Below are 57,671 nucleotides of genomic sequence, written 5' to 3' on the forward strand. Positions count from 1 at the left end.
TTGCATTGCTCGTAAGTATTGTGGGAACATTGTATTTTCTTGCAAGCTGTAAATTTTTCCTGAAATGTCCCAGAGCATGTACCCGCCTTCCACCCCTCTGGTTGATTATAGCATCAAGGTTGAATGCGATTGCCACTTCATTATCGTGGGCTGATTTTGCAAGGACATGATTAAAACCATTGTCTCTGCCGGTGGGAAGATTAGTCAGGACATCTACATTGGGATTTTCTACTGCACTGCGATTTATGGATTCACTGCCCCCATGAACCACAAGAACATCTACTTTCTTACGAAACTTCCCAACAAAACCATGAAGTTTTGAAGAATTACGGACTTCTATTTCCACACCCTGAACCAGTTCTATACCTTCATGCGAACCATCAGATGGTGGTTCCTTATCAATATGATTCGTTATACCAATTCCTGAATATCCAAGATGGTTTGCAACTGAAAGCATCTGGTTTACAGAACTTGAACCATCCGGAAGCACATGGACATTCAAGTCATAATAATCAGATCTGCTCAAAAAAATCCTCCAGCATTTCAAGGGCCTTATTCCTGTCTTTAGGATAAGTGGCGATTTTTATTTTGACAGCAATCGCATCAGAAGATGATTCTGCAACAAGTTTTCCAGAATATGCTTTCTGCTTGCTAAATCGTAGATGCAACATCAGCTGATCATCAAGACGCTCATCAAGTTGGCGAACAAGTTCATCTCTTTGGGATTTAGATAATTCCGAAACCAAGCGGTCCATAAAAGCGGAAGTTTCAGCCTTGCGCTTAAGATCCAGACTATACAAAGCCATCGGGTTACCGTAATGTCCATCCACAACCAGATAATTTATCTGATTATCGATATCCGGGGAGTTACGGATAACATCCGGTAAAAGAAATTTCAGGGCAGAGATTACTCTGTCCCTGTCTTCGGTTGCATGCGCAGTTACGCGCAATGTTATATAGTGAATCACTTGCCCTGGTTATTGTTGGACCGGACACTCGGCCTGGTTTTCTCCGTACCGGTTCCTTTACTGCGCATACCTCGACTCTTTCTTCCTGCGCTTGTTTTTCCACGGAAGGTACGTCCGCGGCTGGAACTGTCACACACCCAGTTGAGGTCCTTGTCTTTAACAATGGCAGGATGGAATGGATCCACAAGAATTGCTTCGAACCATTTGTTCTTTCCGTCTTCTCCTACCCAGTAAGAGTTGAGTACTTCCATGTTAGGATGGCGGCGTGAAGCCCTTTCCTCGGCAATTCTCTGGAGACTCTTTTCTCCAGTGATCTTATTTTTACCCATGTGCTGGGTCCTTCTTCCACGCATATAACGTGAATTACGCCTGCTTCCACGATGTACCTTTACACGTACGACTGTGATTCCCTGTTTTGCCTTATACCCAAGGGAACGTGCACGGTCTACACGGGTAGGCCTTTTTACACGGGTTACTGAGCCTTCACGTCTCCATTCCTGGAGTCTTTCCCATCTGAGATCCTTTACATAAGAATCATCAGGCCTTTTCCATGCGTCTCTTACATAACTGTAAAATGATTTTGACATTATTTCACCTTGTTTCATTCATTGACGGTTCAGCCATAAAGGCCACACTCCAACGGGATTTTTCCCGTAGATGAAACACGCCGCTAATACGACGGCAATATGATTTAAAGGTTTGTGTTACAAAAGAAAAGAAAAACGTGGGGCTGGTGAGATTCGAACTCACGATCGACGGGTCTCTCCGAACAACTGCGCTTAGCAGCTTTGACTGTTCTTATGAACACATATCAGTGCTCCAACGGTTCCTCACTGGCAAACCCCGTCGGGCAAGCCTCAGTAGACCCGTTGTTCATCATTTATCCGCTGGAGCCCGTCGCCATTCCTGGCTAGGCCACAGCCCCGCAAAACACGTTGCATGAAACGTGTAAGCATCCACCCAATACACCTCATATATAATATATTTACCGGTGCAGAGGCGGATAACCTGGCAAATATGTAATGAATTTAATCATAATCTTCAAGCAGATCTGCCAGTTCAATGCAAATCTTCTCCACCTGTGCTGTCATTTCCTGACGAGAGTGGCCCAACAAACGTCCCATATAAAAGGCCCCTCCTGCACCGACTCCTTCTTTCACATAGCCCTTTTCATACTGCTGGAGGCCTACAAGTTTAGATTTGCCAAATCCAAGATCTTCAGCAAACATATCTACTCCTATTTGTTTTGCCAAATCACGGAAATTTGCAGTTTCATCATTTGCCACATAGCTAGTAGTAACAATGGAAAGATTACTCGTATCCATTCCCATATGTTTTATGATACTGAATACGGCAGCCATCTGTGTTCCACCTGCAAGAATTACACGTGTACCATTACCTATACCGGAAACAAGTCCGGCAACCGCAGGCATCATGGGATCCCCCACACAGCGTACAGCTTCAAGAGGATCCTGCCTGAGTTTTCCGTGAGTGATATCTGAAGACTCAAGAGCTTGCTTTACAACCTGTGCTTTCAGTCCTATAGGATTCACTGAAGCACTACTACTCACTTTTCCATCATATCCCAGAGCGTTAAGAACCGCCTGAGCTGTTGTCGTCCCACCGGGAATACTCTCCCCAATAACTATGAAATCAGACTTTCCTTTGAGGTTCTTACCTGTTTCTTCTGCACGTTTGAAAACGGTGTGCGGATCATCTACTGCGATTTTATTACGTATATCCGCCCCTGCAGGAACTTCAAGGTCTATCATAGGTACTTTCGGAGTGAGTTTCATACCCGCACGCACAAACACATGAGGAACTCCCGTAGTAACCAGAACGGCCCGGGTAGTAAGCCCTGGCGTAGGAGTGTTAAAAGGAGGAGTCATAGGCAGAACGGGAACACTTATGATATTCCCCGTTTCCAGCACTTCAGCATCTCCTGCAGGAGTATAATCTGTCAGTTTGGCACTCTTTCCTGCGGCTGAAAGACCCTCTATATATGCAGTTTCAGTGTTGGAAAGCACGCATACGAAAAGAGGCTTTTCAGGTACATCTTTATGTCCAGGTAGGAATGAATCCATAATTACCACTGTTTTATTTTATAAATTCAATAGGTTCTTGCAATATAAATGGAATTGACTGCCTCTTCACCACACAGAGGGCATTTTTTACCCTTACAACCAGGTTGTTCATTCGGTATTCCGAGTATTCCGGCTCCAATGACATCTTCCATCTCTTTACCGCAATCTTCTCTTCCACACCAATAAGTTTGAACAATTCCATGAACCAGTTTATCTTTGATCCCTTCCAGACCCTCACAAAGGAAAATATGCTCCCTTAATTGTGCCTCAGCCTGTGAATACAGGTTTTTATGTATATCTGCGAAGGTCTCCTTTATGGTTGCAGATATATCCTCAAGTGGAATCTGTTCTTTTTCACCGGTATCCCTTCTTGCCATCATTGCTGCCTTATTTTTCAGGTCACGGGGACCAATTTCCAGCCTGATAGGTACTCCCTGCATCTCCCATTTGTAATATTTGGCACCCGGGCGCTTATCGCTATCATCAGTCTTGACCTTAATACCGGCATCCTTGAGCTCTTCTGAGACCTTTTTACAGGCTGCAAGAACTTCTTCGGGGTTTTTGAATATGATAGGAATAATAACAACCTGCACCGGGGCCACCTCAGGTGGAAGTACAAGTCCCTTGTCATCACCATGAGTGGAAATTAGTGCTGCAAGACAGCGTTCGGAAACACCATAACAGGCCTGGTGAGCATATACCTGTTCCCCTTCAGAATCTTCATAGGTTATTTCAAAAGTCTTTGCAAAATTGTCGCCCAAATGATGGGCAGTACCCACCTGAAGCGTCCTCCCGTCAGGCATCAGTGAATCAACAGCAATAGTATAATCCGCACCCGGGAACTTGTCCCATTCAGGTCTTCTGGAAGATAGTATCGGTATCGCAAGCCTGCGGTAGAATTCAGTATAGATCCTGATTGCCTCATCTACCTGCCAGGCTGCTTCATCCCATGTAGCATGAACTGTATGCGCTTCCTTGAAAGAAGTTATCTCCCTGAGGCGTATAAGAGGACGCGTGTGTTTTGTCTCATAACGGAATGTGTTGACAATCTGATACAGGCGCAAGGGAAGATCTGCATGAGAGCGCACCCAGAGCTTATACATAGGATATATGGCTGTTTCACTTGTGGGCCGCAGTGCAAGATTTACTTCAAGGGGAGATGTGCCCCCATGGGTCACCCAGTAGACCTCATCCTCAAATCCCTTTATGTGCTGTGCCTCTTTCATAAACTCGGGTTCAGGGACAAGCAGAGGAAACATTGTTTCTTCATGGTCCCTATCAAGAAGTTGCCTCATAATAGAATATGTTTTTTTTCTGATAGTGAAACCAAAGGGATGCCAAACATAAATACCCTTTACAGGGTAACGTACATCCATTATCTTTGCAATTTGGAGTAATTCATTATACCATTCACTGAAATTATCTTTTGATGGCAATGATGCTTCTTTTTCCTGTTCGCCCATAAAGTCACCAGAAATTGTTTTTAAAAATCCTGCGAAGATAAACAGGTCCATTATTTATAGTCATTTCCAAGGGGTTGGATATTTTCAGAAGTGTCAACCTTAAGATCAGCAGAATCTGCATCCAGAATTACCATCCCTGTCTTAAGTGCTGATGCCTCCTCCGGAGTAAGATTGCTGCATGATGCCTTCTCAGATATAATAGTACTGTTACCCAGTGGATCTTCCATTATGACGGTAAGATCAACCTTGCTGGAAAGTGCATCATTTAACCTTTCCAGAATGTTTTTCCCTGCAGCCTCTTTTTCCGGATCATCTTCCGACCATTTTATTGCAGTTTCCACTACATCCCTGACTCTGTAGAGCAATCCTTCAATATTTGTCACATAGGAATCAGAAACATTACCTGGTTCGACAACAATACCAAGTTCAGGAATTCTTATAGTTCCAGATATTGACCGGATAACCCTGCAGTTAAGGTCTTCTTCCTTTTCTATTTTCAATTCACAACGTATCGGCTCTTTCTGAGCCAGGATCATAGTGTCTGTAAAACGAAAACCACACCCGCAACGACTCGTTACATACATAACTTCACCAAAAAAAGGTATATCGTCACTCTGCCAGTGTATGATCATTTCATTATGGCAAAGGGGACATGTGGTTTGGGTATCAAATCCCTCTTTCCTTTCGCTTTCTGGGTTCAATATCTCCCACCAATTACCTTGGACCTGTCTATTTTTACGCCGGTTGGTGTTACCAATACCTGATCTTCTTTAATCCCCGCGATATCACCGTGGACATCGATTATAACTTCCTTGAGATCTTTCAAAGCACGGTCCAACATCAATTTATCAGCCTTTATATTGGAAATATCAATCATAAGGATATTACCGTCATATATTTCCTTTTTAAGGGACGGTAATTCGTTAAGATTGGTAAGTTCAGCAACCCTTACGTAAGTTTCAGCAGGTTCTTCATCCATTACCTCTTCATATTTACCAAGATCAAGTTCCGTGTACTCCTCTGCAGAAGAAGTAGCTTTAGTTCCACTTCCGAACAATTTGTCCATGAATGCCATAGTCCGCACCTTTTATTTTGAATTAAAGAACTAATGTCCTTATAACGTTCATTATATTTTAAAGATATCTTTGTCTTAAAGTTCCAGATTCCAGAACTCATCACCCACATAATGCAGGGATTCTACTGCTTTGCCTGAATCCGCAACCATCTGTGGTCCAGGCACAAGGGCCTTTCCGATAGCCAGTGGTTTATTATGAGCTTCCTCTTTTATAACGACAATGTCCCCTTCTTTGATAACAGGATCTGCCGAAACAATACCTGGGCTCATTATATCCGCGCCATTAATAACAAATTTAACGGCACCCTGGTCCACAACTACCACGTATTCATTTATACCATATTCAAGCACGCCCCTAACTGTAGGGTGCCAATCTTCCTCATATTTGAAGAATAATATTTTACCCTCTACAATGAGGACTTCCATGTCATCTGCCCGGGCACTTTCTATTTTACTATCTTCAAGACGGCTAATCTTGCCAAACTTTTCTTCCATTCCTTCAAAAAGTTTCTTCCTATCGGATTTCCTCAATTGTACCCTTGATTTTACCTTCAACGTATCACCCGGACGGATAATCTGATTGTATTAGAATAAAAGCTGCCATAAGGATTTAAACCTTTATGCCTAAACCGGTTTGTTCACTTTGCCTAAATTATTTAAACCCATTGTCGTATTTAGTGAAAAATATATCTGACAATCTTGATTATCGATTACACATATGAACCTACAGAATAATCTGAATTTTCAGGTCTTTAAAAGGAGAATATTATGAATAAATATGATGCCATTGTAATTGGTGCAGGAGCAACAGGCCTGCTTGCCGCACTGACACTTTCAAAACACGGAAAGAAAGTACTGGTACTTGAAAAAAATTACCAGGTTGGGGGAAACTGTAACAGTTACGATGTTGATGGTTTCCAGGTCGATACAGGACCCCATGCTATAACTCATCTGGAAGCAGGTCCTTTGAAAAGATTGATGGAAAATTACTTTGATTATCTTCCTATTTTCGAAGATTACGGAAATTATTTTGTCAGAACTGAACGCAATTTTCTAAAAGTACCTTCTAACCTAAAGGAATTTGCTGTATTCGATGCACTGCCCCGCAAAGACAGATTACTTATCGCACAGACCCTCACCAAAGAATTGACACTTTCTACCTTCGGTGTCGACCTTTCAAAAAAATCTGTATATGATGCACTGCCAAAGACACTATCCACCGATTCATATAATTTTGTTGATGCAATCTCTCATTTTCTCTCCGGTAAGTCAATGAAGGAAACCTCGGTACACAGAATATTAACAGGGAGCAGTTTTGTCAGGGACAGTATTACACAGGCACAATTTGCCAGTATTGTATCAAAGCCTGACAGACCGCCTGTGGAATCTATTCTCCAATCCATCATCCCTGCAAATTACCATAATCAATTACAACTTCGGTTTAACAGTGTATCAAGCCAGTTTTCATCTCTTGGAAGACTTGCAACAAACAAGGCAAACTATTCGCAGGGATATCCAAGAAAAGGTCTCAAAGCACTGCTCAATGCAATACTGTATTCTTTACCCGATTCTGTTGATATAAAGACGGAAAGTAAGGCCAAAAAGATACTTGTTGAAAACGGTCAGGTAACAGGAGTGGAAAGCGATGAAATATATCTTGCAGACATAGTCATACACACCGGTTTTGTAAAAAACTTACCCGAATTAGTGCAAGATTTACCCCACAATTATATCGAGGAGTTGGACGGAATTGTTAATAGTAAGAGCCTGACTGTATGGCTGGGTCTTGATGAGACAAGGAAAGAATTCAACTACAGGGGTTCTGAAATCTGGTTTAAGGATAATGCCTATTGGGCAATGCCAATAAGTAACTATGATCCAACCCTTGCTCCGCCGGGGAAACAACTTGTAGGTTTTGCTTTTGCAATAGATGACTCTTCTCCTGAAAAGAAAGAAACAAAAAAAGCCCATGAGACCATATACACAGCTGTTCCAGACATTCAGGACCATATTGAAATGCAACATGACCAGATAACCATTCCTGAAAAAGCTGCAGTTACCATAAATGGCCATTTTGCAGGGATAAGAACACCCGTAAGGAATCTTTATGTGGCGGGTACAGATACCGATAGCCGCAGTATGGGAGTCACTCGTGCAGCCTATTCCATAATTGAAATGCTAAGAATATTAAACGAAGATTCAAACCTGCATTGAAACATGTATATTATGTTTCTTAAAAATTGGATTGCAACAACCATTTTGGCATTCAGTATAAAAGATTCGTGAAATATTTAAAGCTAAATTATTTAAACCCATTGTAGTATTAGGATAATCAGAATATCAGCTTTTCATGGAGATTACTTATTATGATCAAGGAAGTTACCGATCAATATAATGCACAAAAAATCGAGGAAAAAGTCCACAATTTCTGGGAGGATAACCAGGCCTACATGAAAGTAAGAGAACATCGCCGTGGAGAAAAGCGATTTTTCTTTGTGGACGGCCCGCCATATACTACCGGACATATACATCTGGGTACCGCCTGGAACAAAATTATCAAAGACTCCATACTTCGTTACAAATCCATGAATGGGCATGATATTGTAGACCGGGCCGGTTGGGACATGCACGGCCTTCCCATAGAAGTAAAAGTTGAAGGCGTTCTGGGTTTTGAATCAAAAAAAGATATTGAAAGCTATGGTGTCGAAAAATTCGTTGATAAATGCAAGGAATTTGCCCTGAAACAAAAGGACGCCATGACAGACCAGTTCCGCACCCTTGGCACATGGCTGGACTGGGAAGACCCTTACATGACCCTCAAGGATGAATATATAGAAGCTGCCTGGTGGACCCTCAAACAGGCTTACGAAAAAGATCTGCTTGAAGTGGGTAAAAGGGTAGTGAACTGGTGCCCCCGCTGTGAAACAGCAATTGCAGATTCTGAAGTTGAGTATGAGGATCGTACTGACCCTTCCATTTTCATCAAATTTGCATTAAAAGATGAAAATGACACTTATATTGTCATATGGACGACCACACCCTGGACCATCCCTGCAAATATGGCTGTGGCTGTAAATCCTGATTTTGAATATGCAAAAGTCAGGGCCTTGAAAGAGGATAGGGAAGAAATACTCATAATGGCCTCCGATCTTGTGGAAAGTGTACTTAAAAAGGGACGATACACAGATTATGAAATCATTGAAACAATGCCAGGTGAAGATGTTGCAGGAATGGAATACAAGCATCCACTTGCAGAAAACATACCAGAACAGGCCAAATTTGATCATCGGGTTTATCTTGCCGATTTTGTAACTGCTGAAAATACAGGTTGTGTCCACATTGCACCCGGTCATGGTGTGGACGACTTTGATGTAGGAAAAGCAAATGATATTCCTGCTTTTTGCCCTGTTGGCTCAAACGGCCACTACACCAATGAAGCCGGCAAATATGAAGGTATGAACATCCGGGATGCAAACAATGTTGTGATGGAAGACCTTGATGCAAAAAGCCTCCTGCTTTCAGATGATACCATCTCACACCGTTATGGCCATTGCTGGAGATGCAAGACACCAATCATCTATCTTGCCACCAAACAGTGGTTTATCAAGATCGGTGACCTGAAGGAAGATATGCTTGCAGAAATTAAAAAGGTTGACTGGCATCCTGATTGGGCCGGTTCTGCAAGATTCAGGGACTGGATCGAAGGGGCCAGGGACTGGTGCATATCCAGACAGCGCTACTGGGGAATCCCCCTGCCTGTATGGAGATGTGAAGAATGTGAATCCCTCAAGGTCGTGGGAACCCGCAAAGAATTGCAGGAAATTGCCGATGTAGATCCAAACACCGAGCTCCACAGGCCCTATGTGGACGATATCAAATTAACATGTGACTGCGGCGGCCGTATGTCGAGGATTGAGGATGTTTTTGATGTATGGTTTGACTCCGCAGTGGCATCCTGGGCCACACTGAACTATCCCCACCGGGAAGACCAGTTCAAAGAATGGTGGCCTGCAGATTTCATAACAGAAGGACATGACCAGACCAGAGGGTGGTTCTATTCCCAGCTCGGCGCCAGCATGGTGGCCTTTGGACAGGCTCCTTACAAGAGTGTGCTGATGCACGGGTTTACACTGGATAGCACAGGAAAGAAAATGTCAAAGAGCCTGGGTAATGTGGTACAGCCACATGAAGTTATTGAGAAATATGGTGCGGATTCCCTGCGTTGCTATGTGCTTTCTTCAAGTGCCCCGTGGGACGACCTGAAATTTAACCAGGATGAACTTGCAACGATCCACCGCACAATAAATATTCTCTGGAATGTCTATCGTTTCCCTCTTCCCTACATGGCCCTGGATAAATTTGATCCACAGGAGGTCTCTTTTGAAGCAGTTGAACCATACCTGCGCAAAGAAGACCGCTGGATATTATCCAGAATGCAATCCGTGATAGAAGAAGTGGACAGGTCAATGGAACAGTACCTCCTGCATCGTGCTATCAGGACCATCAATGAGTTTGTATTGGAAGATCTTTCCCGGTGGTACATCCAGCTCATTCGACCACGTACCTGGAATGAGGCGGATGATCCTGACAAACTGGCAGTATACAGGGTTCTTTATGATGTATTTGTAAACCTCTGCAAAGTAATTGCCCCTTTCATGCCCCATCTGGCAGAAGAAATGTATGAAAATGTTGTGAAAAACGTTGATCAAGATGCTGCTTTGACTGTTCACATGTGTAACTGGCCAAAAGTGGATGAATCCCTCAAGGATACCGATCTTGAAGAAAAAATGACAGCTGTGCGTGCCATGGTTGAAGCCGCATCCAATGCGCGCCAGAAAGTAAAAAGAAAACTACGCTGGCCGGTCAGCCGCATAGTCATTGAGCCTGAGAACAGACAGGTCTATGATGCTGTAATGGATCTGCGTTTTGTCCTAATGGACCAGACAAATGCCAGGGATATAGATCTTGTGGAAGTTGAGCACAGCTGGGATGAACTTGGAGTAGAGGCATCTCCAAATCACAGTGCCATAGGACCGGTCTTCAAACAGGATGCAGGCAAAGTCATCCAATATATCCAGAAAGCAGATGCAAATGAATTGAAAAAAGGACTGGCAAATGGAGAGATGGAGATTTCCCTTGACGGTGAATCTGCAACCTTAACCCCGGAGATGGTCAAATTTGAGGATAGAGTACCTTCAATGGTTGCTGTAGCAGATTTCAGCGGAGGGAGAATCTATGTAGATGCAAACCTCACCAGAGACATTGAATCCGAAGGTTTTGCCCGTGAAGTGATCCGCAGGATACAGGACATGCGAAAGGAACTCGACCTGGAAGTGGATGAGAACATCCTTGCACATATCCGTATAGATGACGAAAGAATTGTCGACCTAGTGCTGGACAGGGAAAACTACATCGCAAAAGAGGTCAGATCACAGGTTCAGGTAATTGGCTTTGATGTGGATGCTACAGGCACTCTGGTAAAAGACTGGAATGTGGAAGGCATAGATGTGCATATTGGAATATCCCCTGCTAAATGAGGAATTTGAATGGAATATGACAAATGGGAACCAATATACAAAAAAATAGTAGAAGATTTCGGTTTTTCCGAAGATGCTGATGCTGATGCTGCACAGCTTCTTTCAAATCTTCTCATCGGACCTGTAAAGGCGGACCTAAACGATCTTACTGATGTTATCAAGGGCAAAGATACATTAATTTGCGGTAATGCGCCCACACTGAAAAAAGATCTTGAACAGGTGAACCCTTCAGACCATGTGATCATTGCTGCCGACGGAGCAACATCAGTCTTGCTTGAGCAAGGCCTTATTCCGGACGTGATCGTAACTGATCTTGACGGCGATGTTGAAAAAGAGATCGAAGCAAACAAGAAAGGAGCCCTAATGGTAGTGCATGCCCATGGAGACAATACAGGCAAAATTCTTTCTTTTGTACCTCTTTTGACCAATATTATCGGTACATCCCAGACAAAACCTCCACATGGGCTGTACAATTTTGGGGGCTTTACAGACGGTGATAGGTGTGTTTTCATGGCTCATCAACTGGGGGCAACTTCCATGACCCTGGTAGGTTTTGATTTTGATGATGACAATGTCGATGAAATCAAAAAGAAAAAACTTAACTGGGCACGTCGGCTTATTGAAGGATTTGCATGAAAGTGCCGCCCAGATAACCTATATATAACTTCGTATTAATTTATATCTAGAACTTCAATGCAAACTCTGGTAATCTGTATAGACCGGGACAACGACCTTGGGGACAAAGCAGGGGTCCAAACACCAATTGTAGGCAGAGAGGCTCACGTAGATGCTGCTGTCAGGCTTGCGTCTGCAGATCCGGAAGATTCAGATGTCAATACACTGTTTGGCGGAATCCGTGTTTATGACGAGCTGAAAGAAAAAGGAACCGATGTTGAACTGGTCTCTTTTGCAGGAGACCGGAATGTAGGTGTGATTTCCGATCAGCGCATATCACGCCAGCTTGATGATGTACTTTCCCGCTATGCCCCACAAGAGGCTATTTTTGTTTCTGATGGAGCTGAAGATGAAACCCTTTTACCCATTGTTCAATCAAGAATAAAAATCGATTCGGTAAAAAGGATAGTTGTCAAACAAAGTGCAAATCTTGAAAGTACATATTACATTCTAAAACATGCATTCAATGACCCCAAGATTTCCCAGACATTTTTTGTCCCCCTGGGACTTGCAGCTCTTATCTATGCCATATTCCTCCTGGCCCGATATCCCGAAGGAGCAATTATTGGAATCTCCGCTGCTATTGGCATTTATATGTTATACAGGGGATTCAATCTGGACGAATCATTTGTTATTGCCAGGGAGAAGATGAAACAAGCCTTCTATGCGGGCCAGATGACCTTTGTCACCTATATGGCCGCAGGGTTACTGACAATAATCGCAACCATAATAGGAGCTCTGGAATTGTGGGGCTACTATACAACAGGAGGTGGCTGGTATTATGGCCTGATTACTCTTGTGACCGTTTTCATAAATAAATCCGTATGGTGGTATGTTTCAGCCTTCCTTTTTGCGATTGCAGGAAAGATAATTGACCTAAAAATGGAAAAACATTTTTGCTGGAGAAAACTATCTCCTGCTCTCTTTGTGATTGCAACAGGTTTTCTCTTATGGGGCTCTAGCGAATACATTTTATCAATAAGTTCCCTGCCGTCCGAAGCTACCGCAGGTAGTTTCAGCTTACAATATTTCATTTACTCGGTAGTGTTTTCCATAATTTCAGCCCTTGCAGGTGTAAAACTATCCATTTCAGGTAATAAAGAGAAATAAAAATGGACAGGGAAATTTCTTTTGCCATAATTGGAGGCGTAGGTTTCCTCAAAAATAATGGTTATGAAAAAATGACCATTTCAAGTACATACGGGGATGTGGAGTGTTTTATTGGTAAAACCAGGGGTATCAACTTTGCCTTCATACCCAGACATTCGATATCAGGGCCGCATATCCCTCCTCACAGGATCAACTATCATGCCATAATATGTGCAGTAAAAAAACTTGGCATCAAACAGGTAATAGCCACAAATTCTGTAGGTTCCATGAAAGGCCACCCTACAGGCTCGTTTTTTATCCCTGATGATTTCATTGATTTTACTAAAGGGCGCGAATCCACATATTATCATAACCAGACCGTACATGTGGACATGAACCAACCATACTGCCCAAGGCTCAGAGAATCTCTCATGAATGCTTTGCAAGAAAACAGGGAAGACCTCTTTGAAGGAACATACGTATGTACTGAAGGGCCACGTTTTGAAACAAAAGCAGAGATACAAATGATGGCTTCATTTGGGGATGTTGTAGGTATGACCGGCCTGCCGGAAGTTATACTTGCCCGTGAAATGAAAATATGTTATGCCTCAATATGTACAGTTACCAACCCTGCATGTGGCATGGAAAATGAAAGATTGACCGCAGATGAAGTGGTTGGTGTACTTAAAAAACGGGAAAAAGTACTATTTGATCTTATTATCAACACATTCCTTTGTATGGATGAGAAAAGGACATGTATATGCAGCCTGGCAAAAGATCAGGCATGTCTTTAAGATCAGACAACATCCTTAGATGTATCAATATGGACTCCGTCTGCCACATTGAACTTGATAACATCAGAAGTAGGTACCATACCCCTGATCTTCGGGATTGAGAGTTTGTTTATTATTTGATCCGATGATCTTTCAATGAGTACGTCAAATATCACATCTGCAGAATTGAAGAGATCACTTTCAAGTGCTTCAGGACTACTTCTTTTAAGGCTGTAAAGGTAGGTTTGGGAAGCCATCTGTTTTGTTGTTTCATAGAGCATGTTTAATAGACGTTTTACCAGGCCTCTATGGACATTAAGATTGGTATAAAAGGAAAAAGTATCAAATATTACATTCACCTCATCATCCTCCGCATCCAGAGCAATATTCTGTAGATTGTATTCGGTGAATTCTATTATCTTCGAATCAACAAACTCATTGCCCACACTGCTGACCATTTCTCCAGTTTGCGTAAAGTAGTATTCTCCATAAACATCAACAAAAATAATATTGGATGGATCAAAGCCTAAGTTTACTATGTCCTGATGGATATATTTAGGTCGCCGACCCGTAGCAAAATAATAGGTTTTCCTTGTCTGAGAAAACTGGTACAGGAAAACCTCGGACATCGAGAGAGGATCTGCAGAAAAATAGACCAATGAACTTGACGGAAGACCACCACTGAGACTGTCATCAAGTAAGGATATGCCCGTGGGCATAACAATAGATTTTGATTCATCAGCAGATGCACTTCCTGAATATCTATTTGAATTGCCCAGGACATTCTTGTTCCTGGGAGGTTGTGTCATTTGCTGAACTTCAAGATGTCCATTATTGTTATTCTGCATATCCTACCCTTCACTACTAACTATTAGTATATGGAGCATATTTATAAAACTTTACGCTAAAATATATTGAATAATATTTGATTAAATATATATTACTATACGAAGAAGACGCTTACTTTATAAAAGGGAAATACGTCTATCAGAGAATATGACCCTCTGGACTCTTCTCTATCCTTTAAAAGGAAAGGTCACAGTAATGCTGATTAAAGACCGAAAAAAAACTCCTGCAATAGTAGGTGAACTAACCCTGCGAAGTACCAGCGCAGGACCACGACCCTTACGATTTCTGGTATCGAAAGATAAGAAGCAGGATTACCGTTCACCCGAGGAATTTATTGAGCTACTCAGACGTTCGGAGAGAATATTGATTACCAGGCAGGGAAATGCCAAAACCCACCAAAAAATTATCGAAATGCTCGGAGGTTTCCACCTTACGGGTGAAATGGTAGATGTGTGTCGTTTTTGTCTGCTCAATAAGGAATTCAATTTTGTGAACAAGAAATCTATTTCTCATCAGGGAGAACGCATCTGTGAAACGTGTGCACAGGAAGAACTGAAACGAGCGCTGCGTAATTCCCAATGCCATTATTCTGATGAGGCCATACAGCGTATATTTGATGTTTTAAACAAGACAAAAGACCTTGACCGCACCATAGGCATGCTAAATCCTGAAGAAATTGATTCGGAAGTTACAAGATACGACACAATAGCTTCAAAAGAAGATCAGAACCCATATCCAATAAATAAACTTCCAATATCCGATCAATTCAAGAAATCATTATTAAAAAAATCTAAAACCCTATTACCGGTACAGAGTATTGCTGTACGCAAGGGTTTACTAAAAGGAAATAACCTGCTTGTGACCTCTGCAACAGCTACCGGTAAAACATTGATCGGGGAGATGGCCGGTATTGAGAATATTCTTAAAAAAAGAGGCAAGATGCTTTATCTTGTGCCGCTGGTTGCTCTGGCAAACCAGAAATATAGCCAGTTCACTGGAAAGTATAAAGATTTTGGACTCCAGACCTCAATACGCATAGGAAGTTCTCGTATAAAAACGCGCAAAACGGAAAAAATGTCACGTTCTCTTGATACGGACATTATTGTCGGAACCTATGAAGGGATCGACCACATTATGCGTTCTTCCAAAGCAGATATGCTGGGTCAAATTGGTACAGTGGTTATAGATGAAGTCCATATGCTGGAAGATGAAGAACGCGGGCACCGTCTTGATGGTGTTATCGGACGTCTCAAATATGCATCACCAGGGGCACAGTTCATTTATCTTTCTGCAACAGTAGGAAGTCCCCACGCCCTTGCAAAACATCTGGATGCTGAGCTTGTGGAGTATGAACATCGTCCGGTCCCGATTGAGAGACACCTTATATTTTGCCCCCAGCAAAGCAAATTGAGAATAATGACCCGTCTTATACGTGAGGAATATAATCAGGTATCTTCAAAGGGTCATAAGGGCCAGACCATCGTCTTTACAAATTCCCGTAGAAACTGCCACCGTCTTGCAAATGCCCTGCCAATCCCGGCATCTGCTTATCATGCGGGACTGGCCAATCCGGAACGTAAAAAAGTTGAGGACAGATTTGCCTCCGGAAAACTTCCTGTGGTAGTGACAACAGCAGCCCTGGCAGCAGGTGTTGATTTCCCTGCCTCACAGGTGATATTTGAATCCCTTGCAATGGGAATTGACTGGATAAACCTGCAAGAATTCTTACAAATGCTTGGAAGAGCAGGAAGACCGGACTATCATGACAGAGGCGTGGTAGTTTTACTTGCAAGTCCTGATAAGACATACGGGGGCGGACAGGCCGTGACAGAAGACGAGATGGCGGTAAAACTGCTCAAAGGCCAGATGGAAGAAATGAATTTGAAATATGGCCAGGAAGAGCAGGAAGAGGAAGTACTGGCTTCGGTCGCGGTCACAAATTCAAAAGCCGACCTGAACTATATATGCAGCAAGATGGTGGAGGATATTGACCTTAATTCCATTGTAAATAAATTGAAAAGATACCGATTCCTGACACAGAAAGGCGATGCTATCAAATTGACCCGAATGGGCGGTATTGCAGCCCGACATTTCCTCTCTGCTTCACGTGCGTTCCTTATCCGGGATGCAGTACGTGCAGGTCAGGACCCGATCGAGATTGCAGCTAATCTAGAATTCTTCGATGCGGTTTACTTTAAGTTTGCACCCCAGATATCAGCAGCGCTGAACGTGAATATGCCATCCCGGGTATTTCAGGGAGCTGCTCTGGATATTGTATTTGAAGGAGATAATCTATCCCAGCTGGAAGAGAAGATCCGGGATCAACTCTTCGAATTTGCTACTGATTTTTTGACATGCGGATGTAAAGAAAGCCCTTATTGTGGATGTGCTGAAAAGAATTTTTCCGAAATGATAATCAGGATGCGCGCTAGTGGTCGCGATCCAGAGAAGATTGCAGCCAGGCTGAACGAAAAGTATGGTATAAGTGCCTATGTGGGTGATCTTTATGGTTACCTTGATGGAGTTATCCGCAACCTTGATGCCATTGAAATGATGGCAAGTGCCCATTCAAAACCGGATATAGCAAAACAGGCAAAGGATCTGAAAAAGAGTGTGGAAGCCGGCAGATGAAATGCAAAACATATTAAGGCATAAGGTTTATGAAATCTGGAAACGAGGACAAGGTTATGGCTGAGGAAAAAAAAGAAGGGCAATCCCAAAAAAAGAATATGAAAATTAAGTTGCATAAACCAGAGCATTTCAATCAGGTATACGCCATCGGGGCAATGGGGGGACACAGTCCCTATGATTTCAGGATATGTTTTTATAATGATACCCCTCGCGGAGTATCAAATGACAATGAACAGGTTATAGAGCGTAACTTAGAATCAGAAGTAATCCTGTCACCTCTGGCCGCACTGGAACTCTCCAGATGGCTCGACCAACACATCAAGGAATATGAAACTGCTTTTGGCCCGATTTCCAGAAAAAGTGCGCAAAGTACTTCTACCAAAAAGCCGGTAGATGATGACAGTTCACATCTTCAGGGGTATATCTGAACAGGTAGCAAATATATTTAAACCTGCAGGATTATAATCGTTAGGCATAAATAGGGGAGACTACAGTTTACATTCGCGTATTTTAACTTAATCTATATTTAAAAATAATATTTGTGTGAGGATTTTATTTTGTTCCCGAATAAGAAGGTACAGAAACTTGTTGGATCCAGAATTCAGGTTGAAATGAAAGGTGACCACAGTTTACTTGATGGTATTCTGAAAAGCGCCGATGATTATATGAATCTCCATCTGGAAGACACGTTTGAGATGGTTGAAGAGGAGCGTCAGCGTTCATTGGGCTCTGTAGTATTGAGAGGAAACAACATTATCTTGATCGTACCGGCTGAAACACAATAATTCACGGGTTATTCATGGAAATTGAAGAAGAGGCATTGAGTCTAATTCGCAAGCATCATGACGGCGTATATCAGAATGAGCTATGGAAGGACCTAAACATTGATAGTCGTAAGTGCTCCCGCCTGATTTCCCGCATGATGAAAGAAGGAAAGATTATCAGGGAACCAGCTGTAGCTAACGGGTCACGCACCTATCTTATTAAAGCGACAACACCGGATGAGAAATCCTATGAACTTATGCTTGCAGCAGGAATGTTCTCTCCGTGTACAGGTTGCAGGCTTGCGTGCCACCCCGAACATTGCGAATCTCTTACAGAATGGATATTAAGGCTTGTCAAGGAAAAACAAAATCAGGCCTGACAAAAACTATATATACTAGTAACGTATAGTAGGGTCGCTTTTAGATAGCGGCCAACTGTGCTCCGATAGTGTAGTCCGGCCAATCATTCCGGCCTTTCGAGCCGAAGACTCGGGTTCGAATCCCGATCGGAGCACCATACATCTCTTTCGTAGTTCTGTGACATACTGTTTCTTTTCATAATTATGAATAAGAAGTAAGGATTCTTTTTCCCACTTCCCAAAATCAATCCATTTAGTATTTAAACAAGGATGCTGGAGCGCTGTAGAAATGCCATTAACAATCAGACCTATTATCTAAAGAGCAGCCACATCCTGCATTTTATAAAATTACATTTACCAAAAAAATCTCTGCATATTTTATACAGAAATTGAAAATGGCTTAAATGCAATTGATTTCACTTCTAATTTTAATGGAAGAAAATTATTTATCTATAACTTCCATATATTTTATGACCTTTGTTCCCTTCAAATCCCCTTTAAGTAATTCCACTCCCTGCATTTTCAGTATTTTTGGCACGTTTCCTGAAAGGGACTTCATGTAAGAAGGCGGAATCTGGGCTGCTTTGAGATTTGGACAATGTTTGAGTATTTCCAGAATATCTATGTCGCTTGGTCTGAACGAAAAGTGGATGAAATTTTCATCTTCGCCCAGTCTGTTAATTTCATTTCTTGAATTCAACATTCTTATTTTCAAATAATATACCCCCATATACAATTTTACAGCATAGATTATAAACTTTATTATTGCAATTTTTAGAAACAAAGTTACTTTCTATGAATAATTGTATTGAGGAATTAGTAAAAATAGTTAGCATTACCGCCGATACGACGGCAATGATCAATAAATATAATAATTGTAAAATTCAGTACCTAAAGTTATTTCAACAGGTTGGTGCTTCTAACACCTCTCTGACATCACTCATTTTCTGGAGATAACCTGCCCCCAGATTTGTAATTAAATAGCGATTTGATGCTTTTGTGATAAGTCCCTGATCTATAAGAGCTTCAAGGTAATTATCTGCACGATTAAAATTCAGATTTGCCTTATATACGATAGAAGTTTTTGTTGCTTCTGTTCTCTGTACAACTTTAAGTATGTCTATCATAATTTCGAGTTTACCACGTCTCATGTGTACCACCACTTGCAATTCATAATGAATATGAATTTGCTTGCAATATACTATCTGTGCAAAATTACTATAAATAACTTGTGAATTTTTAAAAATGTCATACTCATCATTATTATGTACTAAAGGTTCGTAAGAATCATCAGAACGCAATAGTCAGAATACCAAAGCTTATTATCGCCGAAATACCACATTTGAGCATGTTATACCGTACACTTGGAAAAACAGGTGAGAAAGTTTCATCCCTTGGGCTGGGTTGTATGCGGCTGCCCACCATAGACGGCGATCCAGGGCACATTGATGAGCAAAGAGCTTGCGAGATAATTCACTATGCCATTGACCAGGGCATAAATTATCTTGATACCGCATACCCCTACCATGAAGGTAAAAGTGAACCCATGCTGGCTAAAGCGTTGCAAAATGGTTACAGAGACAAAGTAAATATTGCCACCAAAATGCCATCATGGAACATTGAAAGCCGGGAAGACATGGATCTTTACTTTGATGAACAGCTTGAAAGGCTTGGTACAGATTACGTTGATTTCTATCTAATTCATACTCTCAACCGGGATTTTTGGCCAAAACTATTGGAACTTGGCCTGTTTGATTTCCTTGATCAGATTAAAAAAGATGGAAGAGCTCGTTATGTGGGATTTTCTTTCCACGATGAGACCTCTTTATTCAAGGAAATCGTTGATGCCTACCCCTGGGATGTCTGTCAGATCCAGTACAACTACCTTGACATCGATTATCAGGCAGGCCACGAAGGTTTACTTTATGCAGCATCGCGAAACCTTGGAGTGATAATCATGGAGCCTTTAAGGGGAGGCTGCCTGGCCGATATGGTACCAGATGACATTATGAAAATCTGGGACAAAAGCGAAGTCAAACGTACCCCGGCAGAATGGGGATTGAGCTATATCTGGGATCTTGAACAGGTAAGTATGGTCTTAAGCGGTATGAGCAATCTCGAGCAACTGAAAGAAAATCTAGCAACAGCAAATAAGGCATTGCCACATTCCCTGACTGAAAAAGACCATTCACTGATACGTGAGGTACGGGAAATCTACCGCGACAAACTTGTTGTTGATTGCACAGGTTGCAGGTATTGCCTGCCATGTCCTGCAGGTGTGCAGATCCCCCTCAATTTCAAGTACCTCAATAATGCTATGCTTTATGAAAATATAGAAGATGCCAGCAGGGCTTATGCATCCCACGTAGGAGATGAACGTAAGGCATCAAACTGCATAGATTGCGGACAATGTGCAGAGCGCTGCCCCCAGGAAATACCCATTCCGGAAATGCTTGCAGAAGTCACAAGGTTACTGGAAAAATAAGTTCTTTTCTTTTGAGCAGGGGACAAATTTGACATTAAATGTTGCGTGCCTATTGCTTTTCCTTCCTGATAATAATTATACAATTGTCAGGCATACATTGGCAAAAAAGGTAAATTGAAAGGTAATAGATAATGCCCCATGAACGCAACACAATGCTGGCACAGGAGAATATTGGCAGCCTGATAGTAAAACTGGCAGCTCCGGCTATAGTTGGTCTTGTAGTGCAGGCCTTATATAATCTGGTTGACACAATTTTCATCGGCCGCGGGCTTGGCGAGGATAGTGTACTGGGAATTGCCGGGATTTCAGTGGCGTTCCCGGTACAAATGCTGATGCTGGCAATTGCACTTGGCGTGGGAGTTGGGGGCGCATCAATTATCTCCAGATCCCTGGGCGGTGGAAAGCAGCAGATTGCAGAAAAGACTGTGGGCAACATGGCCACCATGGTAACAGTTGCAAGCCTGCTGTTCACAGTTGCAGGTTTGGCCTTTATGGAAGAGTTGCTCGCCCTCTTTGGTGCCTCTGCTGAAGTGATGCCCTATGCTGCAGACTATACATATTACATCCTGCTTGGAACGGTCTTTTTCACCTTTTCGGCTGCCATGAACAACTCAATCCGCGCCGAAGGAAACACTTCATTTGCAATGCTTATTATGGTCATATCCAGTGTTGCCAACATTGTGCTGGACCCTCTTTTTATCTTTGAATTTGGAATGGGAATAAAAGGTGCTGCTATTGCAACGGTGATCTCGCAGATAATAGGCACCATAATGGTATTCTACTATTACGCCTCCGGAAAAGCCACAGTTCCATTCAGTTTAACCTCCCTGCGCCCTGATATGTCAATAGTAAACGAGTCAACATACATCGGCATGTCAGAATTCCTTTTTAACGTGGTGGAAAGCGGCCTTTTCCTCATTTTTAACCAGAGTTTACTCTACTATGGCAGCGATGTTGCAATTGCTGTATTTGGCATTATAATCAAGGTATTCATGCTAACCCTGATGCCGGTTATAGGTATCAAACAGGGTATACAACCAATCTTTGGTTTCAACTACGGGGCAAACCAGATGCAGCGCGTGAGGAGAACGATATCCCTTTCTACCTACCTGGCCACAGGACTCAGTCTGATTTTTGCAATAGTCGTTTTTATTATACCCGAGCAAATTATAGGTGTTTTCAGCAATGACCCTGTGCTTATAGAGATGGGCGTGCCCGCAATCAAGATATGTTACATTATGATGCCCTTTATCGGAGCACAAATCGTAGCAACAGCCCTTCTACAATCACTGGGCAAATCCAAGGAATCCCTGCTTGTAACTCTGTCACGGCAGTTAATCTTCCTTCCGCCCCTATTGATCATACTACCAATGTATTTCGGCCTGACCGGCATATGGCTATCCCTGCCAGTTTCAGATTTTCTTGCATTCGTAGTGGCTGTAATCTTCCTGCAAAGGGAATCAAAAAAATTGGAAGTTTGACCTCTTGTTGCAGAATCCATATTTATTGAAACGACAAGTATATATTATCAATAGAAATCACGAATTGATTATGGTTTTATAGGGAAAGATGCAATTAAAGAACGATCAAAAGTGGTTTAATGTCCCTTATAAAAACGATACATGGCAATGGATTAGCGATAAAAGAATTTAAAAAATCCAGATTCATAGGTAACGCATTTCCGGTTGCAAACGAAACTGAAGCAAAGCGTTTTGTAGAAGACATCCGACAAAGATATCCTGATGCCAACCATAATGTGTTTGCATACCGCATCACAGGTGACGGAAACCTGGTTATGAAATATGATGATGATGGAGAACCCACAGGAAGCTCTGGCAAACCTGTTTTCAAAGTCCTTGAAATGAAGGAGCTTAATAATGTTGTGGTGATAATTACCCGATATTTTGGCGGAATCAAACTTGGCTTTGGCGGATTGTCCCGTGCTTACAAAAAAACCGCTATTGAAGCTATAGACGATGCTGGTATTGTTGAGCAGAGACCCACAAAGGAAATGAAAATCATAGTTGACTATGGGAATATTCAGTTTGTAAAACATTTGCTTGAAAATTGTGCCACAATCCTGGATGAACACTATTCTGATATAGTGGAAATAGTAGTTGCTGTTGCAGAAGACAAAATTGATGAATTGGAAAAACTGATTAATGAGAAAATTCCCAACACTAAGATAACCCGACTTTAAAAGAAAAAAGAAAACAAATTCACCCATAAAAAGGAAATGCAATCTCTGATTTGAAGAACAATAATTACACCAACTTCCCCTATAATAGATCTACAACCAACATTTGGCAAACAATCCAGTATCCAGGATCATTTTATAATCCACTCAATATTTTTACTGCTATATGTACATGCATACGATGCTATCATCGTAGATGAATAGCAGGATGAGTAGGCAAGGGCGTATACGCCTGTTGGGATCAGACGCAGAGATGAAATATTCAAATTGCGTTTCTTATTAAATTTTATTCATGGATGCCAATTTGACGAAAAATATATAAACCATGTGTCATATAATGGCTTATATAGAAGTGGTGGTATCGAAGAAAAAAATATTCCAATTACCTTTGGGTATAATTCTTCGACAAACGATATGAAAGGAAGGATTAGATGTACATGACAAGAATAAACGAGTCAGATGAAGAGATGATAGAAGCATTTAGAGGCCTTGGAGTTTCACGAAACCTGGCAACTACTATTGCTTACTTAAAAAATGTTGACGAAGCTTCATCTCTGGATATTGAGATGAATACAGGATTGCGACAACCTGAAGTAAGTGTTGCAATGCGCTCCATGAGAAAGAATAACTGGATCGAGGAAAGCAGCAAAAAACTAAATGGCAAAGGAAGGCCTACAAAGATTTACAGTCTTGCAGCTCCTCTCAACAAGATCGTCAGACATTTTGAAGATAAAGTGAAAGAAGAGAACGATGCAAGGCTCACCCTCGTCAAGAGGCTGAGATCGCTTTCCAAAGACTGATTTTTTATATTTAATAGAGAGACAACCGGCCCATAAATGGCCGGTTGGGTCTTTTTTTAATCAATAATGTTTCTTGATATCTGTCAAGAATATTCAACTACTTTTCGCAGGCCATCCTGAGATGCAGAAAACAGACTGCAAAAGGGATAACCTCACACCATCAAAGTTTTTATTCCGGAACTTCATCACCTTCCGATTTAAGGTCATCCAGATTTTCCTGAATGAGTTTTTCCTCAAGGTTTTCATTTTTTTTCGCACCCTTTCTTTCTGTATCCCTTTTGTTGAACTTAGACATGCGAATTCACCATAATAACATGGGACCTGTATCGTTATAATCTTTTCGAACAACCTTTTAATAAGCTAGAATAGTACTCAACCGTGATGGATAAAACTGCAATACCTGAAAACTTAGAGGCAATCATATCAGATGTCGATGGAGTGCTGGTAGATTCGATGTCATTCCACGCACAGGCCTGGAAAACTTCCTTCAAAGAAGCAGGGATAGATATCGAAAAAGAAGAAATATACATTCTCGAAGGATCAAATCACAGAGGGATTATAGAAAAAATATTTGAAAAGCAAGGGATGGTGCCTACTGAAGAGAATATTGAGCAGATACATGAAAGAAAAAAAGAACTTTTTTTCAAGAATCAGAAAGCATATGTATTTGATGGAATGGATGAAACTTTCAAATCCCTGCAAACAAAGTTCAAACTTGCAGTAGTCTCAGGATCCGACCGCACTATTGTTGAAACGCTGATGGGAAAATTCTACCCAAAAATATTCAATACAATTATTGCAGGAACAGATGTAAAGAAGGGCAAACCCGATCCTGAGCCTTATTTGACTGCTGTGGAAAGGCTTGCAGTACAAAAAGATAAATGCATTGTCCTGGAAAATGCACCCTTAGGAGTTGAATCCGCAAAGAATGCAGGATTGTTTTGCATTGCAGTTCCAACCTATGTCAGCGCTGATCTTCTCAACAAGGCAGATATTGTTGTAAGAGACCACAGGGAACTTGTAGAGTACCTCTGCAGCCTCCTTGATTAAAGCTTTATACCAATCTTATAGTTTCCAGGTTGGTAAGAGCCCTTGTTTCAATTTTCTTTCTTTTATGGATAGAACTTGCAAGATCTATGCACGAGCGTTCATCACCGTGCTCGGTGAAAACACGTTCTGGTTGTGGTTTCATGCGTTTGAAATACTCCATGAGTTGCCTGCGGTCAGAATGTCCGGAGAAACCATCCACAATTTCAACATCCATGTTCATTCGCACGGTTTCTGAACCCTTGCCTCCGGAAGACAGGGGAATTTCCTTCCAGCCTTTCTGAATGCGACGACCCATAGTTCCATCAGCCTGATAACCAACAAACACTAAAGTATTCCTTTCATTCGGTGCAAAGGCTTTGAAATATTCCATTATCGGCCCACCGCTCATCATACCGGAAGTCGACAGGATCACACATGGATGTGGATTTTCAATGATATTCCTCCTTAGCTCATTGGAATCCACGGGTTTGAAACATTCAGATAAGAATGGATTCTGTCCTTTCTGGAAAATAAGGCGCCTCAGGTCATTATTTAGATATTCCGGATAGGTAGCGTGGATGGCAGTTGCCTCCCATATCATACCATCGAGATAAACCGGGACCTCATCGATAATTCCTTTTCTGATAGCTTCTTCTATGACAATCATAACTTCCTGACTTCTTCCCACAGCAAATGCAGGAATAAGCACAACACCCTGTCGATCTATAGTTTCCTTGATAATTCTTTGTAGGTTCTTTTCAGCATCTTTCAATGCAGGCTGCATAGAATTAGAGGCTCCATAAGTTGATTCCGTAATTACGGTCTCAACCCGGGGGAACTTGTTTACTGCAGGATTGAAAAGACGTGATGGCCCAAACTTGAAGTCCCCGGTTATTACCACATTATGCAAACCATCCCCTATATGGAAATGGGATACTGCAGATCCAATGATATGGCCTGCGTTGTGGAAAGTAAGCTTGATGTCAGGGGCAATATCAGTCACTTCTTCATATTCCAGTACGATGCTGTGCTTTAGTGCATTACGTACATCAGCAGATTCATATGGGACCCGTTTTCCATCTTTGGCGGCCACGTCGATAAAGTCCAGTTCAAGCAGGACCATCATGTCCCTGGTGGGATGAGTACAATAAATTGGTCCATCATAACCATATTTATAGAGAAGAGGCACCAGACCCTGATGATCAAGGTGTGCATGAGTAATAACTACCGCATCAATCTGGTTTAATGGCTGTACTTCAGGAATGTAAAGATAAGGAGTCATATCATCGTCAGAACCTACATTGACACCACAATCGATCATGATCTTGGATTCCGGAGTGGAGAGCAGGAAACAACTTCTGCCTACTTCACGACAGCCACCAAGGGACGTAAGACGTACCCACTGATCCTTGGAAGTACATTCCCTGTGAATTTTCCTCCCGATTGTTTTAAGGATATCTTTTCTATCGGAATGGTTCTTTTTCATGAATTCCCGTATATTTTTCACAGTACGGGATTTTATCGGCGGAGTCCTGACAACTTTCGGGGTCCAGCCTACCTTCTTGGTTATTTCCCGAAGGGTTTCCCCATGCTTGCCTATTACAAGGCCGGGTTTTTCCGCCTCAATTATCACTTCCCCGACATCCGGAGCAAAATCATAATTTGTAACTCCTGAATCTTCGGGAACGGTTTGATTAATAAGTTCGATAGATTCTTCTGGTGCCAAAAGTACCTTTGGATCAGGCCGAACAACTATTCTGGTCCTTAAATTTTTGGCCAGGGTCCGTACGATGTTTCCATTATCTGCAAATTTTCGGGGTTCTTCTGTATATACCACAAGCTGAGGACCCTCAAATTCTACATTTGAAATTGTAGTGCCAGCCGGAAGATTCTTCTCGATTTTTTTCTTTAATCCTTCTAGGATATCTTCTATGACCATTAAAAATGCCTTCCTGTATTATAAAAAAGTAGAAAATATGGGAAAGAGTATTTTAAAAAATAAGATAAATAAGGTAGCTTAGTTCAGGTTTTCAAGTATTTTGTCCACCTCTCCAGTCTCAATCCTATTATAGCTATCCGCGGTTATTTTGACAACATCGATACCATTTCCAGAAGCTGAATCTCTTTTCATGGCATTGTAAAGAGCACGGATTGCAAGTTCCATACCCTCTTCGACATTGATACCTTCATGATAGCGGTCTTCAAGAACACCATAAGCCATCGGTGACCCAGAGCCCGTAGCAACGGCCTTTGTCTCCTCAATATTTCCACCCATCGCATCGAGTGAAAATATGGCAGGTCCATTCTTATCTACGCCACCTATCAGGAGCTGGACCATTAGAGGGAAATAGCGTTGCCCACCAAGGATGTTGGAGAGTAAAGTTGTGAGGCCTTTGATGGTTATTGATTCCTGTCTCCTCATTTTATAGAGTTTGGATTCCACACTAATCATCCGCACAAGTTGCTGGGCATCACCTACCGAGCCAGCAGTGGTCATCCCGACCAGGTCATCGATCTGGTAAATCTTCTTTGCGGTTTTGCTGGCTATGAAGTTGCCCATAGTTGCCCTTTTTTCAGTGGCAAGAACAACTCCATCACTGCAAACTATGCCTACAGTGGTCGTGCCTTTTAAATGCTTGTCATTATCCATCAGTATACCTCAGCAAAAAACGAGAAATCAATTTGTAAAAACACACCTATGGTATAGGGTAATAGTAGATGATTGGCAATTTAGATATATAAGGGTTTCTGTTGAAAAGATATTGCACTAATAATTTAGTCCATCAAAACCATATGAAGCAATCGTAATTGGCCAACAGCAAATAATCCCTAAAACACAGACATTGATTCCATGTGATAAAAATACATATACAAAATACCAATATATATTATATATTGACAAAATATATAATTTACTAACCGTATTAATACACATTGATCCGCCCCTGATCAACAACGGATACATCATAAATAAACCAAGCAACATATCGAAACAGCTACTCCTGTAAAATTAGCAAAACTATTTTTATGAAAATCAAAGGAAAATATCATGTCTGAAAGAAGAAAAGTACAACTCACAGGAGGGTCCACCTTTATAGTATCCCTCCCCATAAACTGGGTGAGAGGGGCCGGTCTTGAAGCTGGAGATAGCGTAATCCTTGCACCACAGAATAAAAGTTCACTCTTGATATCCTCTGATACACTCAACAAAAATCAAAGATACGAAACCAAAATTGAAATTAATCGCCTGATCCCCAAAAAAGGAAAAATGTATAATCAGCCTCCTGTAGCCGAGTCGGAAGACATCTTCAGGATACTTATTTCGCATTATCTTGCTGGCTATGATATAATTAAAATGGAGTCAAAAGAGGGATTCAGTGCAGCCGATCGTAAATTCATAAAAGATGCATCCCGCAAAAGGCTTGTAGGTCTTGAAGTGGTGGAGGAAAGCCACCATGAACTTGTGCTGCAAAGCCTGCTCAATTACAGGGACCTTTCCCTCCACAGGGCTATGCAAAATATGTCCGGCTTATTAACATCAATGTTAAGCGACATGATGGAAGCAATTGAGAAAAATGACAAAGAAGTCGCCCAGGATATAATCCTCAGGGACAATGAGATAGACAGGTTTTACCTTTTGACTGTAAGACAGTTGAAAGCAGCCATTGAAGACCGCAACCTTTCAGAAAAGATTGGTATAGAAAGGCCCAGGGAGTGTCTGGGCTATCGGCTTGTTACTAAAAGCATGGAAAGGATCGGAGATCATGTGGTCAGGATTGCAAAGAACATGATTGAAATGGAAAATGAAGTGGAACCTGATGACCCCATATTCAAGATGGCAGAAGATGTCCAGACTATCTTCAGGCAGTCCATGGCCCTGCTTTCAAATCTCGATCCCATGGAAGCAAATATGGTCATAAAGAATGCAAAGAAAATTTCCCTGGAAGGTACTGCATTATACAAGAATAAGCAGGCAAACACCAACTCACACCAATTTGGCTTCATTGTGGAAAGCCTGCAAAGGATTGCTGAATACAGTGGCGATATCGCAGAAATATCCATTAATATGAGTACAAAGGACTTGAACACATAATTTACTTTTTTAGGATCAGACTATCAAACTTGTTTGGGTCAGCATAACCATCAAATTATTCACTACAAGTACAATACCCAAAAAAGCAATAGCAAATTTGGACGTATTCCACAGAAATGAACTCCAGGACAGGCCGGATTGCCTGATGAGTTTGTAGTTCAAATAAACCACCCCAATAAAGAGAAGTTTCAAAAACAAAAAGGCTCCCAGGCCAAATTCCGCCAGTACGACTGCTATAAATCCGTTTTGCTCGACCCCGAAATTCAGAGCCCCAATGGTAGTAAGGAAATCCCCGAAGACATAGAATAGGATAATGTATTTGATGTCAGAAAGGAAAACAAACAAATCCTTTCCTGAATACTCAAAGGTGGATGAGTCGAGGAAATCCATAATTAGAAAGTTGTATGTACATTGCTATTAACTTGATGTACACATATTGAGTAACAATGTTCATGAAGTCCAGACCTTCATCTAAAAATAGTTCTGTTTACGATGGGAAGTTTTTAAAATAATCAAATATACATAGGTAATCATGGGCTCGGGTAAATCATTAATAATTGGTCTTTTTGCAGTAATAGCAGGCGCAACACTGGGAATCGGGGGCGCTGTGGCCCTTATGCTGATGGAATTGAACCGTTATTCTCCGGCAGGGGAAATACTGGTGACCATGGGCGCATTTGCAACGGGGCTCGCGCTCATAATGCTGGGATTGAATCTATTAATAAAACAGGAAATCGGTTACACCGTGGTAAGTGCCATCCTATACGCAATCATTATAGGCGGTTTTATTTCCCTCTATCCTGAAAAATGGATATATCCAAACGTGTCCTATATTGCACTGGGGTATCTAGCCACTACACTCTTTCTTATAGCAAGGATCTTCAAAGAAATGCTTACTCATCTTTTAGAGATCAAACAACATAAATTAAAAAACAACCCTAAAAATAATTCATTTTTTATTGCCCTGGCCCAACTTATAATGATGGAACTTACAGGTAATCAAGAGGAAGAAGACCAAAGCAAGATTGGGGGAGAATACATTATGAATCAGGATAACGAAGAACTAAAAGTTACAGAGGAGCTGAAAGAAAAGCCAATAGAAATCGCTCCCGAAGAAGAAAAAGAAGATAGCAAAAAATCAAAAAATAAGAATGAAATCCAAACCGATGACACAATGGCCGAAGCCGCCCGCAAGATCTTCCAGAAACATTTCAAGAAAATGCAAAAGCATGAAATGGGAACAAAAGTCGGCAGGGACATAGAAGAGCTACATGACATGCGCGTGGCTGCCATGCGTATCAAAGCCGGTTTTGAAGTCCTCAATCCCTACCTTGACATGAAAGAACTTGGCGGATATCTTAAAGGAATAAAACGTACCCGCAAAGCACTCGGTAATGTAAGGGACATGGACGTATTCCTTGAACGTATTGACCACTATTGTGATGAGTTACCAGAAGAACGTAAAGGGGAACTCGATTTCCTGAAAGACAACATCGAGATCGAAAGGGCCAAAGAAAGAGGGAATATGCTGGAATATCTGGATGGCAAAAGGTACAACAGGTTCAAGAAAAAGTTTGAGGATGCCCTGGGGAAAAAGAAGTACTGGAAAATGGAAAATGAAAACAGTAAAGGCACACCACGCCCCACCAGTGTACGAGAAGTATTTCCCACACTTGTTTATGGCCAATATGCAAATGTCCTTGCCTATGAAGACAAAGTAGGTCCCGACCCCCATGAAGCACCTTTGGAAGTACTACACAGATTACGCATCGATGTGAAAATCCTGCGTTATACCTTTGAATTCTTCCAGGAAGTACTGGGAGATGAAGCCAAACAGACAATAAAGCGGCTGAAAAGTCTTCAGGATAATTTGGGAGACATGCACGATGCAGCCGTTGCTGTCGAACTGCTGAACGGGTTCAAGGAAAGTGGACACTGGGGAGACAAAAGTACCTCCGATGGAGAAGGGAAAAACAATGCTGTTGATGGCCACATTGATGCATTCATCCATTACAAAGAAGAAGAAATAAAAAAACTGCGGGATGAATTCCCTGCTGAATGGGAAAGTATTACCGGACCGGAATTTGGTAAGATGTTTGCAGAATCCATTGCAGGAATGTATTCAAAGAAAATCTGATTAATATTTTTAGTAGTAATATATAGAATACATACAAAATTGATATATATTCTCCAACCACTAAAATGCCACAAATAGATACATCCAGAATTGTATACAATGGGATACCATGAAAAGAGAATCACTTAAATATATCAATCGGGAAATTAGCTGGCTGTCCTTCAATGAAAGAGTATTGCAAGAAGCTGCCGATACCCGTGTACCCCTGATGGAAAGGCTGAAGTTCCTGGGCATCTTTTCATCAAACCTTGACGAATTTTTCAGTGTACGTGTGGGAACAATCAGAAGAATGATTGATGCCGACATTAATGAAAAAGTGATGTTTGGAGGATCCCCCAGAGAAGTGTTGCAAAAAATACAGAGTACAGTTCTCACTTTGCAAAATGATTTTGACGATGTATTCAAGGAAATTAGTAAGGAACTCCAGAAGAATAAGATATACATACTTGATGAAAATAACCTCAAGGATTATCATAAAAACTACATTTCAGAGTATTTCAAACAAAAGATTCACTCTTTGCTTGTTCCCTTAATGCTCAATGAAAAGAAAAAGTTCCCCTACCTAAAAAATCATGTAATATATCTTGCAATTCATATGTACAGGAAAGAGGATCCTGCAGATTATAAATATGCCCTGATAGAAGTTCCTGCCGATATTATACCCAGATATATCAGCCTGCCTTCAAAAGATGACAAGAAATATGTTATAATCCTGGATGATATCATAAGGTTTGGCCTGAAAGATATTTTTGCAATATTTAACTATGACAGGATCGACGCTTATACAATAAAACTTACAAGGGATGCTGAGCTCGATTTTGAAGAAGATGTAACAAAAAGTTTCTTTGAAAAAGTGATGAAGAGTCTTGAAGAAAGAAAACGTGGACTGCCTGTAAGATTTGTATACGACAGGGAAATTCCCGAGCACTTGCTTAACTTTATCCTCAGAAAAAGCAAAATGAATAATTTTGAGAACCTGATTCCCGGAAGTCGCTACCATAACGCCAGAGATTTCATGGATTTCCCGCGCATGGGAATGGAAGATCTTGGATACCAGAATTCGCCTCCGTTGACACACCCCTCGATCGAGGCACATACAAGTATCTTAAAAGCAATCAAAAGAAAAGATATTCTTCTCCACTATCCATACCAATCTTTTGATTATATGATAGACCTGCTCAGGGAAGCGGCTATTGACCCGATGGTCACCTCGATAAAAATTACCCTGTACAGGGTTGCAAAGAACTCAAAAGTTATCAATGCCCTGACAAACGCCATCAAAAATGGCAAAAAAGTAACAGTAGTAATGGAATTACAGGCCAGGTTCGATGAAAAAGCCAATATTTACTGGACGCAAATGCTGGAAGATGCCGGTGCTATCTTAATTGACGGTGTACCGGGATTGAAGGTGCATGCCAAACTCTGCCAGATAGAACGCAAAGAAGGGGACGAATCTGTTTCTTATAGTGCCGTGGCAACAGGTAATTTCAATGAATCAACCGCGAGATTATACAGTGACCACTGTCTTCTTACCTTTAACAGTCAAATCAATGAAGAAATTAGCAACTTATTTGAATTTTTTGAACATAACTACAAAGTTTATGATTACCAGCATTTGCTGGTAGCTCCCCACCAGCTTAGAAAGAAATATTTGAACCTTATTCGAAAGGAAACAGAAAATGCATCCAGAGGAAAGGAGGCATTCATCTGTGCAAAAATGAATAGTCTTGTGGACAAGGAAATGATCGATGCACTCTATGAAGCAAACAATGCAGGCGTTAAGATAGATCTGATAATTAGAGGCATCTGCTCCCTTGTGCCCGGAGTTGAAGGACAGAGTGAAAACATCAGTGCCATTAGTATTGTAGATAAATATCTGGAACATTCAAGAATTTTTGTATTTTGCAATGAAGGGGATACTAAATACTATATTTCATCTGCTGACTGGATGGTACGCAATCTTGACAAAAGAGTAGAAGTTGCCACCCCCATATATGATCCGGATATACAGAAAGAACTCTGGGACTTCATGAAAATGCAGTTCAATGACAGGAAAAAAGCAAGGATCATCAATGAGAAACAGGACAATCCCTACCTGATAAGTGTTGACGATCAAGAAATCAGATGCCAGGATGAAATATATGATTATCTGGCCAGAAAGACCGGGCAGGCTAATAAATGAAATTCGCTGCTATTGATGTAGGATCCAATGCTATCAGACTCCTGTTTTCAAGGGTGGAGGATGAAACGGGCCAGCCCTTTTTTGAAAAGGTGTCCTTGCTCAGGATACCCCTTAGGCTTGGTGATGATGCATTCATCAACAAGAAAATATCTGAAGAAAAAGCCGACAAACTTGTAGAATTAATGCAGGCTTTCAGACACCTCATAAATGTCTACCAGCCTATAGAATACATGGCTTATGCAACATCGGCAATGCGAGAGTCAAAAAATCACAAAAAAATAGTAAACCGGATCAAAAAAGAATGTGATATCGATTTGCAGGTCATTGAAGGAAAAAGGGAAGCAAAGGTAATTTATTCCAATCATATAGAAAAAATACTGGACAAGAATGGATCCTACCTATACATAGATGTAGGAGGAGGAAGTACCGAAATTACTTTTTTTAAGGGAAAACATGCAGTCAGATCCCGCTCTTTTAACATTGGAACAATCCGGATAAAAGAAGGGTTGGTGCCAAAGAGGAATTGGAAGAGAATGAAAAAATGGATCAAAGACACTCTTGAAGGGGAAGATAATGTTTGCGCAATCGGTACTGGAGGAAATATAAACAAGTTATTCAAACATGCCGGAAAAAAGGAAGGAAAACCTCTGAAATATAAAAAACTCAAAAACACGGCAAATTATCTGGGCAAGTTTACTGTTGAAGAGCGCATAATAAAATTCAATATGAAACCGGATCGTGCTGATGTAATCGTACCGGCATCAAAGGTTTACCTATCAGCTATGAAGTGGGGAAATATCAATAAAATCTATGTGCCAAAGATTGGCCTTGTCGATGGTATGGTCCATGTAATGTACAAAAAACATAAAGAAAATTTTGTCTGATTAACTTTTAAGTTTTTCTTCAATTGCTTCCGTGACGGTTTTCATGGCCTTTATACGGGCATATTTTTTATCGTTACCTTCCACAATTGTCCAGGGGGCATAAGTAGTGCTTGTTTTTTCAAGCATCTCATCTACAGCTTCACGATAGGCATCCCAATTTTCACGGTTTCGCCAATCCTCTTGAGTGATTTTCCATTGTTTGTGAGGTGTTTCACTCCTTTTCTGGAACCTTTCAAACTGGGTCTCCTGATCTATATGCAACCAGAACTTAACAACTACAGCATTCCAGTCAGTAAGCATCGCTTCAAATTCATTAATCTCCCGATAAGCACGTTTCCACTCGTTTTCCGTGCATAGCTGTTCTACCCGTTCCACCATGACCCTGCCATACCAGCTACGATCAAAAATAGCAATTCTACCGGCGGGTGGAATTTCCTTTAAGAACCTCCAGAGATAATGACGCGAGACCTCATAATCATTGGGAGCGCCAATGGGAATAACTGAATAGAGACGTGGATTGAGCCGGTGAGCAAGCCTCCGGATATTACCCCCTTTACCTGATGCATCCCAGCCTTCATAAATAATAATTACAGGAATCTGGCGCTTCAACAGTTCATATTGCAAATGCCTCAAACGTTCCTGATAGTCTTTCTTCTTCTTTTTATATTCCTTTTTATCGATAGTTTTTTCCATATCGGTGCGTGCCAGTATAGAAGTTTTAAGGGATGGTATTCCCGGTAAATCCTCTTTAGGAAAGAGGTCCACAGTAGTTTCAGTAACGGATTTATAATCTACCTCTTTGAGTTTATCTTCCATTGCATTTATAAAAGCCGTCATGATCTTGACAGTGGCAAAATTCCTGTTATTTGCTTCTACAATTGTCCAGGGGGCCCTGAAAGAATCCGTGTTTTCCAGGATTTTTTCTACGGTGTGAAGATAGGTTTCGTATTCATTTGCATAATCCACCTCATCTTCCCCCACAATAAAAAGATCCCCATTATTCTTTTCCAGTTCTTTAAATCGCTGTTGCTGTTTTTCTTTGCTTATGTGCAGGAAGAACTTGATTATAAGGTAACCATCGTCTGCAAGTTGCCTCTCAAAACTCCTGATTCCCTGCAGGCATCTTTCAAGTCCCTTTCCATTGTTTTTTTCAATATGTTCTATAATTGCTCGCCTGTACCAGCTGCGATCAAAGATTGCCACCTGGCCACGGGCAGGAACTTTGGTCCAGAATCGCCACAAAAGCGGCCGGAGTTTTTCCTCATCTGTGGGACTGGTAGCTGTATGGAAACGGAATCCCCTGGGGTCCATGGGAAGAATGAAACGGTTTATTATATCACTCATACCCGAAGCATGCCAGCCTTCGAAGACAACAATTATGGGAAGCTGCATTTTCCAGCTCTTGCGCTGTAATTCCCCCATTTTGATCTCAAGTTTATCGACTAAATCCTTGTACTCCTTATCATCTATTCTTTTTGAGAGATCAACTTTTTCCAGCATTGAAAGCCCCATATAATTGCAATATTCTATTATAGCTCTTTACTCATATTTTTATTTATGCTAGAAGAATACAGGAAAAAAAGAGATTTCGACAGGACATCTGAACCTGAAGCCAAAGAGACTTCCAGATCCGATGAACCTATTTTTGTAATACAGAAACATGACGCCAGCAATCTGCATTACGATCTCAGGCTAGAGATTGATGGCGTACTGAAAAGCTGGGCAGTTCCCAAACAACCTCCAAAAAAAGCCGGAATCAAGAGACTTGCCATACAGACGGAAGACCATCCAATGGAATATGCCGATTTTGAGGGAGAAATACCTGAAGGACAATACGGAGCCGGCAAAGTTGAAATATGGGACAGGGGGAACTACGAAGCAAAAAAGATTGAAGAAAAGGAAATCGTCTTCACACTAAAAGGAAAACAATTGACTGGTGACTATGTTCTTGTTAAGACGAAGTACGGCAAGAACAATAAGGGCTGGTTATTTTTCAAAATGAAAGCAGAAAACTGAATCCTGGTACCCCATACAAATAATCATAAAAATACACCCATCCCGGATATTAAAGGCACATCGATCCCCGGAAGTCAAATGTAAAAGCATTTATACCTACCGGAAAATCTCCTTTTGGAGTGAAAGGAAAATGCAATACAGTCTGGGAATTGATGCTGGCGGAACGTACACGGATGCAGTTCTTATCCGTAACCGGGACGGGAAAGTCGTAGACAGTGCTAAATCCCTTACTACCTATCCGGATCTCATTATGGGCATACATAATGTCCTGGGATTGCTGAACAGGGAATATATGGAAAACATAAACCTAGTGTCCGTATCCACAACACTTTCCACAAATACCCTCCTGGAAAAAACCGGCGCATCCGCCTCCCTAATCCTGATCGGCGACCACCCCCTGGAAAGGGAACTTGCCGCAGAGAATTATGTATTCATAGCCGGAGGACACGACCAAAACGGTGAAGAGTCGAGCCCCCTGGATATGAAAAAAGTGGAGGAATATATCAAAAAAGTGCAGAGCAACGTTTCAGTATTCGCAGTTTCTGGCTATTTTGGAACCCGTAATCCGGAACATGAACTTAAGGTAAAGGATAAAATTCTCAAACTTACCGGCAAACCTGTTGTATGCGGCCATGAGCTTTCCCAAGAACTCGGAGCTTATGAACGAGCTGTCACTGCCCTTCTCAATGCCCAGCTTATTCCTGTTACTACAAAATTCATCCGGTCAGTCATCCATGAAATCGAAAAGCTCGGAATACAGGAAAAAATGCTGATGTTGCGTTGTGATGGGTCTGTGGTCAATATAGAGGATGCTCTGCATCGGCCAATAGAAACTATTTTTTCCGGACCTGCAGCAAGTCTTGTGGGTGCTTCTTACCTGGCAGACCTGAATACCTGTGCCGTTATGGACGTTGGAGGCACAAGCACCGATGTTTCTGCTATCTACAAAGGACTACCGGAGTTAAAAGCAGAGGGGGCTACAGTTGGTGGCTGGAAGACAAGGGTCAAAGCAATCGACATGGAAACTTCTGCCATGGGAGGAGATAGTCACATATGGATTACTAAAAAGAGCATAAATATCGGACCCAGAAGAGTAATACCCCTCTGTGTGGCTGCTACACATCACCCACAACTTATGGAGATCCTGAGTAAGCAGGCACCTACCTTCCGTGTAATGGAAAATGAAAATTTCCAGCCAACCCGCTTTTTCATGAAGAATCAATCAGACCACCAGCATATTAATCCACAAGAGAAAGAAATCCTGGACTTACTGGATGAACAGCCAGTTTCCATACAAACTATTTCCCATCAACTAAATGGGATGCCTTCTGCAAATGTATTGGATTCCCTGATACAGAAAAGACTTGTCCAGGCAATAGGATTCACTCCGACAGATGCCCTGCATGTACTGGGAGATTATACCGAGTGGAATGTGGAAGCTTCTGAAAAAGGGGCTGAGATGCTTTCAAAACTTCTCAGGAAGAACAAGGTAGAGTTTTGTAAAAATATCAAAGAAATGTTTGCAAAAAATATGTCAAGAGAATTGATTCACTTCCTGCTACCAGATGTTGATGAAAAAGTTATCATGGACATACTTAACGGCAAATATCCGGCACGTTTGAATCTGGATATTCCTGTAGTCCTGGTTGGGGGACCTGTTAAGGCTTACGTGGATGAAATACAAAAAATATTGATCGCAGACATAAAGGTACCTGAAAGTTTCGAAGTTGGCAATGCGGTAGGAGCACTTATGGGAAAAGGGATCAAACGCGTGGATATTATGATCAGGCCACATTCCCTGCAACGACCCGAAGAGGATTTTCTTGTATTTGCACCCGGGCAAAGAAGGCAGTTTAAGAAATATGTGGATGCCCTGGATTTTGCAAGAAAGACCGGAGAAGATACTGTAAAAGCATACATGAACAAATGCCGTATAGATTCTGACAGGGTGAAAATCACATTTGAAAAGAAAACCGTGGTCCCGGACGGGTGGCATCACCCACCAATGGAAACACGCCTGATAGTGATGGGTGTAGGCACCCCAAACATCGGATAAACATAAGAATAACCAATCCTCTATACCACCCCAGCCAGCTTGCCGTCATTATATACACATTTATTCAGGGGCATGGAAGAGGACAAAACAATGGATATTGAAAAAATACTTTCCAAAATAAAATCATCCAGGGGTTACGAAGGACAAATCGTACACAGTGAATCCATAAAAGAAAAACAGGGAAAGTATGATAATGTCGATATCAAACCATTGCTCAGATTTGCCCTGCATGAAAGAGGAATTAAAAGACTATATTCCCATCAGACAGAAGCTATTGAAAAGATCAGAAGTGGAAAAGATATCGTACTGGCAACCAGTACTGCCAGCGGAAAATCCCTGGCATATACAATACCTGTTTTTGAAGAAATAATGGATCATCCTGACTCCACTGTCCTTTATATATCGCCCTTAAATGCCCTTGCCAATGATCAGTATTCAAATTTTGTGAAATTGAGAGATGTACTGGGTGAAAGTATTGACATTGCCCGTTTTGTAGGATCATCCTCAAAAGAAGAGAGATGGCAGGCAAAAGCCGATGCAAATATTATTTTTACCAATCCCGAAATGCTGCATATGAGTGTACTGGGCTGGAAACAGCAGTGGTACAGAGTATTATCCAACCTGAAATACATAATCCTGGATGAAAGCCATTATTACACCGGTGTCACCGGCAGCAACATGGCAAATCTGTTGCGCCGGCTGCAGAGAATATGCGACCACTACGGCTCCAATCCCCAATACATATGCTGCAGTGCCACCATTGGCAACCCCGGGAAACATGCATGCAGCCTGACTGGAAAAAACGTGGAGGTCATTGACAGGGATGGTTCAGGCAGGGGAGCACAAAAGTTTGTATTCTGGAACCCCCCCGCATACTATAACAAAAAGGGTTATTTCTTGCGCAAAAGCAGTTTTGCAGATTCAAACCGGCTGTTTACCACATTAATACAGGAAGGGTTACAAACTATTCTTTTTACCCGTTCCCGCCAGAAAATGGAGAGAATGTACCTCCAATCAAAAAATGAACTGCAAAACCGGGGGTTGAAAGAAAAGATCTCCCCTTATCGTGGTGGCTATAGTCCAGAAGACAGGATTCTCATAGAAAAACAATTGCAGAATGGTACCCTTAAAGGCGTCCTTTCAACAAATGCCTTAGAACTCGGGATTGACATCGGAGGACTCGACGGTTGTATCCTTGATGGATTTCCAGGCACTATAATGAGCACACGACAGCAGGCCGGAAGAGCCGGCAGAGGAGAGAACGAAAGCATGGTGGTACTTGTTGCCGGCCAGGATGCCCTGGACCAGTACTACATGCGCAATCCAGAGAAATTTTTTGCAAAATCTTGCGAGGATGCTGTCATCAATCCTGAAAATACCTACATACAAACGGGACATATCCTGTGTGCAGCAAAAGAATTACCCCTGCAACAGGAGGACGAGAAGTATTTCGGTAGCGGAATACGGGATGTCATTGACGTCCTGAAGGAAGAAAAATTGCTTGCAGAAAATGAAAAGGGTACAATCTGTCTTGATAATCATCCTCATGGACAGGTGAACATAAGGGGAGCCGGGAGGAACGGATATTCCCTTATAGATATCACAGGTGGCAAGAGGAAAATTATTGAAAAAGATCTGGAACGCTCAATGGCTTTCAGGGAAGCATTTGAAGGAGCCATCTATATCCATATGGGAAATCCCTATGTTGTGCAAAAAATGAACCACAGCAAGAAAGAGATCCTTGTTGAGAAGGGTAAAGCTGATTATTATACCAAACCAATGATTGCCTCCGAGATATTCCTCAGAGAAAAGTACGAGGAAAAAAAGCCCGGGAAACTGGACGATATTACCGTCGGTTTGGGAAGGGTCGAGGTTGTCGAACAGGTAACAGGTTTCCGCAGAATACAGCACGGATCGGATGAAGAGATGGGCAGGAAGGAGATAGAAATGCCCCCCTCATCCCTTGAAACCGAAAGTTTGTGGATAGACCTGCCTGCAGGCTATGAAGAGATGGTGAATAAACAAAAGCGGGATTTTGCCGGTGGCCTGCATGCAATTGAACATGCAATGATAGCAATGTATCCAATACATCTGCTTGCAGATCGCAACGATGTCGGAGGAGTATCCACGCCATCACATGGAGATCTGGAGGGAAGAAGCGGGATATTCATCTATGATGGTCATGAAGGAGGCGTTGGTTTTGCAGAGAATGGTTTTGAAAAAATTGAAGAAATGCTTGATGTTACCTTAAAAGCAATCAAGGGTTGCCCCTGTGAAGAGGGATGTCCTTCATGTATCCAGTCCCCGAAATGTGGCAATAACAATGAGCCACTGGATAAACATGCAGCTATAATGATAATGCATGAAATACTTGGATTGGAGAAATACATCCCCCCTGCAAAGAAGGAAAGAAAAACCGTCTCAAAATCGCAGGGCAAACTTTCTACAGATAATACAAGCAACACAGATGCATTAAACCGTGCCCGAAGTAAATTGCGGAATAAGAAAAAAGCGAGTGTTGAAGAACTGATAATAAAGGGCCAGGAATGCAGGACAGATCACAAAAAGGCCTATGAATTGTTCAGTAAGGCACTGGAAATGGAGCCGTCCAACAAGAATGCCCTTTTCAATAAAGGAGTGGCCTGCATACAGCTGGGCAAGTATTCCCAGGCAAACAGGTGTTTTGATACCCTTGTGCAGCAAGGCATGAACAAACCGATAATATGGGAAATGAAGGGGCGGGCTTTTCATGGAATGCACAATTACGGGATGGCTGTACAGATGTACAAACAGGCACTTGGATTGCATCCAAAAGATAAAGATGACATAAAGCGGATTCAGGGATTGCTTGGAAAAGCACGCAAGAGCGCTAATGGCTGATAATAGAGATATCAAACATTATTTTACTGTGACCTCAAGTGTCATTTCCGGGATATCTGTCACACTGAAAGTGTAGGTGCCTTTTTCAGTGAAAGTGTAGAAATAAACATCTTTGGAACTCATTTCCTGATTTTCAAAGAGGTTATCGTCGCTCACAAGTACGTAGGTACCCTGTGGTTTATAGTTTCTCCAGGCTATAGCATCCCCTATTTCTAATTCCATTTCAGAAGGAGTCATTACCCCATAGTATTCCATTCTTACACCATGATGTTTGCCATCATCGGCTATTTCACATCCCCTGATGAAACATTTTCTGGGGATGTATCTTCTTCCAACCCTTCCATACTAGAGGAACTATCCGAAGTACCAGCACAACCACTAACCACTATCATAGAGATTATCATTAATGCAAACAGAATTAACCAATTATATTTCATATCGACACCTTATTACCATCTGGCCCTTTACGCATATAAAATCTATATTTTTAACCTTTATATTTTTTATGAGAGAGGCATCGCTCTGACTAAATTTTTGTCCTTTTATAAGTGACTTAATAGCAAAACTCCGTTGCACAAATCCAAAGAAACAAAAAATATACTAAGATACATTACAGTAGAAAATAAAATAATATAAGGAAATTTACAGGATAATATAACAGACCGAACTAAGGGATAAAAGGATAAAAAATAGGTATACATCAGCCGGGATTCGAACCCGGGTTCGAGCGTTGGCAACGCCCGGTGATAACCACTACACTACTGATGTTCATACTGAATTGGTGCCCAGACCCGGACTCGAACCGGGGACAACTGCCTCTTCAGGGCAGCGCTCTCCCAAACTGAGCTACCTGGGCATTGGGAGCACCACATAAATGCGGTTTTTTTATTTAAACATATCGCAATTTCGGAAGTGGGCCCGCTGAGAGTCGAACTCAGGATCCCCGCCATGTCAAGGCGATGTCATAACCTACTAGACCACGGGCCCATTTTGCTTATCAGACATCTACAAAAACGCAGACACCCTGTACCTCAGGGCCACCCTGAAGCACTCTCCCTATACAGATTTAACCTATATATATTTTGTTGCTCCCCAGAGAGGTATATATAAAGAAGACAGCGCCGTCAGGCCATAAAATCTGACAAAGCAAAATGAATAATGATTAAGAACCGCGGTCTGACTTAAACAAAAAACAAGTGAAGAAGAACAATAGATAAATATGATCAAATAGACTTGATAAAAATGTTTATTGATCATGAACAACAGTTATATATTGGAATTTAATTAAGGAGAGGCATGGACTCCTTTACGGCAATCATACTGGCTATATTTTTACCCTTTGCCGCGGCGATATTCATACCGCTGCTGGAAAAGTTCCTGAAACACAGGATCGGTTGGTTTGCAGCAGGAATTGCCTTCCTGAGTTTTGCATTAATAGGTATAGTAGCTCCCGAAATAATTCATGGACATATAATACAACACTCAATTGAGTGGATGCCAAGCATCGGTGCAGAATTTAGCATTTATGCCGATGGGCTGGCCATGATGATCGGATTCATAGCATCCGGTATCGGTGTAATTATAATGTCCTATTCCAATGGGTACATGTCCCACAAGGAAGACCTCCCCCGTTATTACCAGTACTTGCTCTTATTCATGGGGTCCATGATCGGTATGGTCTTTGCAGGGAATACACTCCAGCTATTCATATTCTGGGAACTTACCAGTATCACATCATTCATGCTCATCGGTTACTGGAGAGGGAAACCCGCTTCCATCTACGGGGCCACCAAATCCCTGCTGCTCACAGCAGGTGGCGGTCTTTTCATGCTGGCAGGATTTATCCTGCTACATACTATTACAGGGTCCTACGATATCGCTACTATTCTCCAGAACCCCGCCATAATTGAAAACATCAAAGCTCATCCTTTCTTCTTAATAACACTGGTCCTTATCCTGATAGGTGCAGCTGCCAAATCCGCACAGGGGCCTTTTTACATATGGCTTCCAAATGCAATGGAGGCTCCCACACCAGTCAGTGCTTTTTTACATTCAGCAACAATGGTTAAGGCCGGAATATATCTGGTAGCCAGGGTACACCCCATATTTTCAGGCACAGAAGCCTGGTTTATTCTGGTAAGTGGAATTGGCATATTCACAATGCTGCTTGCGGGATTTTTGGCCTTCCGCCAGACAGACATCAAAGCAATCCTGGCATATTCAACTATCAGCCAGCTGGCATACATGATGACAATGTATGGTTACACATCCTACCACGAACCCGGTTTAGGAGTGGCAGCAGCAACATTCCATCTTCTCAACCACGCAACTTTCAAAGCGTGCCTTTTCCTGGTAGCAGGTATTGTTGCACACGAGGCAGCCACCAGGGACATACGCAAACTCGGTGGTTTGCGAAAGGACATGCCGATTACCTTTATCATTGCATCCATAGCAGCCCTTGCAATGGCAGGAATTCCACCTCTTAATGGTTTCCTTAGTAAGGAAATGTTCTACGAAACCTCTGTTGAGATGGGCCACATCATAGGAGGGCCTTTCACATTCCTGATACCGGCAGCAGCAGTACTGGGAGGTGTATTTACCTTTGCTTATTCCATCAAACTTATCGACGGGATATTCCTGGGAGAAAAACACCATGACCACCTACCTGAACATATACATGAACCACCGTACACAATGCTTGTTCCTGCAGCATTCCTTGCAGGTCTTGTCATCCTGTTTGGCCTTGTCCCTTCGATTCCGGTTCACAATATAATTGAACCTACAACCGCGGGAATCGTGCTCGAGGAAGTACATCTGCATGTTAAACTCTGGCATGGTTTTACACCGGCCCTTTTCATGACAGTAATCACTTTCATAGCAGGCCTGACAATTTACACACGCTATGATAGTATAGCGGCCTGGCAGGACAGGTTTAATGCAAAATATCCGCGGGTAAGTGTGAACTATTACTATGACAGGATTGTTGATGGAGCAAAGGGAAGTGCAAAGGGATTTGCCAACTTTACCCAGCCCGGTAGCATAAAGCTCTACATCTATGCTATATTATTTTTAATGGTCATACTGTTTGCCATACCAGCATTCATGATGGCAACACAGGTATTCCCTGCCAACCTTAATTTTGACATTCCCCCTTACGAGGCACTGATAATGACCCTTATGGTCATTGCAGCAGTCGCAGCAGCAACCCTGCATAGATATCTTCCTGCCGTAATAGCACTTTCTGCAGTTGGTTATATGGTCAGCTTGGTATTCATATATCTCAAAGCACCCGACCTTGCTCTTACACAGGTACTTGTGGAAACTCTGGCAACAATAATATTTTTGCTTGTGATAGCAAGGGTACCCCAGACATTCAAAGAAAAAATACCAAAAACCACATTGATAAGAGATATAGGAATTTCATTTACTGTTGCTGCCACTGTATTGATCCTATTACTTAATGCAACACAGGGTATAGCACCACCATTTGAATCCCTGTCCCACTATTTCCTGGAGAACAGTGTAAAACTTGCAGGAGGACATAATGTTGTAAATGTAATCCTTGTAGATTTCCGTGGCTATGATACCCTGGGAGAAATATCAGTATTATGTCTGGCAGCACTTGGGGTCTATAATCTTATAAAGAGCAGAGGTGAAGGAGAATGACTACATTAATCACAAAGACAATTACAAAAATCTGTATCCCTCTTGTAAGTTTATTTTCTATATCCCTTTTATTGGCAGGACACAATAATCCCGGAGGAGGATTTATCGGCGGTGTAATGTTTGCCTCTGTAATTTCCCTTACCTACGTAGTATTTGGTTTAAAGTACACCAAATCATTCTTTAATCCTTCCTGGGACAAATTATTCGGGGCAGGATTACTCATTGCTTCATTGACCGCTTTTGGAGCAATACTATACGGAAACAATTTTTTCAGGAGTTCAATCAAATTTGTAGATATCCCCCTCTACGGTGAAATAGAGTTGGCATCAGCCACCCTCTTTGATATTGGAGTATATTTTGTCGTAATTGGCACTCTGCTACATATATTCAAAAACGTGGGTGAAGATAAATGAACAATACAATATTATCGATTACAATAGCCCTGATATTTGGAATTGGGACATTTTTAATCCTACGCAGGGACATCATAAAAATCATTATTGGTTTATCCCTGATTTCCCATGCAGTAAACATGCTAATCGTTTCAACTGGAGTATTTGATGGTGAAAAAGCTCCTATAATAACAGACGGCCATCATGGTTCTGGCAGCGGGATAATTTTTACAGATAAATTATCAGAAGGTATACTTGCACCAATTGTACCTTCTGGAGTGGAAACCCCTTTCGTAGACCCCCTGGTCCAGGCTCTTGTATTAACAGCTATTGTAATCAGCCTTGCGACTACTGCATTTATACTTATACTGGCCTACCGCATCCATGAAGAATACGGCACCACAGATATCAGGAAACTCAGGAGGCTGCGGGGATGAATATTCAGGAACATCTCCCAATATTACTGGTTGCAACACCTATTCTTATGTCAGCATTAATGATAATGCTGCGTTCCAGGCCAACTTTCCAGAAAACACTCAACATAATTGTATCAGCATCCATATTATTGATGAGTATTATTCTCCTCTTGCAAGTATGGAACAGCGGGATACAGGTTTACGAAGTTGGAGAATGGGGTAAATATGGAATAATGCTCGTTGCCGACCTGCTGGGCTCCGGGATGGTTGTATTGAGTTCAGGGATATCCCTGCTTGCGCTTATATATTCCCTTGACTACATCGAAGGAAAGTCCCTGAACACAACATATCATTCCCTTTTTAACCTGCTTGTTGCAGGCTTAAATGGAACATTCCTCACCGGGGACATCTTCAATATGTTTGTGTTTTTCGAAATACTGCTGCTTTCATCATGCGGACTGGTAGTAGCTTCGGAAAACGGAGGTGTCACAAAAATTTCCGATAAAATGGAGGCGACATTCAAGTATCTCATCTTGAACATAATCGGATCGATGGTAATGCTGATTGCAATTGCTTCCCTGTATGCCACCATGGGAACCCTGAATATGGCAGACCTGTCTGTCAAAATAGCTACACTGAGTGATGCAGGAACTATGCCCTGGCACATCTATTTCATTGCTTTGCTGTTTATCATCGTTTTTGGTAACAAGGCCGCCATATTCCCTCTTCATTACTGGCTGCCGGATGTTCACCCGACAGCCCCCTCACCCATAAGTGCCATGCTTAGCGGCGTTATGATAAAAGTGGGAGCATATGGAATTCTCAGGGTATATTTCCTGGTCTTTAAAGATGCACTGTTTTTACTACAACCAATTATCATCCTGCTTGCATTGATTACCATAGCAATAGGAGCCATTGCTGCTGTCGGCCAGAAAGATGTCAAAAGACTACTTGCCTATTCCAGTGTCAGCCAGATAGGTTATGTTTTCCTGGGGATTGGAATGGGAACAGCTTATGCCCTTGCAGCTTCTTTGGTATATCTTGTTAATCATGCAATTGCCAAATCTATGCTTTTCCTGACCTCCGGAGGAATTATTCACCATGCCGGAACAAGGGATATGCATCAGATGGGAGGAATGGTCAAAAGTGCGCCTCTGATGAGTAGCATGTTCCTTATAGGAGCAATGTCCATTGCAGGATTGCCGCCGCTGGGAGGTTTTATAGCAAAATTTGTCCTTTTTGATGCGGCCATGTTGGGAGAATATTATTTGCCAGTGCTTATAGGATTTGCATTCGCAGTTTTTACAATATTCTACATGTTCAGGGCATGGCTACTCATGTTCTGGGGTGAAGCAAGGGATTCTGAAAAATATGGCCCATATTCATCACATGGACTTTCACCAATGATTACAGTACCAATAATTATACTTGCAGCCGCTGTACTCATCCTTGGTGTGTATTCAGAACCATTGATAGCTCTTTCAAGTGAGATTGCAAATCAGCTCCTTGATCCACAACCATATATCAACGCAGTACTCGGAGGGAGCGTAAGATGAAGAGATATGTTCTGTATTCAATTGCACTTGGTTTTGTCTGGTGTTTTGTTCATGGTGTCGTTAACCTGAGCAATTTCCTCATAGGTGCCATGATCGGACCATTCCTGATCAGGCCATTTAAGGAACTCTATAGTTTCGGAGAGGAAATTTCTTACAGGGAAAAATTAAACCGCATACCAAAACAGATACATTATTTCTCCATACTTATAGTTGAGATTGTAAAGGCAAGTTTCGTTGTAGCAAAAATCGTACTGCAACCAAAAATCGATATAAAACCTGGCATTATAGCAGTTCCCATCAGGGCAAAAACAGATGTTGGTATTACAGCTATCGCAAACACCATCACCCTTACGCCTGGAACCCTTACTATTGATGTATCTGATGACAAATCTGCATTATATGTACACTGTATTGACATCGACAATGCAAAAGAAATACGTGATTCCATAAAGGACGATCTGGAAGAATATGTACTGGAGGCCTTCGAATGAACACAATCCATTTGCTGGACATAGCACTTGTATTCATGGTATTATCAATTATCCCCTGTATCCACAGGATTATCAAAGGTCCAACAATTCCGGACAGAGTAATCGCAGTGGATGCCCTGGCAACAGTAATTGTGGTCATGCTGGGTGTTTATTCTTTTGTCCAGGAATCTGTGTTCTTCATGGATGTAGCCCTTGTGATTTCTATTATAGCCTTTGTTGGAACCGTCACAATAGCAAAATATCTGGATGAGGGAGTGGTATTCTGAGTAACATAACATTTATACAGGATATTCTTAGCAATTTTTTCTTCTTCGCAGGAATGTTCTTTGTATTCCTGGGAATGCTGGGACTTTATAGGCTCCCTGACGTATACAACCGGCTTCATGCAACAACCAAGATCGGAACACTGGGAGCCTTTGGAGTAATGATGGGAATCGTTGTAAAACTTGGATTCGGACCTATGGGAATCAAAGCAATTACTGTCGGTCTTTTTCTTCTGTTAACAGCTCCTGTAGCAGCTCACATGATCAGCCGGGCTGCTCACCGTCACGGAGTTGGACTTTGCGAAGAATCAACGGTAGATGACTACGGTAAAACCTATTGTCTAATAAATTCCAGCTGCCCGGTTAAACATGAAGAGACTATTGAAAATGACAATGAGAAGATGTGAAAGTTAAAGATATAAGGTTAGTCTGTCTTGAGATAGGGAAGAAATGGATCAAGTACCCCATATGCAAAAAAAAACAGAGATTATGAGGATTGCTGAAGAAACAGCAGACGATATATTCAAAGAGGCAGGAAAGTTGTTGCGAGAAGGCAAAACTGTTGCCTTCCCTACAGAAACAGTTTATGGACTGGGAGCCGATGCACTTAACCCACAAGCTGTAGAGCAAATATTTAAAGCAAAGGGCAGGCCTGCTGATAATCCCCTTATAGTCCATGTATCAAATCAGGACCAATGCAACCAACTTGTGAGCACTTTCACCCCGATTGCTAGAAAACTTGCAGAATGTTTCTGGCCGGGGCCCCTGACAATAATTCTCGAAAAAACAGATATGGTGCCTTATATAACTACGGGAAGACTTGAAACCGTAGCAATCCGCATTCCTGCAAACCAGATTGCCCAAAATATTATAGAGGCAGCCTGCAAACCTATTGCTGCCCCCAGCGCAAACCTTTCCGGTCGGCCCAGCCCTACAACTGCATCCCATGTCGAGGAAGACCTTCAAGGCCGAATCGATGCAATTGTAGACGGAGGGGAAGTAGAAATTGGTGTGGAATCCACAGTCGTCGATGCACGCGGAGAGGTCCCGGTGATATTGCGCCCGGGAAAGATATCTGCCGAAGATATACAGCAATGCACAAACACAGAAGTATGTATTGGATATGCAAAAAAGAACAATATGGAAAAACCTCTTTCACCCGGCATGAAATATACCCATTATTCACCTTCTGCAAAGGTTATACTTGTGCAGGGAAATGCAAAAGATGTATCTGCAAAAATTGCATACCTTGTTGGAAACACCAATGAGGAACAGGAAAGGGTAGGATTGTTACTTACAGAAGAGATCCAAAACGATTTCCAGTTGGAAGATAAATTATCTATAGGCCAGGCAACTAAACCCGATACAGCAGCAAAGCGTATTTTTGCAGGATTAAGAGAGATGGATTCAAAGTGTATGGATTTGATAATTGTAGACGGATCTTTTACTGAAAAAGGGATTGGAGCTGCAGTCCTTGAGAGACTGCAAAAAGCAGCTGATATGATTATAACTACACCACGGATGTGAACACCTATGAAGGATGAGAAAAAAGAATATCTTGTACACAAGCAAATGTATCAAAGTACCGTTAAAAGAAACAAAAAGATTGGTCTGGCAAACATGTTTGTCCTGGCTACAGGGCTTGCATTAAAATATTTAGGCAGACCGGATATCGGTGAGCATTTTATCTGGCTGGGAATTGTAATCCTTCTGTATACATTCGGATCCAACATGTTGGCAAAAAAAGAAATGCAAAAGCACCAGCCAAAATGAGTCAGTCCTCTCTCACCGGGCAGGCGCACATTTCCAGCAGAGCCTCTTCCCCGGTGCGGGAACCACGTCCTATAAGGATGTCGCCACCCTCAACACGGGTGCGGGCACTTGGACTGTAAAGCCATCTGCCTGCTCTTTTTACAGCCATTATGTGAACTCCTGTCTCCGTGGCAAGCTGCAGTTCCCCGAGAGTATCACCGACAATAGGAGAGCAGTCTTCCACTTCAACCCTCGTGATAACTTCATCCGAACCCCTGACGGCAAGAGTAATAATGGGATGCAGTTCTATATCCCTGAGCACCGTATCAGCAATACCATAAGCAGCATCAGAGATGGCTTCAGATGCATTGGCAAGATGTAATAGACCCTTGAGCTCGTCAACATCAGATACGTGTTTTGCGGTTTCGAGTACCCAGTGCTGGAGATCATATTTCATGACATCCATCTCAGATTCAATGGCACGCACCTCTTCTGCTATGTCATTATTGTCGTAGAGTATGGCAAAATAGGCAAGTCCTACAGACATTTCAGCCATGTTTTTCATATCTACGATGATATCCACGGCTTTTTCCAGGTCTCTTAATAACCGCTCGTGTGAATTATCCCGCAAAACATACTCTTTGTTTGTAGCTAATTTGATTAGAAGAGGGACCCCTTCATCATGTCCCCTTGCAAACAGGACATCCCCGGAACGTATGCGTGTTGAATGATCCGGATCGTATATCCAATCATTCTGGCGCCTGATAGCAATAAGCCACATCCCTGTTTCAGTATCAAGTTCAAGATCACCCAGCGTATAGCCACTCATGCTGGAATCATCGCTTACTGTTACCCTTAAAATGGTTTCTTCAGCTTCTCTGAGTGCCATTTTTAGTTCCAGCGGAATACCCATTTGCATCAGGACAATTTGAGCGATATCAGCAGCTGCATTTGCAATTTTTTCAGAAGAGGAAGCTACCTGAAGCACACCAGTCATTTCTTCGGCTTCCTCAACACGACGGGTGCTTAACATTGCAGCCATGTTCATGTGATAGTAGTAAGTATCCATCCTCTCTTCTAAGCGGAGGACTTCCTCAGCAATATCCTCATCGTCATAAACCATAGCAGAGTAAGCAAGATCTACCATCAGTTCTGACGTGTCTTTCATTTGAATAAGAAGGTCTTTGAGATTAGTAGGGCTGTATTTGATCTCTTTGGGACACATGATTCATTCTACCTTTGTTAACTAAAACTAATTCGCGAATATAAAAACATAATCATTATTAGTGTCAGACAAACTCCAACAATGCTATAACTCCAAATATGGCAGAGATCCCTACAACATCACCGATAGTTGCAATTATAGGAATAACGGTATCATCCGGATCAAGCCCGAATTTGTGAGATGCAACTGCTACAACCAGTGTTACTGCATATACTATGACCAGTTCTACCAGGCATGCCAGTACCGAGATGGTGAAGAGGGTTGTAAACTCTATACCATCGTAAACAATCATCCCCACAATCCATACCACTACACTCAGGAAACAGGAAGCTACAATACCTACAATAAAAGCGGCTATCAGGCTATTGCGTACAACAGGATTCTTATGGATACGTGTGGTACCAAGACCCATATGAAAAGCCGAGGCCAGTCTTGCTCCAAGCATGCTGCCGGTATCCCCACCTATTTTTATCAATGCGGGTATCAGGAGTAAAAGGATCGGAAATGAGATCAAACTATCCAGATGCGAGTTCATGATCTGACCTGCAAAAAGACCGATGAAAGAAGTCAGGAAAAGGATCGGTGCACTGCTTTTTACAATGCTTCCAATGGTGTAATAACTCATATTGCCAACACCACCTTTGCAGAAAGAAATAGCATGAACATAGACACGATATCACCGATAGTTGCTATAGAAGGCGTGACTACATTATCCGGGTCAAAGCCAAACCTGAACATGCCTATGGCAAAAAACGTCGCTATTACAGAGAGAATCAAACCTGAAGACAAACCTGCCATCACGGCTATTAATGTAAGGGTTAAAGCACCTGCACTTTCCAGACCCAGAGCAATTGTCATAAAATGACCCAACAAACCCAGTACAAAAGAGAGCAACAAACTGAGCAAAAGAGAACCACCAATATTGTTGAGCAATTCAGGATTACGTTCGATTTTTGTGATCAGACCCATATGTATTGCACTGCCCAGACGGGATCCCAGAGTAGAGGAGATGTTACCCCGCATTCCAAGCACTGCCGGAGTTATCACTAACAAACCGGGAATTACCTGAAGTTCTTCTGTCATACCAGAAAGAATGAGGCCTGCAACAACACCTCCTACAGTAGCAAGAAGCTCAAAGGGAAGAACTTCCCTTACAATCGAACCAATACTTGCATAATCCCCGAGATAATAGGCTTCTATATCTTCTTCATATTCATAATCTTCAGGGTCTGAATCCATCAAAACCTAATCAAATCTTACTATTATAAAAAGAATGGCATTCCATACATCAAAAATGATATATACAACTTGTAACATCTAGGGGATGCAAACGCAGGCAAGGGCCCGTGGTCTAGTAGGTTATGACATCGCCTTTACACGGCGAGGATCCTGAGTTCGAATCTCAGCGGGCCCACCAGACTTTTTATCGTCTTCTGATATTGATTTTTCAAGATTGTTAAGCTTATTTTCCAGATATTCTACTCTTGTCTCAAGATCAGATTTGGTAATTGGTTGTACAACTTCGATTTCACTATCAAAATCTTCGTCCAGCGAGATTATGAATAATGAAGTGCCTTTGTTGCTAGTGTTCTGATAGTACCCGTTTTTTGGAGAAGGATTTGTTGTAGGATTTTTTATTTTATTTTGAGACAGATTATTTTTACAGCGACTTAGTGTACACGGTATACACTCATCAACTGGAATTATGATATAGAAAGACTTGCCCTTCTGGAGAGTATAAAATTGGAATGCTTTGAAGTATATTGGTAAGAAACTGTACGCTTAAAGAATATTAAGTAATCAATAATTAGATGTTTAATGCTTAAATTAACAAGCATTTAAACCCTTATCTCAAAAAAAGGTAAAAATTGAAGTTATAGTTGGAGTTTTTTATCCAGCAACACTTGATTTGAATAGGCATCTATAATCTGTAAACGCCATTGACCCGAAGGTTTGAAAGGTTGTACAACTCCTTCTGTCACTCTTACCTTATCATTTGTTATCCAGAAATTTCCATCATACTCATGTTGATAATAAAAAATATAAAATCTTTCAGCTGTTTCTACTTCTTTTCCCGTCATTGTTATTGAATTGATTACTTCATGCCTTTTGCCAACGGGGTCAAACAGATATATTTCAGTACCTTGTATCCCACTATGAGTATCCTCCTCATATTCCTGGGATAACTGGTCCCCTCCGGTTTTTTGTAAAATGACAATAGGAACCTCTGGGTTGTCATTATAAATTCCTGTTTCAGTTGTTACTTCAAATGCAGCGAAAGATGGTTTTTGGAGGTCTGTTACATCGGAACTCAAAAATTGAGATGCAACGACTGCTGCCAGTATTATTGTCACAATCAACATGAGGATAATACCAATAGCAGGTGCAATTCCATCGTCAGACTTTGAAGGAAACAAACTGGCAGGCTTTATCATATGAAAAGAAATACAATTATAATTTATATATTTATTGATATTAGTAAACCGCAGTATACTGTTTTTCTTATTGTTTATTTTAAAATTATATGAATATTTTTATATTATAAAATTCAGGAATAAAAGAACTGTTCTTATTAGATATTTCAGGACTATTCAAAATATACAGTGTCCTTACACAACATGTAAACAGCGTTATATGTTACAACGTATATTTGTTATATAAGGGGAGTAACATGACATCAGAAGACGAAATTCTCGGGCAATTATACAAATCCTTTATAGAAAACAATGAAGAAGGAGTACACAGGGCTATCGATAAGTGGTTTGAAAGAGGTTATGAGGAAAAACAACTCCTATTCAAACTTATTGAAGCTCAGGAAGAGGTTGCCAGACGATTTGAAGAAAATGAATGTTTCCTTGCCACTTTGATTAATTCAACAACCATTCTTCAAAAATCCAACAAGCTCATCACTGAAAAAATGGCCAACAAAGGTTTTGCTTCTAAAAATAAGGCAACTGTAGTCATAGGAACTGTAAAAAACGATACGCATGACCTGGGAAAAAATATTGCTGCATGCAGGCTGCAAATCGCAGGTTTCAAGGTAGTTGACCTTGGAAGGGATTTGCCTACATCAGAAATTGTTGATGCTACCATTAATAATAAAGCCGACATACTTGCAGTGTCATCAATGACAAGCATCACAATGGATAACCTCAAGGAAATAGTTGATTTGGTAAAAGAAAAAGGATACAGAGAAAATGTAAAAATAATAGTCAGTGGTGCTCCAGTAACAAAGGAATACGCTGATAGAATCGGGGCAGATGCGTATGTTAGGACTGCATCAGAAGCCGTGGAAACTGCAGAGAATTTTATAAGCCAGAAATGCTGAAAAGAGGATGAAATCATGCCATCACTATACATTGTTTCCTGTCGTATGTTTGAGGATGAACTGGTACATATATTTGAGGAAGAAGAGAATACTAACCTTCTAATTGTTGAAAATGAAAATACAGAAGGTATCGAAAGAAAGCTAAATGAACTTTCTATAAAATACGAAAAAATAGCACCGGAAAATATTGATAAGTATCCAGGCAATAAGGAAGATTTCATTGTTGTATTGCATCTTCTCGAATTTGCACTGGATGCGGAACCTTCACTTCTCAAAGATAAAGTATACAAGACTATTGAAGACAACGGGAAATACTTCGATGGAATCCTTGTTTTTTACGGTCTTTGTGGCAATGTTCTTGGTTCACTCGAAGAAGATTTTGCCCATCTCAATATTCCAGTACGAATTCTCAAGGATGCTTACGGAAATATAGTAGATGACTGTATATGTACTGCATTCGGAAACAGGGAATCCTACATGGAAGCAATGCAGGGAGATGAAAGGGGAGAAGGGACATACTTCCTTACACCAATGCAGGCAGCTAACTGGAGAGAAATGCTTGTTCTCGCAAAACTTACGCCTGATCCCAACAATATTGAAATGACTAAAACTGTTTTTGATTATTCCGGCTATAAAAATGTAGGGAAAGTTGATACAGGTTTGCACTACGAAAAGGATTTCGAAGACACTGTTGAAGAATTTGCCACCCTTTTTGATTTCAAAAAACGTAACTTTACAGGTTCCACGAAAATTACTGATCAGAATTATTATTCAATAAAGAAGGATATGCTTAGAGAAAATGGACAGTTAGAATTGTAAATCACAAATATATCGCTAAATTTTAAATTGAACTGGTTCGTTGCTGGATGAATATACTTCAGCTGAAAAACTCATTATTTTTACCAGCCAATTTACCCATATAGGATGATTACTTAATTTAAAGGAATCGTGAAAGTAAAAGTACTTCCTTTTCCGACCTCACTTTCTATCCAGATATCTCCACCATGCATCTCCACGTATTTTTTCACAAGTGCAAGACCCAGGCCAGTACCACCATATTCCCTGTTAGTTGAAGAATCGGCTTGCTTGAAAGGATCAAATATACTTTTTTGTTTATTTTCTGGGATGCCAATTCCAGTATCTGAAACTGATATTTGGGCAGTGTTACCAACAGTGCTCAAACAAACCTTTACCTCTCCGTTTACAGGTGTGAATTTGATTGCATTACTCAGTAAGTTATGCAGGATTTGTTTAACTTTTACATTATCTGCAGATATTTCAAAAAAATCAGTAGTATTGATAAATTGGAGATTAATAGATTTTTTCATTGCCAGAGGTTTTACCAAACCAATTACGATTTTAATCGTTTGTGACAGATTAATTTGTTCAGGCTCATAATCCATCTTACCAGCTTCAACTTTTGAAATATCAAGAATGTCATTTATTAAGTCTAGCAAGTGGCTTCCGCTATTGAAGATATTGGATAAATACTTTAATTCTTTCTCATTCAGATTACCAGAACTGTTTTGATCTAATATTTGTGAATAACCAATTATGGAATTAAGAGGAGTCCTTAGTTCATGGCTCATATTTGCAAGGAATTCCGATTTGGTACGATTTGCTTCTTCTGCAAGAATTTTTGATTGAATAATAGCATCTTCAGCATTTTTGCGATTCGTAATATCAATATGGGTGCCTGTCATCCTTATGGGTTTATTTCCGTCCTTACTCCATTCAACAACACACCCACGGTCTTCTATCCACACCCAGTGACCTTTCTTATGTTTCATACGCAGTTGACACTCATAAAATTCAGTTTCGCCTGCAAAATGTTTGTTTAACAATTTTTCAGCCCGTTTGTAGTCGTTGGTATGAGTCAGGTTAATCCATGTTTGAATATTAATTGGTTTAAGTTCATCAAGTGTATATCCAACAATTTCAGCCCACCTTTCGTTAAAAAATGCCTCACCTGTCTGCACATACCAATCCCAAATTCCTGCTTTAGTACCTTTTAATGCAAGATCCAATCGTTTTTCACTTTGCTTGACTTTTGCTTGCGCCACTTTATGGTTCGTTATATCCTGAACGTGTACAAGATAACCATCTATACAATCCATACATAATGCAGATATTTTCACATTTACATAAATAATACCTGAACGACTTGTATTATACAAGTCTAGTTTTTTGACAAGTTCAAAATCAAAAGTCGTTTCATACTCAACCGTTTCACCGGCAAGCAACTGTTCTCTTGTATAAGCAGGTAAATTTGGGTCATCAAAAAGATTGAAACCTTTTACCTCTGCAACATCAGATATACCAAAAAGCTTCAAGCAGGAAGTATTCACATCGATTAAGTGTCCTTCAGAATTGTAAACTTCAATTGGGATTGGCGATTCTAAATAAATTTCCTTAAACCTTTGTTCACTTTTCTTTAATGCCTTTTCCACAGATTTACGTTCAGTGATATCTATGTGTTGCAGAAGGACATTTGTTGGTTTTTCTTTAGAAAGAGGTGTAACTTTCATCAAAAACCAGCGCTGCTTTTCCGGGCTATGGCAGGGATATTCCAGTTTAAAAGTATTTTTATTGCCATATATTACATCTTTTATGCCATCTAATGCAATTTGGGCTTCATCTGAATTTTTACCTGTTGCTTTTTCACATACCTTCAGATAATTGGCACCTGCATTACATTCTTCTGGATTCAAACCATTATCTTTTGCAAATTGTTTCCAGCTCTCATTGGCATAGGATATTATTCCATCTGGAGAAATAATTGCGATATTATCTTCCCATAAATCAAATAATTCCTTATTCAAAGAATCCCCATTGGTTGTTTTAGTAAAATTAAAATGCACTTTTATGTTAAAGAAACAAATATTCAGTGAAATTAGTTGTCAAATTATATATTATTTCTGCATATAATATAAGCAAATTATATACCCAATCGTTTATATAATTTATTTTGTTTGAAATTTTTAAATATAAAAATATTTATCCAGAGGTATTGCGAACTTAAAAGTACTTCCTTTTCAACTTCATTTTCCACCCAAATACTACCTCGATGAAAACACTAAAAAAATATTCAGACACAGGATTGGGTTTATCCGTTGTAAAAAAATGGTTGAGTTACATGGCGAAAAGGTGTGGGTAAAAAGTCAATACGGCAAATACAGTGTATTCGGATTCAACCTTCCCTTAAACCTCAATGATAAAAATTTACAATAAGGAGTGGAATCCAAAAAGCTCCACACCAGTACTAAAATCGCAACAAATAGTCTACTTTTTGCCCTATTATACTAAATACAATCATATCCATATTTTATCTAGAGATTAATGTGGGGGTATTAGTTGCTCAAAATAGTTGTAACACTAGCTTTGTTATTATTCTTATTAACAGGTATGGCAGGGGCCTGGCAGCCAGAAACGTGCAAGGATTGTCATCTTGAAAAATATGAGATATGGAATTCTTCTGCACATGCAGAATCCTTAAACTCTGCAGGGGGGTCGGTTGTTGATATTGAAAGGTGTACTGAGTGTCATGTTGAATCTT

Annotated in this window: 55 protein-coding genes and 6 tRNA genes (2 of these 61 cut by a window edge); 35 read left to right on the forward strand and 26 right to left on the reverse strand. The window is 41.2% G+C overall.

Going from position 1 to position 57,671, the window contains the following annotated elements; genetic code table 11:
- The 9 genes from rnp3 to BKM01_RS09565 all read right to left on the reverse strand — a co-directional run.
- Positions 1–526, reverse strand: partial view of a ribonuclease P protein component 3 gene (rnp3, locus tag BKM01_RS09530; RefSeq protein WP_072358144.1) — the 5' portion only. 191 nt of this gene lie to the left of the window's left edge; only the first 526 of its 717 coding nucleotides appear in the window; its start codon is at positions 524–526; its stop codon lies off the left edge, out of view.
- On the reverse strand, positions 513–950 hold the full coding sequence (locus tag BKM01_RS09535; RefSeq protein WP_157769640.1) for an RNA-binding protein: 438 nt from the start codon (positions 948–950) through the stop codon (positions 513–515). Before BKM01_RS09535 ends, rnp3 begins: the two co-directional genes overlap by 14 nt.
- A gap of 14 nt (positions 951–964) precedes the next feature.
- Positions 965–1,555 (reverse strand): 50S ribosomal protein L15e, encoded by a 591-nt coding sequence (locus BKM01_RS09540; protein WP_072358150.1) that lies wholly within the window; start codon positions 1,553–1,555, stop codon positions 965–967.
- 138 nt (positions 1,556–1,693) lie between these two features.
- Positions 1,694–1,893 (reverse strand) — tRNA-Trp (locus BKM01_RS10835).
- 103 nt (positions 1,894–1,996) lie between these two features.
- Complete coding sequence (gene cobT / locus BKM01_RS09545) at positions 1,997–3,052, reverse strand: nicotinate mononucleotide-dependent phosphoribosyltransferase CobT (protein WP_072358153.1); 1,056 nt, start codon at positions 3,050–3,052, stop codon at positions 1,997–1,999.
- 26 nt (positions 3,053–3,078) lie between these two features.
- On the reverse strand, positions 3,079–4,515 hold the full coding sequence (proS, locus tag BKM01_RS09550) for a proline--tRNA ligase (protein WP_072358332.1): 1,437 nt from the start codon (positions 4,513–4,515) through the stop codon (positions 3,079–3,081).
- Between the two features lie 50 nt (positions 4,516–4,565).
- Entirely contained in the window at positions 4,566–5,216 is a 651-nt protein-coding gene (locus BKM01_RS09555) for a ZPR1 zinc finger domain-containing protein (protein WP_072358156.1), read from the reverse strand.
- Complete coding sequence (locus tag BKM01_RS09560; RefSeq protein ID WP_013037251.1) at positions 5,213–5,590, reverse strand: cell division protein SepF; 378 nt, start codon at positions 5,588–5,590, stop codon at positions 5,213–5,215. The genes BKM01_RS09555 and BKM01_RS09560 overlap by 4 nt, the downstream gene beginning before the upstream one ends.
- Positions 5,591–5,665: 75 nt before the next feature.
- Entirely contained in the window at positions 5,666–6,145 is a 480-nt protein-coding gene (locus tag BKM01_RS09565; protein WP_072358159.1) for a DUF1947 domain-containing protein, read from the reverse strand.
- 213 nt (positions 6,146–6,358) lie between these two features.
- Between BKM01_RS09565 and BKM01_RS09570 the strand changes: the two genes are divergently transcribed.
- From BKM01_RS09570 to BKM01_RS09590, 5 genes are all read left to right on the forward strand, one after another.
- Positions 6,359–7,804, forward strand: coding sequence for a phytoene desaturase family protein (locus tag BKM01_RS09570; protein WP_072358163.1), 1,446 nt, complete (start codon positions 6,359–6,361; stop codon positions 7,802–7,804).
- 152 nt (positions 7,805–7,956) lie between these two features.
- A complete protein-coding gene (gene ileS, locus BKM01_RS09575) occupies positions 7,957–11,127 on the forward strand; it encodes an isoleucine--tRNA ligase (RefSeq protein WP_072358166.1) in 3,171 nt (1,056 codons plus the stop codon).
- A gap of 9 nt (positions 11,128–11,136) precedes the next feature.
- On the forward strand, positions 11,137–11,763 hold the full coding sequence (locus tag BKM01_RS09580; protein WP_072358169.1) for a 6-hydroxymethylpterin diphosphokinase MptE-like protein: 627 nt from the start codon (positions 11,137–11,139) through the stop codon (positions 11,761–11,763).
- 57 nt (positions 11,764–11,820) lie between these two features.
- On the forward strand, positions 11,821–12,912 hold the full coding sequence (locus BKM01_RS09585) for a DUF373 family protein (protein ID WP_072358171.1): 1,092 nt from the start codon (positions 11,821–11,823) through the stop codon (positions 12,910–12,912).
- 2 nt (positions 12,913–12,914) lie between these two features.
- Entirely contained in the window at positions 12,915–13,685 is a 771-nt protein-coding gene (locus BKM01_RS09590; RefSeq protein WP_072358173.1) for an MTAP family purine nucleoside phosphorylase, read from the forward strand.
- Positions 13,686–13,687: 2 nt separating this feature from the next.
- Here the strand turns inward: BKM01_RS09590 and BKM01_RS09595 are convergent, their stop codons facing one another.
- Positions 13,688–14,512: an RAD55 family ATPase gene (locus tag BKM01_RS09595; RefSeq protein ID WP_084006224.1), complete on the reverse strand. Its 825-nt coding sequence runs from the start codon at positions 14,510–14,512 to the stop codon at positions 13,688–13,690.
- A 148-nt stretch (positions 14,513–14,660) separates the two neighbouring features.
- Here BKM01_RS09595 and BKM01_RS09600 point away from each other — a divergent pair, with 148 nt between their 5' ends.
- The 5 genes from BKM01_RS09600 (at position 14,661) to BKM01_RS09620 (ending at position 18,425) form a co-directional block, all read left to right on the forward strand.
- Positions 14,661–17,144: a DUF5814 domain-containing protein gene (locus BKM01_RS09600; protein WP_072358174.1), complete on the forward strand. Its 2,484-nt coding sequence runs from the start codon at positions 14,661–14,663 to the stop codon at positions 17,142–17,144.
- 56 nt (positions 17,145–17,200) lie between these two features.
- Positions 17,201–17,572 carry a DUF3467 domain-containing protein gene (locus tag BKM01_RS09605; RefSeq protein ID WP_072358337.1) on the forward strand — a complete coding sequence of 124 codons (372 nt, stop codon included), beginning with the start codon at positions 17,201–17,203 and terminating at the stop codon, positions 17,570–17,572.
- Between the two features lie 129 nt (positions 17,573–17,701).
- Positions 17,702–17,929, forward strand: a complete 228-nt coding sequence (locus BKM01_RS09610) for an LSM domain-containing protein (RefSeq protein ID WP_072358175.1) — start codon at positions 17,702–17,704, stop codon at positions 17,927–17,929.
- Between the two features lie 14 nt (positions 17,930–17,943).
- Complete coding sequence (locus BKM01_RS09615) at positions 17,944–18,288, forward strand: helix-turn-helix transcriptional regulator (protein WP_072358177.1); 345 nt, start codon at positions 17,944–17,946, stop codon at positions 18,286–18,288.
- A gap of 59 nt (positions 18,289–18,347) precedes the next feature.
- A tRNA-Glu gene (locus BKM01_RS09620) sits at positions 18,348–18,425 on the forward strand.
- Positions 18,426–18,709: 284 nt separating this feature from the next.
- Here BKM01_RS09620 and BKM01_RS09625 read toward each other — a convergent pair.
- Both BKM01_RS09625 and BKM01_RS09630 read right to left on the reverse strand, forming a co-directional pair.
- Positions 18,710–18,982, reverse strand: coding sequence for a DUF1699 family protein (locus tag BKM01_RS09625; protein WP_072358339.1), 273 nt, complete (start codon positions 18,980–18,982; stop codon positions 18,710–18,712).
- A gap of 187 nt (positions 18,983–19,169) precedes the next feature.
- Positions 19,170–19,418 (reverse strand): winged helix-turn-helix domain-containing protein, encoded by a 249-nt coding sequence (locus BKM01_RS09630; protein WP_072358179.1) that lies wholly within the window; start codon positions 19,416–19,418, stop codon positions 19,170–19,172.
- A gap of 197 nt (positions 19,419–19,615) precedes the next feature.
- On the opposite strand from BKM01_RS09630, the gene BKM01_RS09635 reads away from it, so the two are divergent.
- The 4 genes from BKM01_RS09635 to BKM01_RS09650 all read left to right on the forward strand — a co-directional run bounded on the left by BKM01_RS09635 (position 19,616) and on the right by BKM01_RS09650 (position 23,749).
- Complete coding sequence (locus BKM01_RS09635) at positions 19,616–20,752, forward strand: aldo/keto reductase (protein ID WP_072358181.1); 1,137 nt, start codon at positions 19,616–19,618, stop codon at positions 20,750–20,752.
- Positions 20,753–20,883: 131 nt separating this feature from the next.
- Positions 20,884–22,233: an MATE family efflux transporter gene (locus BKM01_RS09640; protein WP_072358183.1), complete on the forward strand. Its 1,350-nt coding sequence runs from the start codon at positions 20,884–20,886 to the stop codon at positions 22,231–22,233.
- A gap of 119 nt (positions 22,234–22,352) precedes the next feature.
- Positions 22,353–22,952 carry an IMPACT family protein gene (locus tag BKM01_RS09645; protein WP_072358185.1) on the forward strand — a complete coding sequence of 200 codons (600 nt, stop codon included), beginning with the start codon at positions 22,353–22,355 and terminating at the stop codon, positions 22,950–22,952.
- A 434-nt stretch (positions 22,953–23,386) separates the two neighbouring features.
- On the forward strand, positions 23,387–23,749 hold the full coding sequence (locus tag BKM01_RS09650) for a transcriptional regulator protein (RefSeq protein ID WP_233125551.1): 363 nt from the start codon (positions 23,387–23,389) through the stop codon (positions 23,747–23,749).
- 169 nt (positions 23,750–23,918) lie between these two features.
- Here BKM01_RS09650 and BKM01_RS11185 read toward each other — a convergent pair whose 3' ends face one another.
- On the reverse strand, positions 23,919–24,044 hold the full coding sequence (locus BKM01_RS11185) for a hypothetical protein (RefSeq protein WP_257790279.1): 126 nt from the start codon (positions 24,042–24,044) through the stop codon (positions 23,919–23,921).
- 86 nt (positions 24,045–24,130) lie between these two features.
- Here BKM01_RS11185 and BKM01_RS09655 point away from each other — a divergent pair, with 86 nt between their 5' ends.
- Complete coding sequence (locus BKM01_RS09655) at positions 24,131–24,799, forward strand: HAD family hydrolase (RefSeq protein WP_072358189.1); 669 nt, start codon at positions 24,131–24,133, stop codon at positions 24,797–24,799.
- 4 nt (positions 24,800–24,803) lie between these two features.
- Here the strand turns inward: BKM01_RS09655 and BKM01_RS09660 are convergent, their stop codons facing one another.
- Both BKM01_RS09660 and psmB read right to left on the reverse strand, forming a co-directional pair.
- Complete coding sequence (locus BKM01_RS09660) at positions 24,804–26,717, reverse strand: beta-CASP ribonuclease aCPSF1 (RefSeq protein ID WP_072358191.1); 1,914 nt, start codon at positions 26,715–26,717, stop codon at positions 24,804–24,806.
- Between the two features lie 78 nt (positions 26,718–26,795).
- On the reverse strand, positions 26,796–27,428 hold the full coding sequence (psmB, locus tag BKM01_RS09665) for an archaeal proteasome endopeptidase complex subunit beta (protein WP_072358193.1): 633 nt from the start codon (positions 27,426–27,428) through the stop codon (positions 26,796–26,798).
- Positions 27,429–27,827: 399 nt separating this feature from the next.
- Between psmB and BKM01_RS09670 the strand changes: the two genes are divergently transcribed.
- Entirely contained in the window at positions 27,828–28,871 is a 1,044-nt protein-coding gene (locus BKM01_RS09670) for a phosphate signaling complex PhoU family protein (protein WP_072358194.1), read from the forward strand.
- Positions 28,872–28,886: 15 nt separating this feature from the next.
- Here BKM01_RS09670 and BKM01_RS09675 read toward each other — a convergent pair whose 3' ends face one another.
- A complete protein-coding gene (locus tag BKM01_RS09675; RefSeq protein WP_072358195.1) occupies positions 28,887–29,261 on the reverse strand; it encodes a hypothetical protein in 375 nt (124 codons plus the stop codon).
- Positions 29,262–29,403: 142 nt separating this feature from the next.
- On the opposite strand from BKM01_RS09675, the gene BKM01_RS09680 reads away from it, so the two are divergent.
- The 3 genes from BKM01_RS09680 to BKM01_RS09690 all read left to right on the forward strand — a co-directional run bounded on the left by BKM01_RS09680 (position 29,404) and on the right by BKM01_RS09690 (position 34,074).
- Positions 29,404–31,008 (forward strand): CHAD domain-containing protein, encoded by a 1,605-nt coding sequence (locus BKM01_RS09680; RefSeq protein WP_072358196.1) that lies wholly within the window; start codon positions 29,404–29,406, stop codon positions 31,006–31,008.
- A gap of 109 nt (positions 31,009–31,117) precedes the next feature.
- Positions 31,118–33,190 carry a polyphosphate kinase 1 gene (gene ppk1 / locus BKM01_RS09685; protein ID WP_072358199.1) on the forward strand — a complete coding sequence of 691 codons (2,073 nt, stop codon included), beginning with the start codon at positions 31,118–31,120 and terminating at the stop codon, positions 33,188–33,190.
- Positions 33,187–34,074 (forward strand): Ppx/GppA phosphatase family protein, encoded by an 888-nt coding sequence (locus BKM01_RS09690; protein ID WP_072358201.1) that lies wholly within the window; start codon positions 33,187–33,189, stop codon positions 34,072–34,074. Before ppk1 ends, BKM01_RS09690 begins: the two co-directional genes overlap by 4 nt.
- Here the strand turns inward: BKM01_RS09690 and pap are convergent, their stop codons facing one another.
- The gene (gene pap / locus BKM01_RS09695) at positions 34,075–35,574 is read right to left on the reverse strand and encodes a polyphosphate:AMP phosphotransferase (RefSeq protein ID WP_072358203.1); all 1,500 of its coding nucleotides are present in this window, start codon (positions 35,572–35,574) and stop codon (positions 34,075–34,077) included.
- 57 nt (positions 35,575–35,631) lie between these two features.
- Here pap and BKM01_RS09700 point away from each other — a divergent pair, with 57 nt between their 5' ends.
- The 3 genes from BKM01_RS09700 to BKM01_RS09710 all read left to right on the forward strand — a co-directional run bounded on the left by BKM01_RS09700 (position 35,632) and on the right by BKM01_RS09710 (position 41,026).
- On the forward strand, positions 35,632–36,090 hold the full coding sequence (locus BKM01_RS09700; protein WP_072358205.1) for a DNA polymerase ligase N-terminal domain-containing protein: 459 nt from the start codon (positions 35,632–35,634) through the stop codon (positions 36,088–36,090).
- A gap of 130 nt (positions 36,091–36,220) precedes the next feature.
- Positions 36,221–38,146 (forward strand): hydantoinase/oxoprolinase family protein, encoded by a 1,926-nt coding sequence (locus BKM01_RS09705; RefSeq protein ID WP_072358207.1) that lies wholly within the window; start codon positions 36,221–36,223, stop codon positions 38,144–38,146.
- Positions 38,147–38,218: 72 nt separating this feature from the next.
- Positions 38,219–41,026: a DEAD/DEAH box helicase gene (locus BKM01_RS09710; protein ID WP_233125553.1), complete on the forward strand. Its 2,808-nt coding sequence runs from the start codon at positions 38,219–38,221 to the stop codon at positions 41,024–41,026.
- A gap of 18 nt (positions 41,027–41,044) precedes the next feature.
- Here the strand turns inward: BKM01_RS09710 and BKM01_RS09715 are convergent, their stop codons facing one another.
- The 4 genes from BKM01_RS09715 to BKM01_RS09735 all read right to left on the reverse strand — a co-directional run bounded on the left by BKM01_RS09715 (position 41,045) and on the right by BKM01_RS09735 (position 42,013).
- Positions 41,045–41,281, reverse strand: a complete 237-nt coding sequence (locus BKM01_RS09715) for a cupredoxin domain-containing protein (protein WP_072358209.1) — start codon at positions 41,279–41,281, stop codon at positions 41,045–41,047.
- A gap of 441 nt (positions 41,282–41,722) precedes the next feature.
- Positions 41,723–41,794: transfer RNA gene (locus BKM01_RS09725), tRNA-Gly, on the reverse strand.
- 11 nt (positions 41,795–41,805) lie between these two features.
- A tRNA-Phe gene (locus BKM01_RS09730) sits at positions 41,806–41,882 on the reverse strand.
- Between the two features lie 57 nt (positions 41,883–41,939).
- A tRNA-Val gene (locus tag BKM01_RS09735) sits at positions 41,940–42,013 on the reverse strand.
- 309 nt (positions 42,014–42,322) lie between these two features.
- On the opposite strand from BKM01_RS09735, the gene mbhE reads away from it, so the two are divergent.
- From mbhE to BKM01_RS09780, 9 genes are read left to right on the forward strand one after another with little or no spacing between them, the layout of a single operon-like run.
- Entirely contained in the window at positions 42,323–44,692 is a 2,370-nt protein-coding gene (mbhE, locus tag BKM01_RS09740) for a hydrogen gas-evolving membrane-bound hydrogenase subunit E (RefSeq protein WP_072358213.1), read from the forward strand.
- Positions 44,689–45,105: a monovalent cation/H+ antiporter subunit B gene (locus BKM01_RS09745; RefSeq protein ID WP_072358216.1), complete on the forward strand. Its 417-nt coding sequence runs from the start codon at positions 44,689–44,691 to the stop codon at positions 45,103–45,105. Before mbhE ends, BKM01_RS09745 begins: the two co-directional genes overlap by 4 nt.
- Positions 45,102–45,521: an NADH-quinone oxidoreductase subunit K gene (locus tag BKM01_RS09750; protein ID WP_072358218.1), complete on the forward strand. Its 420-nt coding sequence runs from the start codon at positions 45,102–45,104 to the stop codon at positions 45,519–45,521. The genes BKM01_RS09745 and BKM01_RS09750 overlap by 4 nt, the downstream gene beginning before the upstream one ends.
- Positions 45,518–47,056 carry a proton-conducting transporter transmembrane domain-containing protein gene (locus tag BKM01_RS09755; RefSeq protein WP_072358219.1) on the forward strand — a complete coding sequence of 513 codons (1,539 nt, stop codon included), beginning with the start codon at positions 45,518–45,520 and terminating at the stop codon, positions 47,054–47,056. Before BKM01_RS09750 ends, BKM01_RS09755 begins: the two co-directional genes overlap by 4 nt.
- Positions 47,053–47,547, forward strand: coding sequence for a Na+/H+ antiporter subunit E (locus tag BKM01_RS09760; protein ID WP_072358221.1), 495 nt, complete (start codon positions 47,053–47,055; stop codon positions 47,545–47,547). Before BKM01_RS09755 ends, BKM01_RS09760 begins: the two co-directional genes overlap by 4 nt.
- Positions 47,544–47,813, forward strand: coding sequence for a cation:proton antiporter (locus tag BKM01_RS09765; RefSeq protein ID WP_072358223.1), 270 nt, complete (start codon positions 47,544–47,546; stop codon positions 47,811–47,813). Before BKM01_RS09760 ends, BKM01_RS09765 begins: the two co-directional genes overlap by 4 nt.
- Before the next feature lie 23 nt (positions 47,814–47,836).
- Positions 47,837–48,217 (forward strand): monovalent cation/H(+) antiporter subunit G, encoded by a 381-nt coding sequence (gene mnhG / locus BKM01_RS09770; protein WP_257790299.1) that lies wholly within the window; start codon positions 47,837–47,839, stop codon positions 48,215–48,217.
- 43 nt (positions 48,218–48,260) lie between these two features.
- Positions 48,261–49,337 carry an L-threonylcarbamoyladenylate synthase gene (locus BKM01_RS09775; RefSeq protein ID WP_084006226.1) on the forward strand — a complete coding sequence of 359 codons (1,077 nt, stop codon included), beginning with the start codon at positions 48,261–48,263 and terminating at the stop codon, positions 49,335–49,337.
- Between the two features lie 6 nt (positions 49,338–49,343).
- Positions 49,344–49,583 carry a hypothetical protein gene (locus BKM01_RS09780; RefSeq protein WP_072358228.1) on the forward strand — a complete coding sequence of 80 codons (240 nt, stop codon included), beginning with the start codon at positions 49,344–49,346 and terminating at the stop codon, positions 49,581–49,583.
- A gap of 1 nt (position 49,584) precedes the next feature.
- Here the strand turns inward: BKM01_RS09780 and BKM01_RS09785 are convergent, their stop codons facing one another.
- From BKM01_RS09785 to BKM01_RS09795, 3 genes are all read right to left on the reverse strand, one after another.
- A complete protein-coding gene (locus BKM01_RS09785; RefSeq protein ID WP_072358231.1) occupies positions 49,585–50,787 on the reverse strand; it encodes a potassium channel family protein in 1,203 nt (400 codons plus the stop codon).
- Between the two features lie 64 nt (positions 50,788–50,851).
- Positions 50,852–51,412: a magnesium transporter gene (locus tag BKM01_RS09790; protein ID WP_099816322.1), complete on the reverse strand. Its 561-nt coding sequence runs from the start codon at positions 51,410–51,412 to the stop codon at positions 50,852–50,854.
- Positions 51,409–52,026, reverse strand: coding sequence for a magnesium transporter (locus BKM01_RS09795; RefSeq protein WP_072358233.1), 618 nt, complete (start codon positions 52,024–52,026; stop codon positions 51,409–51,411). Before BKM01_RS09795 ends, BKM01_RS09790 begins: the two co-directional genes overlap by 4 nt.
- 101 nt (positions 52,027–52,127) lie before the next feature.
- Here BKM01_RS09795 and BKM01_RS09800 point away from each other — a divergent pair.
- Positions 52,128–52,204, forward strand: a tRNA-Val gene (locus tag BKM01_RS09800).
- A 457-nt stretch (positions 52,205–52,661) separates the two neighbouring features.
- On the opposite strand, the gene BKM01_RS09805 is transcribed toward BKM01_RS09800, so the two are convergent.
- Positions 52,662–53,222 carry a type IV pilin gene (locus BKM01_RS09805; RefSeq protein WP_072358235.1) on the reverse strand — a complete coding sequence of 187 codons (561 nt, stop codon included), beginning with the start codon at positions 53,220–53,222 and terminating at the stop codon, positions 52,662–52,664.
- 236 nt (positions 53,223–53,458) lie between these two features.
- Between BKM01_RS09805 and BKM01_RS09810 the strand changes: the two genes are divergently transcribed.
- Both BKM01_RS09810 and BKM01_RS09815 read left to right on the forward strand, forming a co-directional pair.
- The gene (locus BKM01_RS09810; RefSeq protein WP_072358237.1) at positions 53,459–54,115 is read left to right on the forward strand and encodes a cobalamin B12-binding domain-containing protein; all 657 of its coding nucleotides are present in this window, start codon (positions 53,459–53,461) and stop codon (positions 54,113–54,115) included.
- Between the two features lie 15 nt (positions 54,116–54,130).
- A complete protein-coding gene (locus BKM01_RS09815) occupies positions 54,131–54,934 on the forward strand; it encodes a DUF1638 domain-containing protein (RefSeq protein ID WP_072358239.1) in 804 nt (267 codons plus the stop codon).
- Between the two features lie 113 nt (positions 54,935–55,047).
- Here the strand turns inward: BKM01_RS09815 and BKM01_RS09820 are convergent, their stop codons facing one another.
- Positions 55,048–56,937, reverse strand: a complete 1,890-nt coding sequence (locus BKM01_RS09820) for a PAS domain-containing sensor histidine kinase (protein WP_072358241.1) — start codon at positions 56,935–56,937, stop codon at positions 55,048–55,050.
- A gap of 532 nt (positions 56,938–57,469) precedes the next feature.
- Between BKM01_RS09820 and BKM01_RS09825 the strand changes: the two genes are divergently transcribed.
- Positions 57,470–57,671, forward strand: partial view of a multiheme c-type cytochrome gene (locus tag BKM01_RS09825; RefSeq protein WP_143744090.1) — the 5' portion only. The gene runs 1,091 nt beyond the window's last position; 202 of the gene's 1,293 nt are visible here — the first part of the coding sequence; its start codon is at positions 57,470–57,472; its stop codon lies beyond the right edge, outside the window.

This window comes from Methanohalophilus portucalensis, assembly GCF_002761295.1.
In the GTDB taxonomy this organism is placed as follows: domain Archaea; phylum Halobacteriota; class Methanosarcinia; order Methanosarcinales; family Methanosarcinaceae; genus Methanohalophilus; species Methanohalophilus portucalensis.

What these genes read in the sequence shown, in the direction of transcription:
- BKM01_RS09540 (WP_072358150.1), bottom strand. Translation starts at nt 1,555, where the DNA reads ATGTCAAAATCATTTTACAGTTATGTAAGAGACGCATGGAAAAGGCCT.
- cobT (WP_072358153.1), bottom strand. Translation starts at nt 3,052, where the DNA reads ATGGATTCATTCCTACCTGGACATAAAGATGTACCTGAAAAGCCTCTT.
- proS (WP_072358332.1), bottom strand. Translation starts at nt 4,515, where the DNA reads ATGGGCGAACAGGAAAAAGAAGCATCATTGCCATCAAAAGATAATTTC.
- BKM01_RS09560 (WP_013037251.1), bottom strand. Translation starts at nt 5,590, where the DNA reads ATGGCATTCATGGACAAATTGTTCGGAAGTGGAACTAAAGCTACTTCT.
- BKM01_RS09570 (WP_072358163.1), top strand. Translation starts at nt 6,359, where the DNA reads ATGAATAAATATGATGCCATTGTAATTGGTGCAGGAGCAACAGGCCTG.
- ileS (WP_072358166.1), top strand. Translation starts at nt 7,957, where the DNA reads ATGATCAAGGAAGTTACCGATCAATATAATGCACAAAAAATCGAGGAA.
- BKM01_RS09580 (WP_072358169.1), top strand. Translation starts at nt 11,137, where the DNA reads ATGGAATATGACAAATGGGAACCAATATACAAAAAAATAGTAGAAGAT.
- BKM01_RS09585 (WP_072358171.1), top strand. Translation starts at nt 11,821, where the DNA reads ATGCAAACTCTGGTAATCTGTATAGACCGGGACAACGACCTTGGGGAC.
- BKM01_RS09590 (WP_072358173.1), top strand. Translation starts at nt 12,915, where the DNA reads ATGGACAGGGAAATTTCTTTTGCCATAATTGGAGGCGTAGGTTTCCTC.
- BKM01_RS09595 (WP_084006224.1), bottom strand. Translation starts at nt 14,512, where the DNA reads ATGCAGAATAACAATAATGGACATCTTGAAGTTCAGCAAATGACACAA.
- BKM01_RS09600 (WP_072358174.1), top strand. Translation starts at nt 14,661, where the DNA reads ATGACCCTCTGGACTCTTCTCTATCCTTTAAAAGGAAAGGTCACAGTA.
- BKM01_RS09605 (WP_072358337.1), top strand. Translation starts at nt 17,201, where the DNA reads ATGGCTGAGGAAAAAAAAGAAGGGCAATCCCAAAAAAAGAATATGAAA.
- BKM01_RS09615 (WP_072358177.1), top strand. Translation starts at nt 17,944, where the DNA reads ATGGAAATTGAAGAAGAGGCATTGAGTCTAATTCGCAAGCATCATGAC.
- BKM01_RS09630 (WP_072358179.1), bottom strand. Translation starts at nt 19,418, where the DNA reads ATGAGACGTGGTAAACTCGAAATTATGATAGACATACTTAAAGTTGTA.
- BKM01_RS09635 (WP_072358181.1), top strand. Translation starts at nt 19,616, where the DNA reads ATGTTATACCGTACACTTGGAAAAACAGGTGAGAAAGTTTCATCCCTT.
- BKM01_RS09640 (WP_072358183.1), top strand. Translation starts at nt 20,884, where the DNA reads ATGCCCCATGAACGCAACACAATGCTGGCACAGGAGAATATTGGCAGC.
- BKM01_RS09645 (WP_072358185.1), top strand. Translation starts at nt 22,353, where the DNA reads ATGTCCCTTATAAAAACGATACATGGCAATGGATTAGCGATAAAAGAA.
- BKM01_RS09650 (WP_233125551.1), top strand. Translation starts at nt 23,387, where the DNA reads ATGACAAGAATAAACGAGTCAGATGAAGAGATGATAGAAGCATTTAGA.
- BKM01_RS11185 (WP_257790279.1), bottom strand. Translation starts at nt 24,044, where the DNA reads ATGTCTAAGTTCAACAAAAGGGATACAGAAAGAAAGGGTGCGAAAAAA.
- BKM01_RS09655 (WP_072358189.1), top strand. Translation starts at nt 24,131, where the DNA reads ATGGATAAAACTGCAATACCTGAAAACTTAGAGGCAATCATATCAGAT.
- BKM01_RS09660 (WP_072358191.1), bottom strand. Translation starts at nt 26,717, where the DNA reads ATGGTCATAGAAGATATCCTAGAAGGATTAAAGAAAAAAATCGAGAAG.
- psmB (WP_072358193.1), bottom strand. Translation starts at nt 27,428, where the DNA reads ATGGATAATGACAAGCATTTAAAAGGCACGACCACTGTAGGCATAGTT.
- BKM01_RS09670 (WP_072358194.1), top strand. Translation starts at nt 27,828, where the DNA reads ATGTCTGAAAGAAGAAAAGTACAACTCACAGGAGGGTCCACCTTTATA.
- BKM01_RS09675 (WP_072358195.1), bottom strand. Translation starts at nt 29,261, where the DNA reads ATGGATTTCCTCGACTCATCCACCTTTGAGTATTCAGGAAAGGATTTG.
- BKM01_RS09680 (WP_072358196.1), top strand. Translation starts at nt 29,404, where the DNA reads ATGGGCTCGGGTAAATCATTAATAATTGGTCTTTTTGCAGTAATAGCA.
- ppk1 (WP_072358199.1), top strand. Translation starts at nt 31,118, where the DNA reads ATGAAAAGAGAATCACTTAAATATATCAATCGGGAAATTAGCTGGCTG.
- BKM01_RS09690 (WP_072358201.1), top strand. Translation starts at nt 33,187, where the DNA reads ATGAAATTCGCTGCTATTGATGTAGGATCCAATGCTATCAGACTCCTG.
- pap (WP_072358203.1), bottom strand. Translation starts at nt 35,574, where the DNA reads ATGCTGGAAAAAGTTGATCTCTCAAAAAGAATAGATGATAAGGAGTAC.
- BKM01_RS09700 (WP_072358205.1), top strand. Translation starts at nt 35,632, where the DNA reads ATGCTAGAAGAATACAGGAAAAAAAGAGATTTCGACAGGACATCTGAA.
- BKM01_RS09705 (WP_072358207.1), top strand. Translation starts at nt 36,221, where the DNA reads ATGCAATACAGTCTGGGAATTGATGCTGGCGGAACGTACACGGATGCA.
- BKM01_RS09710 (WP_233125553.1), top strand. Translation starts at nt 38,219, where the DNA reads ATGGAAGAGGACAAAACAATGGATATTGAAAAAATACTTTCCAAAATA.
- BKM01_RS09715 (WP_072358209.1), bottom strand. Translation starts at nt 41,281, where the DNA reads ATGGAATACTATGGGGTAATGACTCCTTCTGAAATGGAATTAGAAATA.
- mbhE (WP_072358213.1), top strand. Translation starts at nt 42,323, where the DNA reads ATGGACTCCTTTACGGCAATCATACTGGCTATATTTTTACCCTTTGCC.
- BKM01_RS09745 (WP_072358216.1), top strand. Translation starts at nt 44,689, where the DNA reads ATGACTACATTAATCACAAAGACAATTACAAAAATCTGTATCCCTCTT.
- BKM01_RS09750 (WP_072358218.1), top strand. Translation starts at nt 45,102, where the DNA reads ATGAACAATACAATATTATCGATTACAATAGCCCTGATATTTGGAATT.
- BKM01_RS09755 (WP_072358219.1), top strand. Translation starts at nt 45,518, where the DNA reads ATGAATATTCAGGAACATCTCCCAATATTACTGGTTGCAACACCTATT.
- BKM01_RS09760 (WP_072358221.1), top strand. Translation starts at nt 47,053, where the DNA reads ATGAAGAGATATGTTCTGTATTCAATTGCACTTGGTTTTGTCTGGTGT.
- BKM01_RS09765 (WP_072358223.1), top strand. Translation starts at nt 47,544, where the DNA reads ATGAACACAATCCATTTGCTGGACATAGCACTTGTATTCATGGTATTA.
- BKM01_RS09775 (WP_084006226.1), top strand. Translation starts at nt 48,261, where the DNA reads ATGGATCAAGTACCCCATATGCAAAAAAAAACAGAGATTATGAGGATT.
- BKM01_RS09780 (WP_072358228.1), top strand. Translation starts at nt 49,344, where the DNA reads ATGAAGGATGAGAAAAAAGAATATCTTGTACACAAGCAAATGTATCAA.
- BKM01_RS09785 (WP_072358231.1), bottom strand. Translation starts at nt 50,787, where the DNA reads ATGTGTCCCAAAGAGATCAAATACAGCCCTACTAATCTCAAAGACCTT.
- BKM01_RS09790 (WP_099816322.1), bottom strand. Translation starts at nt 51,412, where the DNA reads ATGAGTTATTACACCATTGGAAGCATTGTAAAAAGCAGTGCACCGATC.
- BKM01_RS09795 (WP_072358233.1), bottom strand. Translation starts at nt 52,026, where the DNA reads ATGGATTCAGACCCTGAAGATTATGAATATGAAGAAGATATAGAAGCC.
- BKM01_RS09805 (WP_072358235.1), bottom strand. Translation starts at nt 53,222, where the DNA reads ATGATAAAGCCTGCCAGTTTGTTTCCTTCAAAGTCTGACGATGGAATT.
- BKM01_RS09810 (WP_072358237.1), top strand. Translation starts at nt 53,459, where the DNA reads ATGACATCAGAAGACGAAATTCTCGGGCAATTATACAAATCCTTTATA.
- BKM01_RS09815 (WP_072358239.1), top strand. Translation starts at nt 54,131, where the DNA reads ATGCCATCACTATACATTGTTTCCTGTCGTATGTTTGAGGATGAACTG.